Source organism: Flavobacterium psychraerolatum (assembly GCF_025960985.1).
Taxonomy (GTDB): Bacteria; Bacteroidota; Bacteroidia; order Flavobacteriales; family Flavobacteriaceae; genus Flavobacterium.
Map to the genome: position 1 here is coordinate 1 of NZ_JAOQMX010000031.1, position 57,671 is coordinate 57,671.

Annotated in this window: 43 protein-coding genes and 1 pseudogene; 22 read left to right on the forward strand and 22 right to left on the reverse strand. The window is 34.2% G+C overall.

Features of this window, described 5'->3' with window-relative positions:
- Nucleotides 1–479 precede the first annotated feature (479 nt).
- Both M2326_RS11900 and M2326_RS11905 read right to left on the reverse strand, forming a co-directional pair.
- Nucleotides 480–800 carry a GIY-YIG nuclease family protein gene (locus M2326_RS11900; protein WP_264619781.1) on the reverse strand — a complete coding sequence of 107 codons (321 nt, stop codon included), beginning with the start codon at nucleotides 798–800 and terminating at the stop codon, nucleotides 480–482.
- 697 nt (nucleotides 801–1,497) lie between these two features.
- On the reverse strand, nucleotides 1,498–4,572 hold the full coding sequence (locus tag M2326_RS11905; RefSeq protein ID WP_264619782.1) for a type I restriction endonuclease subunit R: 3,075 nt from the start codon (nucleotides 4,570–4,572) through the stop codon (nucleotides 1,498–1,500).
- 493 nt (nucleotides 4,573–5,065) lie between these two features.
- Here M2326_RS11905 and M2326_RS11910 point away from each other — a divergent pair, with 493 nt between their 5' ends.
- Together M2326_RS11910 and M2326_RS11915 are read left to right on the forward strand one after the other, a co-directional pair.
- Nucleotides 5,066–5,242 carry a histone H1 gene (locus M2326_RS11910; protein ID WP_264619783.1) on the forward strand — a complete coding sequence of 59 codons (177 nt, stop codon included), beginning with the start codon at nucleotides 5,066–5,068 and terminating at the stop codon, nucleotides 5,240–5,242.
- A gap of 505 nt (nucleotides 5,243–5,747) precedes the next feature.
- Entirely contained in the window at nucleotides 5,748–7,550 is a 1,803-nt protein-coding gene (locus M2326_RS11915) for a glycoside hydrolase family 15 protein (protein WP_264619784.1), read from the forward strand.
- 445 nt (nucleotides 7,551–7,995) lie between these two features.
- On the opposite strand, the gene M2326_RS11920 is transcribed toward M2326_RS11915, so the two are convergent.
- From M2326_RS11920 to M2326_RS11930, 3 genes are all read right to left on the reverse strand, one after another.
- Nucleotides 7,996–10,215, reverse strand: coding sequence for a bifunctional alpha,alpha-trehalose-phosphate synthase (UDP-forming)/trehalose-phosphatase (locus M2326_RS11920; RefSeq protein WP_264619785.1), 2,220 nt, complete (start codon nucleotides 10,213–10,215; stop codon nucleotides 7,996–7,998).
- 63 nt (nucleotides 10,216–10,278) lie between these two features.
- Nucleotides 10,279–10,470 carry a hypothetical protein gene (locus tag M2326_RS11925; RefSeq protein ID WP_264619786.1) on the reverse strand — a complete coding sequence of 64 codons (192 nt, stop codon included), beginning with the start codon at nucleotides 10,468–10,470 and terminating at the stop codon, nucleotides 10,279–10,281.
- A gap of 728 nt (nucleotides 10,471–11,198) precedes the next feature.
- Entirely contained in the window at nucleotides 11,199–11,735 is a 537-nt protein-coding gene (locus M2326_RS11930) for a hypothetical protein (protein ID WP_264619787.1), read from the reverse strand.
- A 277-nt stretch (nucleotides 11,736–12,012) separates the two neighbouring features.
- Between M2326_RS11930 and M2326_RS11935 the strand changes: the two genes are divergently transcribed.
- The gene (locus M2326_RS11935) at nucleotides 12,013–13,641 is read left to right on the forward strand and encodes an acyl-CoA carboxylase subunit beta (RefSeq protein WP_264619788.1); all 1,629 of its coding nucleotides are present in this window, start codon (nucleotides 12,013–12,015) and stop codon (nucleotides 13,639–13,641) included.
- Nucleotides 13,642–13,658: 17 nt separating this feature from the next.
- Complete coding sequence (locus M2326_RS11940) at nucleotides 13,659–14,195, forward strand: YfiT family bacillithiol transferase (protein WP_264619789.1); 537 nt, start codon at nucleotides 13,659–13,661, stop codon at nucleotides 14,193–14,195.
- Nucleotides 14,196–14,314: 119 nt separating this feature from the next.
- Here M2326_RS11940 and M2326_RS11945 read toward each other — a convergent pair whose 3' ends face one another.
- Entirely contained in the window at nucleotides 14,315–15,361 is a 1,047-nt protein-coding gene (locus M2326_RS11945) for an AMP-binding protein (RefSeq protein WP_264619790.1), read from the reverse strand.
- A 33-nt stretch (nucleotides 15,362–15,394) separates the two neighbouring features.
- Complete coding sequence (locus tag M2326_RS11950) at nucleotides 15,395–16,309, reverse strand: CPBP family intramembrane glutamic endopeptidase (RefSeq protein ID WP_264619791.1); 915 nt, start codon at nucleotides 16,307–16,309, stop codon at nucleotides 15,395–15,397.
- Between the two features lie 110 nt (nucleotides 16,310–16,419).
- Between M2326_RS11950 and arsC the strand changes: the two genes are divergently transcribed.
- A complete protein-coding gene (gene arsC / locus M2326_RS11955) occupies nucleotides 16,420–16,764 on the forward strand; it encodes an arsenate reductase (glutaredoxin) (RefSeq protein ID WP_264619792.1) in 345 nt (114 codons plus the stop codon).
- A 74-nt stretch (nucleotides 16,765–16,838) separates the two neighbouring features.
- A complete protein-coding gene (locus M2326_RS11960) occupies nucleotides 16,839–19,337 on the forward strand; it encodes a TonB-dependent receptor (RefSeq protein WP_264619793.1) in 2,499 nt (832 codons plus the stop codon).
- Nucleotides 19,338–19,518: 181 nt separating this feature from the next.
- Here the strand turns inward: M2326_RS11960 and M2326_RS11965 are convergent, their stop codons facing one another.
- From M2326_RS11965 to M2326_RS11990, 6 genes and pseudogenes are all read right to left on the reverse strand, one after another.
- Nucleotides 19,519–20,070, reverse strand: a complete 552-nt coding sequence (locus tag M2326_RS11965) for a lipocalin family protein (RefSeq protein ID WP_264619794.1) — start codon at nucleotides 20,068–20,070, stop codon at nucleotides 19,519–19,521.
- 147 nt (nucleotides 20,071–20,217) lie between these two features.
- A complete protein-coding gene (gene lpdA, locus M2326_RS11970) occupies nucleotides 20,218–21,621 on the reverse strand; it encodes a dihydrolipoyl dehydrogenase (RefSeq protein ID WP_264619795.1) in 1,404 nt (467 codons plus the stop codon).
- Between the two features lie 573 nt (nucleotides 21,622–22,194).
- The gene (locus tag M2326_RS11975) at nucleotides 22,195–22,803 is read right to left on the reverse strand and encodes an alpha-ketoglutarate-dependent dioxygenase AlkB family protein (protein ID WP_264619796.1); all 609 of its coding nucleotides are present in this window, start codon (nucleotides 22,801–22,803) and stop codon (nucleotides 22,195–22,197) included.
- A 333-nt stretch (nucleotides 22,804–23,136) separates the two neighbouring features.
- A pseudogene (locus M2326_RS11980) lies at nucleotides 23,137–25,065 on the reverse strand (amino acid permease).
- A 197-nt stretch (nucleotides 25,066–25,262) separates the two neighbouring features.
- Nucleotides 25,263–28,178: an FAD-binding and (Fe-S)-binding domain-containing protein gene (locus M2326_RS11985; protein ID WP_264619797.1), complete on the reverse strand. Its 2,916-nt coding sequence runs from the start codon at nucleotides 28,176–28,178 to the stop codon at nucleotides 25,263–25,265.
- Between the two features lie 273 nt (nucleotides 28,179–28,451).
- Nucleotides 28,452–29,168, reverse strand: a complete 717-nt coding sequence (locus tag M2326_RS11990; protein WP_264619798.1) for a hypothetical protein — start codon at nucleotides 29,166–29,168, stop codon at nucleotides 28,452–28,454.
- A gap of 191 nt (nucleotides 29,169–29,359) precedes the next feature.
- On the opposite strand from M2326_RS11990, the gene M2326_RS11995 reads away from it, so the two are divergent.
- Nucleotides 29,360–30,247, forward strand: a complete 888-nt coding sequence (locus tag M2326_RS11995; protein ID WP_264619799.1) for a carbon-nitrogen hydrolase — start codon at nucleotides 29,360–29,362, stop codon at nucleotides 30,245–30,247.
- A 243-nt stretch (nucleotides 30,248–30,490) separates the two neighbouring features.
- On the opposite strand, the gene M2326_RS12000 is transcribed toward M2326_RS11995, so the two are convergent.
- Nucleotides 30,491–32,014, reverse strand: coding sequence for a choice-of-anchor I family protein (locus M2326_RS12000; protein WP_264619800.1), 1,524 nt, complete (start codon nucleotides 32,012–32,014; stop codon nucleotides 30,491–30,493).
- Nucleotides 32,015–32,515: 501 nt separating this feature from the next.
- On the opposite strand from M2326_RS12000, the gene M2326_RS12005 reads away from it, so the two are divergent.
- On the forward strand, nucleotides 32,516–33,556 hold the full coding sequence (locus tag M2326_RS12005; protein ID WP_264619801.1) for an agmatine deiminase family protein: 1,041 nt from the start codon (nucleotides 32,516–32,518) through the stop codon (nucleotides 33,554–33,556).
- Nucleotides 33,557–33,712: 156 nt separating this feature from the next.
- On the opposite strand, the gene M2326_RS12010 is transcribed toward M2326_RS12005, so the two are convergent.
- The gene (locus tag M2326_RS12010) at nucleotides 33,713–35,962 is read right to left on the reverse strand and encodes a M1 family metallopeptidase (RefSeq protein WP_264619802.1); all 2,250 of its coding nucleotides are present in this window, start codon (nucleotides 35,960–35,962) and stop codon (nucleotides 33,713–33,715) included.
- A 120-nt stretch (nucleotides 35,963–36,082) separates the two neighbouring features.
- Here M2326_RS12010 and M2326_RS12015 point away from each other — a divergent pair, with 120 nt between their 5' ends.
- Entirely contained in the window at nucleotides 36,083–36,937 is an 855-nt protein-coding gene (locus tag M2326_RS12015; RefSeq protein ID WP_264619803.1) for an aldose 1-epimerase family protein, read from the forward strand.
- Here the strand turns inward: M2326_RS12015 and M2326_RS12020 are convergent.
- On the reverse strand, nucleotides 36,934–37,158 hold the full coding sequence (locus M2326_RS12020; RefSeq protein WP_264619804.1) for a VF530 family protein: 225 nt from the start codon (nucleotides 37,156–37,158) through the stop codon (nucleotides 36,934–36,936). The two genes, M2326_RS12015 and M2326_RS12020, sit on opposite strands and share 4 nt — an antisense overlap.
- A 70-nt stretch (nucleotides 37,159–37,228) precedes the next feature.
- Between M2326_RS12020 and smpB the strand changes: the two genes are divergently transcribed.
- Nucleotides 37,229–37,684, forward strand: a complete 456-nt coding sequence (gene smpB, locus M2326_RS12025) for an SsrA-binding protein SmpB (RefSeq protein ID WP_264619805.1) — start codon at nucleotides 37,229–37,231, stop codon at nucleotides 37,682–37,684.
- Nucleotides 37,685–37,781: 97 nt separating this feature from the next.
- Entirely contained in the window at nucleotides 37,782–38,831 is a 1,050-nt protein-coding gene (locus M2326_RS12030; protein WP_264619806.1) for a Fic family protein, read from the forward strand.
- Nucleotides 38,832–39,203: 372 nt separating this feature from the next.
- Here M2326_RS12030 and M2326_RS12035 read toward each other — a convergent pair whose 3' ends face one another.
- Entirely contained in the window at nucleotides 39,204–39,845 is a 642-nt protein-coding gene (locus M2326_RS12035) for a protein-L-isoaspartate(D-aspartate) O-methyltransferase (RefSeq protein ID WP_264619807.1), read from the reverse strand.
- Between the two features lie 398 nt (nucleotides 39,846–40,243).
- Between M2326_RS12035 and M2326_RS12040 the strand changes: the two genes are divergently transcribed.
- From M2326_RS12040 to M2326_RS12080, 9 genes are all read left to right on the forward strand, one after another.
- Nucleotides 40,244–41,209, forward strand: coding sequence for a Gfo/Idh/MocA family protein (locus M2326_RS12040; protein WP_264619808.1), 966 nt, complete (start codon nucleotides 40,244–40,246; stop codon nucleotides 41,207–41,209).
- Nucleotides 41,210–41,344: 135 nt separating this feature from the next.
- Nucleotides 41,345–42,235: a 3-hydroxyacyl-CoA dehydrogenase family protein gene (locus M2326_RS12045; RefSeq protein WP_264619809.1), complete on the forward strand. Its 891-nt coding sequence runs from the start codon at nucleotides 41,345–41,347 to the stop codon at nucleotides 42,233–42,235.
- A 90-nt stretch (nucleotides 42,236–42,325) separates the two neighbouring features.
- Nucleotides 42,326–42,985 carry a YggS family pyridoxal phosphate-dependent enzyme gene (locus M2326_RS12050; protein WP_264619810.1) on the forward strand — a complete coding sequence of 220 codons (660 nt, stop codon included), beginning with the start codon at nucleotides 42,326–42,328 and terminating at the stop codon, nucleotides 42,983–42,985.
- A gap of 167 nt (nucleotides 42,986–43,152) precedes the next feature.
- Nucleotides 43,153–43,338 (forward strand): four helix bundle protein, encoded by a 186-nt coding sequence (locus M2326_RS12055; RefSeq protein WP_264619811.1) that lies wholly within the window; start codon nucleotides 43,153–43,155, stop codon nucleotides 43,336–43,338.
- Between the two features lie 166 nt (nucleotides 43,339–43,504).
- Nucleotides 43,505–44,866: an exonuclease domain-containing protein gene (locus M2326_RS12060; RefSeq protein ID WP_264619812.1), complete on the forward strand. Its 1,362-nt coding sequence runs from the start codon at nucleotides 43,505–43,507 to the stop codon at nucleotides 44,864–44,866.
- Nucleotides 44,867–44,869: 3 nt separating this feature from the next.
- On the forward strand, nucleotides 44,870–45,703 hold the full coding sequence (locus tag M2326_RS12065; protein WP_264619813.1) for an ion transporter: 834 nt from the start codon (nucleotides 44,870–44,872) through the stop codon (nucleotides 45,701–45,703).
- A gap of 160 nt (nucleotides 45,704–45,863) precedes the next feature.
- Nucleotides 45,864–46,781, forward strand: a complete 918-nt coding sequence (gene miaA / locus M2326_RS12070) for a tRNA (adenosine(37)-N6)-dimethylallyltransferase MiaA (RefSeq protein WP_264619814.1) — start codon at nucleotides 45,864–45,866, stop codon at nucleotides 46,779–46,781.
- 189 nt (nucleotides 46,782–46,970) lie between these two features.
- Nucleotides 46,971–47,711, forward strand: a complete 741-nt coding sequence (locus M2326_RS12075; protein WP_264619815.1) for an acyl-[acyl-carrier-protein] thioesterase — start codon at nucleotides 46,971–46,973, stop codon at nucleotides 47,709–47,711.
- A gap of 308 nt (nucleotides 47,712–48,019) precedes the next feature.
- Nucleotides 48,020–48,493, forward strand: coding sequence for a MepB family protein (locus M2326_RS12080; protein WP_264619816.1), 474 nt, complete (start codon nucleotides 48,020–48,022; stop codon nucleotides 48,491–48,493).
- Nucleotides 48,494–48,794: 301 nt separating this feature from the next.
- Here M2326_RS12080 and M2326_RS12085 read toward each other — a convergent pair whose 3' ends face one another.
- The 5 genes from M2326_RS12085 to M2326_RS12105 all read right to left on the reverse strand — a co-directional run bounded on the left by M2326_RS12085 (nucleotide 48,795) and on the right by M2326_RS12105 (nucleotide 53,648).
- Nucleotides 48,795–49,499 (reverse strand): response regulator transcription factor, encoded by a 705-nt coding sequence (locus M2326_RS12085; protein WP_264619817.1) that lies wholly within the window; start codon nucleotides 49,497–49,499, stop codon nucleotides 48,795–48,797.
- 3 nt (nucleotides 49,500–49,502) lie between these two features.
- Nucleotides 49,503–51,083 carry a sensor histidine kinase gene (locus M2326_RS12090; protein WP_264619818.1) on the reverse strand — a complete coding sequence of 527 codons (1,581 nt, stop codon included), beginning with the start codon at nucleotides 51,081–51,083 and terminating at the stop codon, nucleotides 49,503–49,505.
- A 59-nt stretch (nucleotides 51,084–51,142) separates the two neighbouring features.
- Entirely contained in the window at nucleotides 51,143–51,739 is a 597-nt protein-coding gene (coaE, locus tag M2326_RS12095; protein ID WP_264619819.1) for a dephospho-CoA kinase, read from the reverse strand.
- Complete coding sequence (locus tag M2326_RS12100; protein WP_264619820.1) at nucleotides 51,736–52,740, reverse strand: glycosyltransferase family 2 protein; 1,005 nt, start codon at nucleotides 52,738–52,740, stop codon at nucleotides 51,736–51,738. The genes coaE and M2326_RS12100 overlap by 4 nt, the downstream gene beginning before the upstream one ends.
- Before the next feature lie 101 nt (nucleotides 52,741–52,841).
- Nucleotides 52,842–53,648 carry an enoyl-ACP reductase FabI gene (locus M2326_RS12105; protein ID WP_264619821.1) on the reverse strand — a complete coding sequence of 269 codons (807 nt, stop codon included), beginning with the start codon at nucleotides 53,646–53,648 and terminating at the stop codon, nucleotides 52,842–52,844.
- Between the two features lie 592 nt (nucleotides 53,649–54,240).
- On the opposite strand from M2326_RS12105, the gene M2326_RS12110 reads away from it, so the two are divergent.
- Nucleotides 54,241–56,529, forward strand: coding sequence for a beta-galactosidase (locus tag M2326_RS12110; RefSeq protein ID WP_264619822.1), 2,289 nt, complete (start codon nucleotides 54,241–54,243; stop codon nucleotides 56,527–56,529).
- Nucleotides 56,519–57,406: a sialate O-acetylesterase gene (locus M2326_RS12115; protein ID WP_264619823.1), complete on the forward strand. Its 888-nt coding sequence runs from the start codon at nucleotides 56,519–56,521 to the stop codon at nucleotides 57,404–57,406. Before M2326_RS12110 ends, M2326_RS12115 begins: the two co-directional genes overlap by 11 nt.
- Nucleotides 57,407–57,671 lie beyond the last annotated feature (265 nt).

Here is a 57,671-nt window from a genome sequence, read left to right on the forward strand (position 1 = left end):
AATTGAATACAGTGTCTCGCTGAGCCCTTCGACTATCGCTCAGGACAAGCTTAAGTCGAAGCGTGTGCGCTATTGATAAACTTTCCTCATCACCTTCACGTGGCCTTCGACTTCGCTCAGGCAGACAAAGACGTTAATTGAATACAGTGTCTCGCTGAGCCCTTCGACTATCGCTCAGGACAAGCTTAAGTCGAAGCGTGTGCGCTATTGATAAACTTTCCTCATCACCTCACGTAGCCTTCGACTTCGCTCATGCAGACAGATGCGCTAATTGAAAATCCTGTCTCGCTGACCCCTTCGGCTATCGCTCAGGACAAGCTTAAGTCGAAGCGTTCGTGCTAACTACCATGTTTTTCTTATCACCTCATGTGGCCTTCGACTTCGCTCAGGCAGACAGATGCGCTAATTGAAAATCCTGTCTCGCTGAGCGTAGTCGAAGCGTTCGTGCTATTGACAAATTGTGCTCAAATCAATAACGACTATTCTTCTTTCTTATAATTGTTAGAATGACTTTCATTTTGACAAACCGCTAATTTTTTTAAATCTTCCCATTTGTCATTAATTATAGCTTCTTTCTTTTTCCTACTCCATCCTTTTACTTGTTTTTCAAAAGCAATAGCCTGAAGTACTTCATTAAATTCTGTGCAAAAAACCAATTCAACAGGTCTTTTTTCAAAAGTATAACAATTAATATTTATACCATTTTGATGTTCCAAAAATCTTCTATTTATATCATTTGTCATACCAGTATAATAACTATTGTCAGAACATTTTAGAATATAAACATAGAATTGTTTCATAATAATAAATTTAAATTAAAAGCCATATTAAACATTTTAATACTGTCGTATTACACTGTCTCGCTGACCCCTTCGACTTCGCTCAGGCGGACAAATGCACTAATTGAGAACACTGTCTCGCTGAGCCCTACGGCCATCGCTCTGGACAGGCTTAAGTCGAAGCGTTCGTGCTAACTACCATGTTTTTCTTATCACCCCACGAGGCCTTCGACTTCGCTCAGGCTGACAAAGACGTTAATTGAATACACTGTCTCGCTGAGCCCTTCGGCTATCGCTCAGGACAAGCTTAAGTCGAAGCGTTCGTGCTATTGACAAATTTTCCTCATAACCTCACGTGGCCTTCGACTTCGCTCAGGCTGACAAAGACGTTAATTGAATACACTGTCTCGCTGAGCGTAGTCGAAGCGTCTCCGCTATTGACAAACTTTGCTCATCATCTCACATGGCCTTCGATTTCGCTCACGCTGACAAATGCACTACTTGAAAACACTGTCTCGCCGAGCCCTTCAGCTATCGCTCTGGACAGGCTTAAGATGAAGTATTCGTGCTACTCCACGCTATCCCTATCACCTCACGTGGCCTTCGACTCCGCTCAGGCGGACAAATCTACATCTAATTTCTAGTCTCCCTAATCCTTTCGGCTATTACTCAAAACTAATATAAATTTAAGCTACAGTGTTTATCAAATCGCAAATAATTAATAAGTATTCCTACCATAAAATTCATTCATGTATTCCTTAACTATAATGCCGTTAATACGCTTTGCTGCAACAGTATCCAGTTGAATATTTTGTTTGTTCTTAAATTGATCAATAACCAATCGCATCATCATTTTATCCACAAAACTTTCGTTTTCAAGCATCTTCGAATTCTGTAAAATTTGAAGATCTACTTCTTTTTTTAATCCTTGTAACGCTTCAAAAAGTTTAGTTTCGCTATCCGTTAAAGGGTCCTTTTCCATCAAGCGTTTGTGCATTCGAGCATACTTCTCATCATTATCATACTTAGCACGCAAAAGTAAATTTTTGCGCTCTAATTCTTTGGCTTGTGTATAAATTTGTTCCAAAGCTTTGATGTTGGCTTCCATTTCTTCTTTGGACACTTCACTCAAATTTTTCTTTTTGAATAAACGTTCTAGTTCCTCTTTTAACGAGATAAAAGTTGGATCTTTTTGATCAAAATTCCCTCCAAGCATTTCTCTAGTTTTTTGCAAGGTGGTTTTGAGCTGATCTGCCAAGACCATTTCTTCTTCCTTAATTTTTACAAAGGCAAACAATACATCTTCTAGTGCTATGTTTAACAAATTGGACGTGTCTACATTACTTTCTAAAGCTTCTTTGGTATTTATCAAAGCCAAATGATTATTAGCTTCTCTCGAAAGAACAGTAAGTTTATGAAAATCCATTTCGGCAAGCATTTCATAATTGCCAGACAAACGAATAAGGTTGTACAAATTCTTTGCATTATTTAATGCTTTGGTAATTTGTAGCATAACACCTCGATCTTGAATTTGGGTAATTTGTTGCGAAAATATCTCAGAATTCTGAATATCAAAAGGAAACAGAACTTCCTTAATCACTTGAATTTCTGCATTGATTTCCTCCTTAGATTTGAATAAATCAGAGTAATGCTCCATCTCATCCCCCAACTCCGATTGTAGCTCGTTGAAATAATCTTGATTGGTTTTGTCAAATTCTTTTTGAATGTCAGCAAAATCAACTACATATCCGTATTTAAAATCCTTATACGTACGATTGACACGAGTTAAGGTTTGCAATAAATTATGTGATTTTATTACTCGTCCTATGTACAGTTTTTTTAATCGTGGTGCATCAAAACCAGTTAAAAGCATGTTGTAAACAAATAGTAAATCAATGTTTCCGTCTTTGAACTGCTCCACCTGATCTTTACGGTCTATTTTTGTCCCTATGTCGTGTAAAATAACTGCCGCAGTATTGACTTTGCTTTCTAATTTCTTTTTGGCTCCATAGCCAGTTGGCGGTTCGGCAGCCATTAATAGATCTGTCGCAAAAGCGTTTATAGCATATTTATCTTGGAAAATTTCGTAGAGCATTTTGGCTTGTTCAGATGAATCGCAAACTACCATGCCGCCAATCGAGTTGTCGTTCATCGTTATTCGAGCCTTCTCAAAATCCTGCACAATATAGTCCAGCATAGGTTCTACAAACTTTGGGTGTGCATAGACCAATTTTTTATCTCCGTTTCCTTTTAGAATATCAATTTCTTCTAGGGCTTCTTTTAACGTAAGTCTATAGTTCGTTTCTATTTCTTCTCGAATTAAACGCAACGTATAGCCATCGGCAATAGAGGAATTGTAATAATATTTGTGAATATAACCACCAAACAGTGATTTAGAATTATAGTCAGTTCCTAATAACGGTGTTCCTGTTAACCCGATTTTGATCGCATTCGAATCAGACTCGTTTAAGTTCGCCAAGAAACTCCCCTTAGGATTATAACTGCGGTGCACTTCATCTAAGAAATATATTCTTTGAATGTTTAGATTATAATCGGTATTGCGCACCACATCAGGATCATCCTGAAATTTTTGGATGTTCACTACAGTAATCTCCGCCTTACCCGAATGATTATGAATCACACTAGTGGCCTTAATGTCTTTTGCGAAAGCATCCCTGCTACTTATTTCATGTACGGTCAGTCCACGACTTTTGAATTCTTTTGCCGATTGAATCAATAAATCAATTCGATCCACAATAAAATAGAATTTGGGTACAATATTTTTTTTACGGTAATAGTCCGTTAAGTATTTTACATTATAAAACGCCAGAGCTGTTTTACCACTTCCTTGTGTGTGCCAAATAATTCCTTTTTTTACCCCTTGCTCTAACTTGGACTCGATGGCTTTGGTCGCAAAAAGTTGTGGGTAACGCATGATATGCTTTTGCAAACCTTTGGATCCTTTGACATAAGCAATACCATATTGCAGCATAAATCGCAGACGCTCCTTTTGTAACAACGAGGTACAAATACGATTGGTAGGTGTGTTTGGATTTTTATTGGTGATAAATTCAGAAGCATTTTTGATTCCAACCAAATTATTATCTTTCAAAACCAAAGTCTCTGTAGCATCATCTAAATCGGCTAAAACAGCAGTAAATTCTTCCTGCAGTTCTTCCCTGAAAAAATTAAAACTTGGTTTAGAATAGGATGCAGTAGCGTAAAATGCACCTTGTAACATCAAAGTCGATTCCTTATCGTATTCCATATTATTGGAAAAAAGCATCAACTGCGTCATGTTGACGAAATGACGGAATTTTTTATTCTTGAAACGGCTTTCTATTCGGTTATGCTCCGCTTGTATTCCGTCAAGGTTATTTGGCTTTTTAACTTCGATAAATACCAAGGGTAATCCATTAATCAATATCGTAATGTCTGGACGAAATTCTTCATCATCTTTTTTATACGTTAGCTCAGTAACTACGTGAAACGAATTGTTTTCGAAATTTTCAAAATCGATAAAACGAATACTTGATTGGTCCGTTATTTTCTCATAAAAAGCTTTTCCAAGATCTTCATTCTCTAGAGATAACGCTAGTTCAAGATATATTCTAGAAATATCAGCATCACTCAAGTTTGAATTGAGCCTTAAAACGCTTTCTCTAAAAATAGCTGTAAAAATATTCGTGCTTTCATCTCGCACTGCATTAGCCAATGATAAATAGTCATAGCCTAAGCGCATTAGATGAAGTATAGCGGGAATTTTAACTCTTGAATCTTCGTTGAAAGCCATTAAAAAAAGTTCTTAAAGTATAAATATAATTCAGTATTTGTCCAATTACCAAACTTAGACAATTAAATGCAAATTGTAAAGTAAGTAAAAACTTAATTTGGATTTATTTACACAAAAATAAGTGATAACTGTATAATTTAATTACGGTTTTCCTCAATTCATATAACCTAGAATAGTATTCATTTTTGCTTTAAAGCTTTAATAATAACAATAATGAAACAATAAAAAATCATGAGCCAATTACAGCTTCAATTCAGCTCATAATTCTTATAAACGGCGGTATTTTACTTTCTAAGTACTCCATATACTATTACTAAAGTAGTACTAATCACTGCCAACCCAAGCACAATTGACCACATCAAACTACCCCTAACCCACATTTACACCTCCAAATGGGTATAAAAAACCATATTTGAGGCATTTTTAACATATTATTCCTTGGCTATCTGATACAATCTGCTATTTTTGTGGCTTTAATTATAACAAAAAAATCATGAAAGAATTAGTAGCTAAGATTAACGCTGAATTTGAAGCTTTTACTGCAGAAACAGAATCTCTAATTGACAAAGGTGTAAAAGCTGCTGGAGCAAGAGCTCGTAAGTCAACTTTAGAAATGGAAAAAATGCTAAAAGAATTTAGAAAACTTTCTATCGAAGAGTCTAAAAAATAATTCCAAATTATCATAAAAGTCCTTAGTAAAACTAAGGACTTTTTTTTATCTTCTATTTCCCTTAGTTATATACTTATATAGCTTATATGATTACTTTAACTTCCTTACTGGCTATTATAATATACTATCAACTATTTTTTGATTCTAATCTATGTAGTGATTATTGGCTTGAACATCGTTATAGCTGCATATACGCTTCTTACCGATTATTTTTCAAACCTAGATGCAGTTAGAACAAACTTCTGTATAATAGCATTAAAAATCGATTACCGACTATAAATACTGTGATTATTAAAGATTCTGAAACAAAAATTCTGACTATTTTAAAAATATCAAATAATGAATATCATAATAAGAACTCCTTTTTTGTAAGATATACTTATTTTGACCATGCAATACGCAATCAATTGGCAATTCTTTTTTTGTAAACCCACTGTAGTTTGTTTTCTTGCAATTCTTTTGTTAATTTTAATAGATTAAGAATCAGCAAAAAAAGGACTACTTTATGAAAAACTTGAATTATGGAATAATAGGTAACTGTCGCAGTGCTGCATTAATATCGGATAAAGGAGCTATCGAATGGTGCTGCTTACCGGAATTTGATTCCTCATCAGTATTTGCCAAAATATTGGATACCGAAATTGGTGGAAGCTTTGAAATTAACTGTACCGATGATTATACCATTACCCAAAAATACCTAGAAAATACAAGCATACTCGTTACCACATTTGATAATGGAACCGATGCATTTGAAATCAATGATTTTATGCCGCGTTACCGCAAAGAAACAGTTGGGTATAAGATTCCTCCTGAGATCATACGTTACTTTAGAAAAATAAGCGGCTCTCCAACATTCAAAATAGAGTACAATCCAAAACTGGAGTACGCCTTGGGCAAAACATCCAGTTTTGTGAAGGACGATCATGTTTTGAGTTTGAGCGAATCGACCAAATTTGACTCTTTATTTTTATATAGTAATTTTGACCTTAATACAGTAAAAGAAGGCTACAGCATCACGCTTGAGTCCGATGGTTACGTTTTGTTGGCCTATAACGAAAAAATATTTAAGCCAACACTGACCAAAATTAATTTGGAGTTCGAAAGAACAAAATCATATTGGTTAGGATGGGTAGATAAAACTACTGAGTACAAAAAATTCAACAAAGAAATTATACGTAGCGCTATAACCTTAAAGTTATTAAGCTATGAGAAAACAGGTGCTGTATTAGCCGCCGCCACGACCTCACTTCCTGAAACAATTGGAGAAGTTCGAAATTGGGATTATCGTTTCTGCTGGATTCGTGATGCTTCGATGGTTGTAAAGGTAGTGTCTGAATTAGGACATAAAAAAATGGCCAAAAATTACCTTCAGTTTATTGTTGATTTGATTCCGGACAAGGATGAGAAACTCCAAATTATGTATGGTATCAATAAAGAAAAAAAACTAACCGAAGAAACCTTAGATCATCTAAGTGGATACATGGGAAGTAAACCAGTAAGAATTGGTAATGCAGCCTACTCGCAGCGTCAAAATGACATTTATGGAATCTTAATGGATGTAATTCACCAACAACTCAGCACCTTTAGCAACGACACAGAGAACGGCGAAGAATTATGGAATATCACCAAAGGTATTGTTTGGGTAGTCGAAAAACATTGGCAGGAACCCGACAAAGGAATATGGGAATTTCGAACTGAAGAAAGACATTTTACTTTTTCAAAAGTGCTATGCTGGACTGCCATCGACAGAGCTATCAAAGTTGCCAAAATTTTGGGCAAAAAATCGAATGTTAAAAAATGGGAGCCACTAGCTGCCACCATCAAAAAAGATATTCTAGATCATGCATGGAATGAAGATGTTCAAGCCTTTACGCAATCCTACGGATCTATTGATCTCGATGCTTCCGTACTTTTGATGGAAAACTATGGTTTTATTGATGCCAAAGATCCAAAATACGTGGCAACAGTTATTGCAATTGGAAATGATTTGAGTAATGACGGTCTTTTATACCGCTACAAAAATAAGGATGACTTTGGTCTTCCTTCCTCCTCCTTTACAATATGTACTTTTTGGTACATCAATAGTCTCTATAAAATTGGAGAAGCTAAGAAAGCAGAAAAAATGTTTACCAAATTATTGTCCTATAGTAACCATTTAGGTCTTTTCAGTGAAGATATTGATTTTGAGACCAAAAGACTTTTAGGAAACTTTCCACAAGCCTACTCTCACCTTGCACTTATAGAAACAGCGATCAATCTTTCTAAAATATCTGAAGATGAAGAAGTTCTAGGAGCAATCAACAATTAAGTAGGTCCTTTAATAACTTTTAAACAAAAACAGAAAAACCGCAATTAGTAATTAATTGCGGTTTTCTTATGACTGTCCTTTTTTATATTTATCGAAAGTAATAAAAATTGTTATCAAAATACAGTCGGAAATCCATCATGAGTTATAGTGACACGTTGGCGCAAGCATTTTCCTTTATACTATTTTAAACTATCAAATTTCTATTTTAGTCCATAAATGGTCTGTTGCCACTTTCACTAAAAAGGAAGTCTAATACAAACCTATTTTCGAACAAAAACAATAAAAGTGTATTCAAAGTCTCCATTTAATGAAGCTTTAAATACACTTTTATTTAATTCAGTGAGAACTCAAAATACCTATTTAATTTCCCACTTGATATCCAATCAGTAGTATGACTATTACTTATTATTTACTTAAGTTGGTATTAATAATTAGTATGATAACGTTACTGTCTTTGAACTTTGGTAATATCTCTCAACAAATCCAAAACTTCTGTACTGTAATTAATGAAATAACTGGCAACCGTTTTTACATTACCAACTTTAACAGTATATGCAGACTCGGGTAACTCTTCAAACATAAACTCATCGGTCCAATCGTCACCAATTGCAAATATAAAGTCATATTCCGTTTCATTAGTCAAACGTGTAGCGGCACGACCTTTATTCACATTACTATTTTTTACCTCCAAGACTTTATTCCCATCTAAGACAGAAAGAGCATTATTAATTAATAAACTTTTCAGAACGTGTTTTAATTCCATAGTTCTCAAAGCTGCCATATCCGCATCTACTTTTCGATAATGCCAAGCCAGAGAATATTCTTTCTCTTCAATCAACGAGCCTGGTGTACTATCGGTAAAAGATTCAATAACAGGTCTGATATTTTCTTTCCAACTTGATTTCATTTGGTCCAACATCCCCCATTCAGCCCCAACTTTTCGCAACCAAGCTCCATGATCCGTTACTAGCGTATAATTTTTATGACCAAACCAACCTTCTAGCGTTTTACGATCTCGCCCACTTATGATAGCAATTTCAGTAGTTTCATCTTCATTAATCTTGTCTAGTAAATCATAAAGCTCTTGAGTTGGAATAGCATCACTTGGATTATTTTTGAAGCCAGCCAAGGTGCCGTCATAATCTAATAAAAATAACTTTTTGGTTGCTAGCTTATAATGATCTGCTATTTCACTCACTTTTAAAGGAGTCAACTTTTGCGCCACTTGTACAGGAACAACATCTTTTGCTGCTTTTAAAGATTTCAAAAATTCTCCTGCCCAACGCTCTACATCGTATCTAGAAATCCTTTTTTGCAAGGCTTCCAAACGGGTTTTTTGTTCTTCGGCAGGCATCTCTAATGCCTCTTTTATGCTATCTGCTATTTGATCAAAATTATTTGGATTCACAATTAGCGCTTCATGCATCTCTTTGGCAGCACCTGCCATTTCGCTCAAGATCAATACTCCATTCTCATTTGTTCTTGTCGCAATATATTCTTTGGCTACCAAATTCATACCGTCTCGTACTGGCGTTACCATGGCGACATCTGAGGCTACATAAAGATCAATCAATTCATCAAATGGTAATGAACGATAAAAATACCAAATAGGTGTCCAACTAATGGTTGATAAATCACCATTAATTCTACCTACTAACTCATCGGTCTCTCTCTTTAGCAATTGGTATTGAGCAACATTCTCTCTCGATGGTACCGCAAGCATCACCAATCGCACCTTACCTTTATATTCGGGATATTTATTTAAAAAATATTCAAAGGATTTTACACGATTTGGAATTCCTTTTGTATAATCCATTCTATCAATTGACAAAATCAATTTGCTACCATCGTTGGATTTATTATGGAAATCGATACTCTTCATTAATTCTGATTTCGACTCCTCTGGACGTTTTTTATGCTCTAAGGCCGCATTATGATAACGGTCATAATCAATTCCCATTGGAAAAGAATCTACCTTAATTATTCTATTATCATATGATATTTCATTAAAATTGACTTCAATACCCTTAACTCGACTCACCGAACTTATAAAATGTCGCGCATAACCATAGGTATGAAAACCAACCAAATCGGCCCCAAGCATGCCATGCAACAATTCATCTCTCCACGGGCAAGTTCTAAAGAGTTCGTAAGATGGATATGGAATATGTAGAAAAAAACCAATTGTTAAAGTTGGATTTTTTTCTCTTAGCATTTGTGGTAATAATAATAATTGATAATCATGTACCCAAACAGTATCCCCGTCATTTACTTGTTGCAAAACAACATCTGCAAATTTTTGATTCACTTCAACATAAGATTTCCAGTGATCCAGTTCAAACTCTGTATAAGCTTGAAAATAATGAAATAATGGCCATAAAGCAGTATTACTAAAACCGTAATAATAATTATCAATATCTGCATTCGTCAAAGGAACTTGTACACACTTTTCATTTGCCAAGGCACGATCTACCTCCAATTTCTGGTTTTCGTTCATATCCTCTTCTGCCATTCCAGACCAACCTACCCAAATTCCGTTACCTTCAGAATGAACAGATTTCATTCCTGTTGCCAATCCACCAGTACTTGATTTAGCAATCAATTTATCTTCAATATATTTTAAATCTACCGGTAACCTATTTGAAACTATTATTGTTTTATTCATCACTTTTTTATAAAATTAAAGTCTATTCTCTATCAAAATCAATACTGCATGCGATCTGTTTATTCAACTCATTTGAGTACTACTTTCACCATCGACAATGGTAAGCTGAGATTCACTAAATTTCCCGATTAACGTATTTCCCAGTTCGTCCTTCCATTGTGTGATCACATTTTCATTAACTCCTGGTTCCAGATCAATCACTTCCATGACTTGAACCCCAGATTCTTGCTGTACATTTTGTCCTAGTTTAAACATAATTTTATTTTTTAGTTTAGCGATTTCCTCTTATTAGTATCAAAAATCAAATAGTCTTTAACCTATTTATATTGTGCAATTTTTGACTATTTTAAAATTAGAAGTAAAGTCGCTGAAACCTATTATAGTATTTTCTATAAATCTTATAGAATTTTCATTCAAATTACTAAAAATATTCAATTATAGCTAATTATAGGTCATAAAAGAGACTTAACAGTTTCAACAATTACAAATACCCCACTATTCACCATGATTTATTATTAATTTGATAAAATTTGGTGCTTAAATTTTGAGGCTGCCAATTCACGCTATTCACTACAAGTCCTCGGGAATCACCCATAAAACATAAACCCAAAACGAGCTTCCGTTGGTCGCTGTTTTGGGTTTTGTTTTATAAAAGGGTGCTTTCCCTTGCGGGCTTTTCGTTACTATCCTGGGCAGAGATTATATACTTAACTACTATTAAATTTGAAAAGCTATAGTTGGACTCCAATAGACAAAAATCTATGGAATCAAAGTGTGATAAAAATAAAAAATCCATAGACTAAACCTTTCAATTTGTAACACATCCGATAAATGATTCAAACAAGTCACAAACTTTTTTAGATTCTATTTATAAATCATACAGAACCATTAAGTTATTCATTCAAAATTTCCATAGCTATAAAAAATAGGGTAACAATTAATTTACAGTGCGTTAAAGCCAAAGCTTAATTACAATAGTAAATCTACTCTTCATCATCAACATCTTCTTCAAAATCAGCATCAAAATCGGCATCAAAATCTCCAAATGTAGCATCATAATCAAATGTATCCTCATCAAAAATACAATTTTCTGATGGTGGTACCGCACCCTTGGGATTAAAGAATTCCCAATCATCCCAAACATAACTTTCTATATCAAAATGACTTACCCAATCAATAAACATCATCCTGAATTCGTCTAGTTCCCTTCGGATTAATAGTACGTATTCGATGTCTTTAAAATTTTCTTTAAATCGTAAACTACCCACCTGCACGTATAACGACATGGCATGCTCTCTAATTATTGCCGCATTTTGCATTTTTACACTGTACAAGGAAGCCCCTTCTGCACCCGCGATTTTAGCTGGCAAAATCATTGCACTTGCCAACATAAAATCTTTAGTAGCCTCTACTAGATCGTCATTATCCGGTAAAATAGCAACCAAACTTTCTACCAATTGAAAGAGTACTTCCGCTTTTTTGTATATTGACAGTTCATAAATTCTATCCTGCTTTGACATAGTTACTATTTTAGTCTTATAAAAGTAAGAATTATTCTGATTGCTTTAACTCTTAAAAACCTGTTTTTACACAGAAATAATATCAAATATTACAATCTAAAAGAGTAACTAGTAACATTGTACTTCAATTACTATGTATAATTAATGGAGAAAACGGATTTTAAATTCCCTACAAAACACTTACTACATTTTTAAACAATACCATTTTATACAAACATGCTTTAGATTTCAACCAATTTTGTAAATTAGCGCTATATATTTAAAACCCGCACCACACATGGATTTAAACTTCAATAAAAACGAAGACCACAACAAGTTATTACTATCTGATTTAAAACAAAAGTTTGCCAAAGTAAAGATTGGTGGAGGTGAAAAACGTATAGAAAAACTACACAAACAAGGAAAAATGACCGCTCGCGAGCGCATTAATTACCTACTTGATGAAAATAAAAAGGTAATCGAAATTGGTGCTTTTACAGGCGAAGGTATGTATGCTGAACATGGTGGTTGCCCATCTGGTGGGGTGATTGTAAAAATAGGATACATCAAAGGCAAACAGTGTATTGTAGTAGCCAATGACGCGACTGTCAAAGCAGGAGCTTGGTTTCCTATCACAGGAAAAAAGAATTTACGTGCGCAAGAAATTGCTATGGAAAACCAATTACCCATTATTTACCTTGTTGATAGCGCAGGTGTCTATTTGCCAATGCAAGACGAAATATTTCCTGACAAAGAGCATTTTGGACGCATTTTTAGAAACAATGCCATTATGAGCAGTATGGGGATTACTCAAATTTCGGCCATTATGGGGAGCTGTGTTGCGGGTGGTGCTTATTTACCAATTATGAGTGACGAAGCTATCATTGTAGACAAAACAGCTAGCATATTCTTGGCAGGTAGCTATCTAGTCAAAGCAGCGATTGGCGAATCAATAGACAACGAAACTCTTGGAGGTGCCACTACACACTGTGAAATATCAGGTGTAACCGATTATAAAGCTACCGATGATAAAGATGCCCTAAACAAAATTAAAAATATTATTGATAAAATTGGAGACTATACTCCCGCAGGTTTCAACCGCATAAAAGCCGAAAAGCCAGCTTTGGAAGAAAAAGATATCTATGGAATTTTACCCAAAGCACGTAACGAACAATATGATATGATGGAGATCATTCATCGGTTGGTTGATAATTCTGAATTTGAAGCCTACAAAGAGGGTTATGGTCAAACGATTATTACGGGTTACGCTCGCATCGATGGTTGGGCAGTAGGAATTGTTGCCAACCAAAGAAAAGTTGTAAAAACCAAAAAAGGAGAAATGCAATTTGGAGGTGTTATCTACTCTGATAGTGCTGATAAAGCAACACGCTTTATAGCCAATTGCAATCAAAAGAAAATTCCACTAGTATTCTTACAAGATGTTACGGGGTTTATGGTAGGATCAAAATCAGAACAAGGCGGAATCATTAAGGATGGTGCAAAAATGGTGAACGCAGTAAGTAATTCGGTAGTACCAAAATTTACAGTAGTAATAGGAAATTCCTACGGCGCAGGGAACTATGCCATGTGCGGAAAGGCTTTTGATCCTAGGTTAATTTTTGCTTGGCCAAGTGCAGAGCTTGCTGTTATGGGTGGGACGCAAGCTGCCAAAGTATTGATGCAAATAGAAGCTTCTTCGTTAAAAGTCAAAGGTGAAGTTATCGATGAGGCCAAAGAAAATGAATTATTTGAAAAAATAAAAGCACGCTATGATGAACAAACCTCTCCTTATTATGCAGCAGCAAGGTTATGGACTGATGCTATTATTGATCCACTAGATACACGAACTTGGATTTCTATGGGAATAGAAGCCGCCAACCATGCTCCTATCGAAAAGAAATTTAACTTGGGTGTGATACAAGTTTAAGACCAATAACACCAAATATGACACTAGAAAAATTAAAATACCCCATTGGTCACTTTTTACAACCAGAAGAAATTACATCACTTATTCTTTCTAATTGGATCGAAGATATTGCCCGTTTTCCAGAAAATCTGAGCAATGAAGTAGCCCATTTATCAGCTGAGCAATTGGACACACCTTATAGACCCGATGGATGGACGATCAGGCAAGTTGTACACCATTGTGCAGATAGTCACATGAATAGTTTAACACGTTTCAAACTAGCATTGACAGAAGACAGTCCTTTTATAAAACCGTATCATGAGGAACGATGGGCCGAATTGGAGGACAGTAAAAACTTCCCTATTCAAAGTTCGTTACAAATGTTGATAGGCATTCACGCACGCTGGACTGCCTTATTGAAAGAACTATCAGTTACCGACTTAAAAAGAGATTTCGTCCATCCAGAACACGGGAAATCATTTTTATTAGATGAAAATATTGGTGTATATGCGTGGCATTGTAACCATCATCTAGCACATATCACAACTTTAAAAAAAGTAAAAAATTGGAAATAATACGAGTACTTATATTTCAGTACACTCTTTAAATTCAATTACATATTACTTTTCTTTTAAAATAAAAAAAGCATTTTGATTACTCAGAATGCTTTTTTTTATTAGATTAAAATGACCAACTATAATTGAGATAATATCTCTTTACGTTTGATTTTTCCATTATCTGTTTCTGCAAATTTCGACAGGTAGAAAATTTCTTTAGGTTTTTCATATTTATCCAATACGTCAAATAATGAGGGATCAATGGTTGCTTTTTCACCTTCAATCACAAGAACTAATTTTTCTCCCAAAACAGCATCAGGAATACCACCTACAAAAAATTTGGCTTTTATACTATTTGCAATTTTACCTTCTATTTCTTCTGGTATTAATTTGACACCACCACTGTTTACCACATTGTCAATACGCCCCAAAAATATAAATTGTTTGTCATTAAGTATCTCTACTATATCGTTGGTTACTATTGTTTCTTTCGAAACTCTAGGTGCATCGATGACTAAGCAATTTTTTTCATTTTGTGAAATAGTAATTTTCGGCAAAATAGTAAATGCTTTTTCTCCAATTTTTTTGGCAGCAATATGCGTCATAGTTTCTGTCATACCATAAGTTTCATATACTTTGGTATTTATCATAAGTAAACTTTTTTCGAGTTCTTTACTAATTTGTGCACCACCAACAATTAACTTTTTGACATTTTTTAAGGCAACTAAAGAGTTTTTGGCTTGTAAAGGTACCATAGCTGCAAAATCGTAAATTATTTCGTTCCCTTCCAATGGTAGAGAACTAGGCTCAACAAAATTTACATCAAGTCCCAAAATAAAACTTCTAACAAGCATCATTTTACCAGAGATATATTTAGTGGGTAAACAATATAAAGCTTTGTCACCTGGTTTTAAACCAAAAAAGTCACCTGTTGCCAGTGCTGAATTAACCATGGTTTGTTTTTCTGTTCTTAGAATTTTTGGAACACCAGTTGTTCCAGACGTTTGTAAATCGATATAAGGTCTTTCGTCAAACCAATCTAGTAAGAAATCACCAATTGATTTTTCAAATTCATCTCCTTCTTTTACCAAAGAGTACGATACACTAATCAAATCTTCTCGATTAAGATAGACTCCATTTAATTTAAAACGATTGTGAACGTTTTTATAAGTAACATTTCTCATTGTACGTAGTTGTGTTGTGTGTTATATAAGTAGTTAGTGTGTTGTTCCAGTTAATTTTTGCTTCCAATTGTACCATTGGTACTTACGACTAAAGATAAGCAAAAGCAATGGGTAAATGACCAAAACAGGAAAAATAATGTCGATTCCTGCTTCTGGCTCTGAAATATCCTTAAGAATAGAATTGGTTTGAAACGCAGACCAATCAGAAGTTACTAATAAAGCCCCAATGAGATTATTAGCTGCATGAAAACCAAGGGCCAATTCCATTCCATCATCCATCAAAGTAATTATTCCCAAAAATAATCCCGTTCCTATGTAATAAATCATTATAATATTTCCCATTTTTGATACTTCAGGATTTGCCAAATGCATTAACCCAAATATAAGTGAAGTCATTAATAACGGAAACCAGTTGTTTTTAGCTAAATTCCCAAAACCTTGCATCAAATATCCACGAAAAACATATTCTTCAACTGTAGTCTGAATTGGTATTAAAATACTACCTATAATCAAAAGCCCCAAGAAAGGTACCCAATCAAATTGAATTTCAAAATCGATAGGATTTAAAAAATAAGCCCCAATGGTCATAATAGTCGTAATGGTAGCCCAAAGGATAAAAGAGAAAGTGACTCTTTTCCAATCTATTTTCTTTCGAGCTGTAGTAATCGATAAAAAGGTCTGATTATGCAAGTACCTAACTACCATATAAATACCACATATTGTAAAAACAGAGGGAATCAAAATCAACACCAAAGTTAAGTTGGGATCAAAGAAATGCATCAATGCACTATTATTTGTGGGGTATATTTTTTTATTAAAAAAAACTTCATACAAAATAGCTAGTAAAAGTGGTAATTGACCTATAAATGAAGTTGCAATTATTGCTACGGAACCCAAACAGTACTTCCAAAATTTATTTTCTGGATGAATACCTAGATTGATAAACATAAATTTATAATTTATTTAGCACTAATATAGGCTTTCAAAACCTATTTTAGCAAATTGAACTAAATATTTACAAAATATTAGCATTATACATAAAAGTAAAGAGGATACTTATGATACAAATATACCATAATCCACGATGTGGAAAATCAAGAAATTGCTTAGCATTTATCAAAGACAAAAACATTGATTTTGAAACGATTAAATACCTTGAAACCCCTCCAACAGAAATAGAATTGGCTGATTTATTGGTGAAATTAAATTTAAAACCAATAGAATTAGTGAGGCAAAAGGAAAAAATTTGGATTGAAAATTATAAAGATAAACTGTTAACAGATACAGAAATTATTAGCATTCTAGCCGAAAATCCAATTTTAATAGAACGCCCGATTGTGGTAATTGGAGATAAAGCAGTCATTGGTAGAGAAGTCGAAAAACTAAATGATTTCATTAAATAATTTAGTTTTAAATAGAACTAAACTGTTTAAACTAAATCGAATTTCAGTATTCTAATAAAAATAAATGATCTACTATGCGATACTTACTAAAATCAATATTTACATTAAGTTTTCTCCTTTCTTTCTTAACTCATTCTGCGCAGCAAGGACCACCAACTGCTGTAAAGATTAAAATCACAGGAAAGGTTTTAGAAAAAGCAACTAATCAACCTTTGGAGTATGCTACAGTAACATTTACAAACCCTAAGAATCCAAAAGGAATAACAGGTGGAATCACTGATCCAAAGGGTAACTTTAATATTGACATCATACCAGGAACTTATAATATCAAAATTGAATTTATCTCTTTTAGACCAATCGAAATTAATCTCAAAACAATTCAAAAATCAACTGTACTTGGTACGTTTTCTTTAGAAGAAGATGCTGCACAATTGAAAGAAGTAGTAATTACATCTGAAAAATCATCAGTTGAAATAAAATTAGATAAAAAGATTTACAATGTAGGGCAAGATTTGACCGTCAAAGGAGGAACTGCTAGCGATGTATTAAACAATGTACCGTCGGTAACAGTAGACACAGATGGTACTGTAAGTATGAGAGGAAATAGCAATGTACGTATTCTAATTGACGGAAGACCTTCAAATGCTACAAATATTAACGATGCTTTGCGTTCTATCTCATCAGATGCTTTGGACAAAGTAGAAGTGATTACCAATCCATCCGCTAGGTATGACGCTGAAGGTGGCGCCGGAATTATAAATATTGTATTAAAAAAAGGAAAAAATAATGGCGTAAATGGCTCTGTAGTTGCAACATTAGGTAATCCTAAAAATTTGGACATAAGTACTAATTTTAACTACAAAACAAACCAATTCAATTTTTTTTCCAATTTTGGATATAATGATAGTAGATCTCCAGGAATAACAAAAACCAATACCAACTATTTGAACAATGATGGTTCCTTGGAAAAAGTGATTAATGAAGTAAACAATAGAGAACGAAAAAGAAATGGTTTTAATACTTCTTTTGGTATTGATTTATACTTGACTCCTACGATAACTTGGACAAATGGTATAAAATATAGAAACCAAGTCGGTAAAAATCCCGAAGATGTAAACCTTTATAATTATCAAAATAGTGACTTTTTTGTTCGAAATAGATACAACAGTCAATCCTCTACAGACAAGGATTTTCAATACACATCCAACTTTACCAAAAAATTTAGCAAAGACGGTCATAAAGTAACGGTAGATTTCTCAACAGCATCTAGTAAAGACAAAGATATCACTACCATAGCCGATCAAATTGTAGGGACGCCAAGTAGTCTTACCAAAGAATACAACAATACAGCAGGTAAAGACATTACTACTATTATTCAAGGTGATTATGTTTTGCCCCTGGGAGAAAACACCCAATTTGAGGCAGGTTATAAAGGACAATTCAAAGTTATAACTACTGATTACGAAATAGGATCTATTAATTCAAGTAACAATTATATTCCAAATCCGAATTATAGTAATATTCTTGAGTACAAAGAGAAAATAAATGCTGTTTATACCCAATTTGGATCCAAAATCAACAAATTCTCTTATTTATTTGGACTTCGATACGAAGATTCGAATATTAATATCAACTTACTTTCGTCCAAAAATTTCAATACCAAAAAGTACGATAACTTATTTCCAAGTGCCTTTTTAACCTACCAAATCTCTAATAATAATAGTATTTCTATTAATTATAGTAAGAGAATTTCGAGACCAAGTTCTAGGTACATCAATCCATCTTCTAGATACTCAAGTAATGTAAATATTTTTCAAGGAAATTCAGATCTAAATCCTTCCTTTACTGACGTATACGAATTAGGATATTTAACAAAAATAGGAAAGGCTACCTTAACCTCTTCAATTTATTATAATAAGAGTACCTCGGTATTTCAGTTTATCCGTAGACCCAATGGTGATACTGTTGAAACTGTTGTAGATGGACAAACGGTAATTACACCAGTAATTGTAACAACTCCGATTAATCTAGCAGATGAAAATAGATATGGTTTTGAATTCAACTTAAATTATTCTCCGTTTAATTGGTGGAAATTAAACAATAATTTAAATATTTTCAATAGTAAAGTTACTGGAAAATACAGCTATACCGATATTAATAATGTTGTTGTAAATCAAAATTTTGATCGTAACACGTTAGGATGGTACACGCGTTTAACATCGAAAGTAAACTTACCTTATAAAATTGACTGGCAGACTAACGGAATGTATTTTGCCCCTCAAAAAAGTATTCAGGGTAAGTATTTGAGTATGATGATTATCAATCTTGCTTTTAGTAAAGATGTTTTAAAAGAAAAAGCTACTGTTTCAATGAACGTTAGTGACCTTTTCAACTCCGGTAAAAGAAGATTTGAAACCTATATCCCTGGTGAAATTGAATCCTATACCTCATTACAATTCAGAGTAAGACAAATTAACGTATCATTTACCTATCGCTTTAACAAAAAGAAAGGTGAAGGTGAAAAAGCAGTAAGACCACAAAACGAAACCGGTGAAGGAGATTTTGCTGGCTAACAATACATAAACCTCTTGAGGTTTGGACTTTTTTATCTTTTAGAAAATTCTTAAGCTTAAATATAAAATTACACCAACAGATTAAATTTAAGTATTTAGAAACACTTATATACTCAAAATATTTTTTTTGTTGTGAAATATAGTATACCGACTTTGTTAGAAAGTCGGTTTTTTTATACCATTACTTATAGCCTAATTTATTCTGTTGTACCCAAATTAAATCATTTGTAGCAAAGCCAATTTTCTTTGCTTTTTGCAAGTAATCTACCTTAATATCCTCCGGAATGGTAGTTTCTCGAGATAAAATCCACAAATAGTCCAGACTTGAACCCGAAATCAATGCATATTTATAATCTGGATCAATTGCAATCACATTGTAACCAGCATAAAATGGACCAAAAAATGAAACTTGGAGCATAGCAATATTCTCTTCTCCTACAAACTTGGCTTTACCGATACTTTCTTTCCACTTATTTTTTTTATAATCGTAGCCTTTATTATCTACTTTTATCATTCCATTGTCTTTTATAGAATATTCTGCTGTGGTATTATTAAGTCCTTTTTCGAATTTAAAATCCAATCTGGCAATTTCATACCACTTACCCAAATATTTATTCTTATCAAAATCTTGAACCGCTGTCGCTTTGTCTGGAATGGATTTATTCGAACAAGAAGCAAGTAAAAAACCGATTCCAACAACTGCAATAGTTCCTATTATACTACACTTTTTCATAAGCTCCAATTTTTTAAGTAAAGATAACGAAACCATAGAATTTTGAATTTATAATATTCAATCCAGATCTTTCAATATTTAATTTTAAAGCACAAAAAAACCGCCAAATACAACTTGGCGGTTTCACTATTTTTATAAGTTATAAAGCTATACGTGTAATGCTCTATTATCTGTTGCTGCTAATGCCGCTTCTTTGATTGCTTCTGCAAAAGTTGGGTGTGCATGTGACATTCTAGAAATATCTTCGGCAGATGCTTTGTACTCCATTGCAACAACCGCCTCAGCAATAAGATCAGCTGTTCTTGCTCCAATCATGTGTACACCAAGAACCTCATCAGTTTTTTCATCAGCTAAGATTTTAACAAATCCATCCAAATCTCCACTCGCTCTTGCACGACCTAATGCTTTGAAGGGGAAGCTACCTACTTTATATTTAGTACCAGCAGCTTTTAGTTGCTCTTCTGTTTGTCCAACAGCTGCCACTTCTGGCCACGTGTATACAACACCCGGAATCAAATTGTAATCGATATGTGGTTTTTGTCCTGCGATTAATTCAGCAACCATAGTCCCTTCTTCTTCCGCTTTGTGTGCTAACATTGCTCCACGAACAACATCACCAATAGCATATATATTCGAAATATTAGTTTGTAAATGATCGTTTACCTCAACTTGACCTCTATCAGCCATTTTTATGTCTGCATTTTCAACTTTCAATCCGTCAGTATAAGGACGACGCCCTACAGCAACCAAAGCGTAATCACCCTCTAGTGTAATTGTTTCGCCTTTTGCGTTTTCGGCTTGAACAGTAACTGCATCACCAGCTCTTTCTACCGATTTCACTTTGTGAGAAACGTAGAATTTCATTCCTTGTTTCTTCAATACTTTTGTCAATTCTTTGGATAAAGAACTGTCCATTCCTGGAATAATACGGTCCATATACTCAACTACAGAAACTTGCGCTCCCAAACGTAAATATACTTGTCCTAATTCGATTCCGATAACTCCACCACCAATAATGATAAGGTGCTTAGGAACTTCTGGTAACTTCAACGCTTCTGTAGAAGTGATGATTCTTTCTTTGTCAAGGGTAATGAATGGCAAAGAAGACGGTTTTGACCCCGTTGCAATGATAATATTTTTTGCTTCGATTGTTTCAGATGTACCGTCTGCTTTTGCAACTGCCACATGCGTAGCGTCTACAAAAGATCCCATACCTTCAAAAACCGTAATTTTATTTTTGTCCATAAGGTATTTAACACCTCCTGATGTTTGATCAACAACCGCTTGCTTACGAGCAATCATTTTCTCTAAATTCACTTTTACCTCACCCGAAAGTTCGATTCCGTGATCCTCAAAATGCTTAATTTCAGCATAATGATGAGAGGATGCCAACAATGCTTTTGATGGAATACACCCTACATTTAGGCAAGTACCGCCCAAGGCAGAATATTTTTCGATAATAGCTGTGTTAAACCCTAACTGTGCACAACGAATAGCTGATACATATCCGCCTGGTCCAGAACCAATGATGACTACGTCAAATGAACTCATAGTATATTTTTTATAATGTAAATTAATTTTTGTGAATACAAAATTAAGGAATTAAGTTTTGTTTAAACTTTAAAGTTCAATGTTTTTTGTTATGAATTTGTGACTTTAATACAGTCTTTTGAACAAAAAGAATACTAAGAATTCAGAAAGAATACAAATACATTGTGAAAACTGTAATTAGCATATACCAATCATGCAAATTCGTCACCAGATTATTGAGGACGTACTTAATTAACACCATTTAGGGCCTATTTCCAGCTCTCCACTTTAGCCCCGACTGAAAAATGCTTTTTTTACTAGGTCGCTGCAGGAGCTTCCTCTGGTCGCTCTGCCTCTTCTGTAAAAAATAGCATTTTTCAGTCGGGGCTACCGCTGCTATCTGGGGCAAGCAGTCGAGATTATTATTACATTCGATAATGATAATAATAGAATATTATTAAAAGCACTTCCTCCTATTTCCTTTTAAAAGAAGATTTTATAATGTTTAAAATGAAAAACACACACAAATATATAAAAAAAATAAATCCTATTTATAAGGTTCTGAAAACTGAAACTGTAACTTAGATTTACTCTTTAGCGAATAATTGTTCTAAAAGTCAAATTGATTCTGGGTTTCAATACTTTTTTAGTAGGTGGTAATCGATGCAGCCAATGCGTTTGCGTTTCGTCTTTCATCACTAGCAAGCTTCCACTTTCTAAAATAATCGAAACAGTCTCTTTAGTATCCTTGTGTTTGAAAGCAAACTTGCGGGTCGCACCAAAACTCAAGGATGCAATGGCACCGTTTTTTTTTAAATCCTTTTCGCCATCACTATGCCAAGTCATTCCTTCTTCTCCTGAATGATACAAATTGAGCAAACAAGAATTATAACTTTCACCTGTTTTTTGCTCTACTCGTGCTTTTAATTCTAGTAAAGCTGGTGTCCAAAGCATTGCTTTTTTTGTTCGATTCGAATAAGTATACTCAAATTCTTGATCTCCATACCACGCCACTTTTCGTTTAGTCACAATCAGTTTGCCCATAATTATAGCTTCATCGTGCTTCCACTCTATTTCGCTTAATAAAACGGCCATATAATGATTGGCTTCTTCTTGCGAAAACAAAAAACCGTAATAATTTACGGTGCCGTCTTGCGATAATAGATTGTGGTTTGTGTCTAAGTCTGGAGAGAATAAGTCCATGTTTTGTTTTTTATTTCACAAAGATACGCAGAGAAAAATACAACGATTGACATTTTTTAAACCATATAAGGCATATAAATTTTTCTTGGACTTCAAAAGGTTATAATCTTATAAAATTGACTACGATCTGAAACGAGCCGCAAAAATTTTAAACCATATAAGCCATATAAGTTTTTCTTTGTCTGCAAAAGTTTTTAAAAACTCTCTACAACAATAAAAGTTCATATGAGTTTTGGCACTTAAAAGCGCCAAACTGTGTATAATTAATATTTAAAGAGTAGAACACAATCAATCTTAATAAATAAAACTATATTTTTTTTACCTTTTCAAAATTTATTGTGCCAAATTCAATTTACTATGCTTCTGACTGTAACTAAAATAAATTACTAGTCCAATAAGCAACCATACAGTAAAATAAATCCAGTTCCAAACACTTAATTCGGCCATCATGTACAAACAACTTAGTAAACCTAGTAATGGAATAAGTGACAAATTTTGAGTAAAGGTCCAATATAGAATTCCGATTAACGAAATAAAGAAAATCCATAGCGGAATTTTGTGTTTAAAGAGACTCCAGCCACTTTCGTATTTTAGACTGTCATTTATAGGAAGCTCTTTTACTAGCGATTCATAGCGATCAGTATTTTTTTGATAATTATTAAGTAGTTGTTCTAAATCTAGCGGTGTAGTACTTATCTTTTTTTCGCTAATTGACTCTATGTAGTGACAAACTACTGTAGTTTCGTCCTTGCTTAAAGCGGTTACAATATCGGCTGGACTATTAATAACAGGTGTATTTTGAATAAAATTGAGTGTAGCTTTTTTATTAAAAGTAAAAGCATAAACCAACCCAATTACCATTACCACTGGCAAGATATATTTGGCATTTACATAAGGAGTTTTAAACTTGCCTCGAGGAATTTCGGTTTTATTTTGAAGAAACAACACTCCTGCACACACGAGCACAAATGCGAACAAAGTACCTATACTACATAAATCTGTAACGATGGTAAGGTTTAAAAACATTGCTGGAATAGCAACCACAAAACCTGTAACAATTGTGGCATAAGAAGGTGTTTTGAATTTGGGATGTGTTTTCGAAAATTTTGGAGGCAATAAACCATCCCTACTCATACTCATCCAAATACGGGGTTGACCCATTTGAAAAACTAACAAGACGCTTGCCATAGCAACTACAGCACTTACGGCAATGATGCCAGACATCCAACTTAGATTTAATTCTTGAAATACAAATGCCAATGGATCTCCTACATTCAGTTTGGTGTACGAAACCATTCCCGTTAGTACAAGTGCAATCGCAATGTATAGAATCGTACAAATTATAATTGCCCACATCATCCCTCGTGGTAAATCTCTCTGTGGGTTTTTGCACTCTTCGGCTGTAGTAGAAATGGCATCAAAACCAATATAAGCAAAGAAAACTGCCGATACTCCTTTTAAAACGCCACTTGCACCGTTTGGGGCAAAGGGTGTCCAATTGTTAGTATCTACGTAAAAAACTCCTACAGCAATAACTAATAAAATGATACATAGCTTTACCACTACCATAACATTATTGGCATTGCGTGACTCCTCCATCCCTCTGTAGACCAAAAATGTAATCAGAACAATGATTAACAAAGCAGGCAAATCGGCTACAAAATGAAGTCCTGCAAGAGTAGGTGCCGTCTCCCAAGCGGTATAAGCCTCTTGGAGTGTGTAATTTAAATTGGCCTAATTTTTTCCAGCTTGCATCAATGCAACTGCTTTGTTGTGACCATCAGATGCGGACAAAATATCCATTTGTGCCCACATGGGTAAATCTATTCCGCCGCTATGTAGTAAGGTTGTAAAGTAATCACTCCAGGAAATGGCCACTGTGACATTGCCTATGGCGTACTCCATTATCAAAGCCCAACCTATAATCCAAGCAATAAGTTCACCAAACGCAACATAGGAATAGGTATAGGCGCTACCCGATACAGGAACCATAGAGGCAAATTCGGCATAAGCAAAAGCGGCAAATCCACAAGCCACAGCAGTAAATAGAAATAAAAATATTACCGCAGGACCTCCGTCAAAACTAGCTTTACCTATAGTACTAAAAATACCTGCTCCCACTATTGCGGCGATACCAAAAGCTGCTAAATCTTTGGTGGTAAGATGGCGACCAAGAGCATTGTTGCCATCAGCTTCATTTTTTTTGACCTGCGCCAAAATATCCTGCACTGTTTTTTTTCTGAATAATTTGGATTTTGTCATACTACTAAATAGTTGTTTGTAACTGAAAAGCCGCTATTGGCGGAAAATTTTGTATCTACTTGTAAAATAATTGTTGTACAAATATGAAAAATTAAAGCTTGTGTTGGCACACCTTGTTCTCAGTTTTTCCACTACTATTTCTCATTTTTTTTAAATATTTTAAGACCCTTGATAACCAGCACTTAACTAAGAAACTTCTACTTCAAACAACTCCTCAAAATACTCACAGGATGCTGTGCTTTCCTACTAGTCCCGTCAAAAATTTGGTGTCGGCAACTAGTTCCTGCGGCTGCGATTTCAGTTGTTTGTGCTGTGGATCGAATTTTTGGAAAGAGCGTATCCTCACCCATTTGCATACTGATATCGTAATGTTCTTTTTCGTACCCAAAAGAACCCGCCATTCCGCAACAACCCGAATTGTAAATCGTAACCGTATTATTTTTTGGAATATTTAGCATCGCAAAAGTCGCTTCTACGGTGCTTAATGCTTTTTGGTGGCAATGGCCATGGATTTTTATTTCTTTGATCTCGTCAGAAAATTGTTCTGCTTTTATGTTACCTTTTGTGATTTCGTTTTTGAAAAATTCTTCGATAGTAAATACATTTTTGGCCAATTTTGCAGCTTTAGGTTTGTCCACCGCCAAGCGTAGGTATTCATCTCTAAACGATAGGATTGCCGATGGCTCGATTCCTATTAAGGGCGCTTTGTCTGTGATTACATCTGCAAATATTTCGATATTGATGTTGGCAATTTCTTTGGCTTCTTCCAGAAAACCTTTCGATAAATAAGCTCTACCACTTTCTTCGTGATTTAAAATCACGACTTCGTATCCTAAAGTGGTTAACAATTCAAAGGCATCGATTCCTACTGATACATCATAATAATTGGTAAACTCATCACAAAATAAATACACTTTATTATTAATTAAAGTATCCTGAATCAGAGATTCTTTCTGATTTTTATACCAATCTCTAAAAGTAATTTTGGCCAAATGCGGTACTTCGCGTTTGGGTGCTACACCCAACATACTTTTGACAATAGGCAAATTGGAAACCCAATTGGTAAAGGACGGAAAACCACTCCCTAGGTGATTGAGTTTGGCATTGTTTGCAAAAATTCTAGAGCGCAAGGAATAACCATTGGCTCTTTGATATTGATATAAAAATTCAGCTTTTAAGGAAGCGATATCTACATTACTAGGACATTCACTGGCACAGGCTTTGCAGCTCACGCACAAATCAAAAACTTGGTACAACTCTTTGTGGTTGAATTTATTGACTTTTTCTGAATTGGTTAAATAGTCACGTAGGGCGTTAGCACGGGCGCGAGTGGTGTCTTTTTCATTGCGCGTGGCACGATAACTAGGACAAAGTGTTCCTCCAGCCGATGGCAATTTACGGCAATCACCTGAACCATTACACTTTTCGGCGGCACGTAAAACGCCCATACTATCCGAGAAATCCTGAATTGTATGAATATCGGGCTCTACTCTTCCTGGTTCAAAACGGAGATTTTCATCCATTTTTAAAGCATTAACAATTTTGCCCATATTCAAAATCGAGTTTGGGTCAAAAGCTAATTTTAAACGTTTTAGCAATTCGTAATTTTTATCGCCAATCATAAACGGTAGGAACTCGCCACGTACGATTCCGTCACCGTGTTCTCCGCTTAGTGAACCTCTGTATTTTTTGACCAAAACAGCCACTTCGGTAGCGATGTTTCTAAATTGGTATATTCCCTCTTTTGTTTTTAAATTCAATACCGGACGCAAGTGAAGCTCTCCTGCTCCCGCGTGAGCATAGTAAATGGCACTTTGTCCATGTCGCTTCATCATCGCTGAGAAATCAGCAATATAATTTGGCAAATCACTCAACTCCACCGCTGTATCTTCAATAGAATCGGCTGCTTTGTTGTCACCTACAATACTACCCAAAAGCCCCAAACCTGCTTTTCGGAGTTCGTTGATTTTGTCAATATCGGTTCCGTATATTTTTGGTAGTGCATAGCCAAAGTTATTTTTCTCCAAATCGGCCACCAAGGCATCGGCTTGTTGTTCTGCATCTTCTATGCTTTCATACGAACCTACTTCAAGCATCATTACCGCTTTAGGTTCTCCCACGATAAAAAATCGGTTTTTGGCTTGTTCCCTGTTGGTTTTGGTGCAATCCAGAATGGTATCGTCCATCATTTCGCAATTGTACAAATGATGTTTCATAGCAACTACAACGGCTTCCAAACTCTCTTGAATGGTATGGAAATGCGCCACCACCATTACGTTATGAGAAGGTGGTAGAATATCCACTTTCAATGTCACTTCGGTAGTAAAAGCTAATGTTCCTTCGCTTCCGCATAAAAATTCCCCAACGTTGATGGTCGGTTCTGTACCGCCAAATAAATCAGATTTTAATAAAATATCTACAGCATAACCTGTATTTCGTCTGTGAATTTCTGGTTTCGGAAATTCTTTTTTAATTTCTTCTTGAGTTGTTTGAACAGTTAATTCTTCGTATAATTTTCTATAAATCTTATTTTCTAAAGTTTCGCCTTTGGTTTTTTCGATAAACGCAGCCGAAGTTAGATCGGAAAAAACAACTTTCGAACCATCACTCAAAACAGCTTTGATTTCGATAATTTTGTCACGCGTCACCCCATACCGAATAGAGGTTGTCCCTGATGAATTATTCCCTACCATTCCACCAATCATACAACGGTTGGAGGTCGAAGTATTTGGACCAAAAAATAATCCATGAGGTTTCAAGAAAATATTCAATTCGTCTCGAATCACTCCCGGCTGTACCGTTATCGTTTTCTTTTCCTTATCAAAAGATACTATTTTGGTAAAGTGCTTGGACACATCGACAATTATTCCGTTACCTACCGTTTGTCCCGCCAATGAGGTACCAGCAGTCCTAGGCGTAATCGTCAATTGATTGTCTTTGGCAAATTTTACAATTTTGACAATATCGTCTACTGATTTTGGCAAAGCAACTGCCTCAGGTGTTAATTTATAAGCCGAAGCATCTGTCGAATATAGTATTTTATGAAGTTCATCGTGTAAAACTGTTCCTTCTAATTGTTTGGATAGCGTATCAAATTTTGATTTCGAAGACATGAAAAATCGTGTTTAATGAGAAAAACAAATATAAAGATTATCAATCAGTATCTAACATCAAAAAAGAAAGTTTAAGAATGAAATTAACGTTGCTATCAAAACAGATTCTCATAGATTTATATAAATAAAAAAACCACAGATTACACCAACTTGCTCCTGTTAATTTGCAAGAATTGGTGTAATATGTGGTTCTATATAATTTAAAGTGAATACACTATAAAAGTAAAGTCTTCAATAAGCTCAGATGGGTAACTAATAACTCAAAAATAACATTTACAATTTTGTAAAAATTGCTGGATCAAATTCTGATGCTACTACTACATTTCTTGGTCCACCTGCTCCTTTCGAACGATCGAAGGACAGTAAAACATTTCCCGCTTTTTGATAATTATCCCACATCAACGTAAATTTTGGCTCTGTGTCACCAAAACTCTTGAAATAGGACCATTGCTTAATCAGCTGTTCTTTTTGATCCACATATACCCAGTATTTATTCTCTGGCGTAACACCCACAGCGCTAAAGCTCATCTCCAGAACATCGGCAGTATGACCATCAGGTAATTGTTCTGTTTTGAGGTACTTAAGTTTTACCCCTGGATCTTGGAGTTTCCAAGGCATAACTAACCAATAGGAATCATTAATCCACCAGTTTTTGGCTTTCTTCAATAAAGCTGTTGCTTTTTTATCATCATTTACTAACTCTCCATTTTCATAAACTTTACCTTTTAAGGTGTTTACATTTACAAAAATAGTTTGATTGTCTTCTGGATTTTCAACACGTACATCCCCCGTCCATTTATTCCAAAAGAGTTTTCGTTTACCAAAATCCCATTGTATAAATTTGGTGTTATTATAGTTGGTAACACCACCCATTGCTACTTGTGTTTCTTTAACAATATCATCAACATTTACATCCTCTTGTGCGAAGATGATATTAGTACTTAGAAGAGCGAAAAATAATGTAAAAACGATATTGGTAACTCGGCTCATAATCTTCAATTTTAATTTATAATCACCGACAAAAATACTTTCTTTTATGTTCAATTTTGTGCTCATATGGTTTTATATGCATAACGTTTTGTTAAACTTTATAACAAACAATAGCATTACGTCTTAATTTTTCTTTTCACCTTTTTGTACTCCTTATAAAATTCTTATTTTTGTACTCTAAAAAATAAAACATGCCGAATAAAAAATATAAAATTGCCGTGCTTCAGCTTAACTTAAATGATGTCGCTGAAAACAACCTGAAGAAATGTATCAGTTGGGTACGTGATGCTGCTAATCAAGGTGCCGAAGTGATTTCATTACCAGAACTATACAGCAGTCATTATTTTTGTCAAAGTGAAGATGTTGATAATTTTGCTATTGCAGAACCATTGTACAGTACTTCTTTTATTGCTTTTAGTGCATTGGCAAAAGAACTTGGAGTAGTTATCATCGTTCCTTTTTTCGAAAAAAGGATGGCCGGAATTTACCACAACAGTGCATATATTATAGATACAGATGGTAGCGAAGCTGGTTTATACCGAAAAATGCACATTCCAGATGATCCCCATTTCTATGAGAAATTCTATTTTACACCTGGCGATTTAGGTTTTAAAACTATCCCAACTCAAAAAGGAAAAATCGGAACTTTAATTTGTTGGGACCAATGGTACCCAGAAGCGGCTCGTTTAACAGCGCTCAAAGGAGCTGAAGTTTTATTCTACCCTACCGCAATTGGATGGCATCCGCAAGAAAAAGAACAGTATGGTGAAAACCAACACAATGCTTGGATGAGTGTTATGAAAGGACATGCCGTTGCCAATGGTGTGTATGTTGCTGCTGCCAACCGCATTGGACTAGAGCAGTATATTGAAGGAACTGCAGGAATCCAATTTTGGGGTTCTTCGTTTATCGCAGGACCACAAGGCGAAATCTTAGCACAAGCTTCACATGATAAAGAAGAAATTTTGATTGCCGAAGTTGATTTGGATCTACAAGAAAATGTACGTCAAAACTGGCCATTTTTTAGAGACAGACGTATTGATGCATTTGGAGACATCACCAAAAGAGCTATTGACTAATTCAATTTAATTCAACATAAAAAAGGACTAAAACACCATCGTTTTAGTCCTTTTTGCATTCTTATAAAAATATTTTGGGCGTGCCACCAGTATAAAAAGGGGCTAAAAATACATTGTGTTCATAAGCCCCTTTCTATACTGCTGTCGGGCTGTCCACGCTACTTCGGTAGCAAGTTCCCATCCCTCACGCAAAACCTATATTGAAAACAAACATCTTTCATCAAATTAAAATTCTAAAGGTTATTAATTCAAGTTAGGTTGAAAAATTTTCACTTGTCCATCGCCTTCACTACTTACCACCAACAAACTCCTTTTAGTCGGACTTTTTGACGCTGGAATAAAAAGCAACCCTTCTGGTGCATCTCCTGTTTTGATACTTTGTAAATATATTGGTGCCGATGGATTTGTAATATCATAAACTACAACAGTATCTGTTCTTTCTAATCCAACAAATAAAATATTTTTACTTCCCATTTTGGCCACCACTACCGATTCCGGTTCAGATCCTTTGTCATCGCTACGTTTATCATCATAGGTTCCAAAATCATTCGAACGCTTGTCCATGTCGTTTTTACTATCAAAAACCAAGTTTCCTGTGTTTCCGTTCCAAATTGTAAAAGAGCGAGCTCCAAAACAAATTAATTCATCCAAATCTCCGTCACCATCTGTATCACCCTCTGTCGAAATCAAATTCAAACGTCCCATTTTATTCTCTGCTTTAAAAGTTGCAGCATCAGGGAAAATTGTGGGGTCAAAAGTCATTTTAGCCAATCTTTTTACATCGGCATAATCTCCATATTCTCTAGCATCACCTTCGTTGGCAGTAATAAAATAAGGCATTCCATCAACAGCATAACTCGCGATAGCATCTGGCATGAACATTCCTTTTACTTTCCAAGTACTAAATACGATACTGCCATCTTTATCACTAATATCTATCCCGTTTGCAGTCGAATTAAAATCTTTGTACCCCAATCCAAAAATAGCTGTAATCGTTTTAGAAGTCAAATCAACTTTTGCTACACCATTGTTTTCCTGCAACGTTACCCAAGCTGTTTTTGAATCTTCTGAGATGGTAACGTATTCTGGCTCAATATCGGCACTAAAACTTTTAGCTGTTTTCGAAATCCTAAACCCTTTTGCCCTCAAACTAGACAATTGACTTGCAAAACCTGTAAAACCTAAAGTTGTCACCGTATAGTTATTTGTCAAGTCAATAATTGAAATCGAACCTTCAGGATCAACAGAATAATCTGCATTTGGTTCCCCTTCATTAGCGCTCATCAACCATTTCCCATCAGGAGAGAAAGTCACCATATCAGGCAAAGAACCAACCGTGATTTCTTTAACGAGACTATTGTCAATCGTATTAAAAACTACAACTTTTCCATTCGCTTGTTTGTCAATAGTAGATTCTAGTGCAACAGCAAGTTTACCACCGTGAGTTGCCACACTATTGGATGCACCACTAAAAGTGGCTAGATTGATTGCAGTTAATTTTTTTGGATTTGTTGGATCTGTCAAATCAACTACGTCAATTTGATTTTTATCACTATTGTTTACAGTAAACAGTTTTTTAGTCGTTTCATCGTACGCGCTGATTTCGGCTGCACCTTCACCACCAATCATAATGCTCCCAATTTCTGCAAATGTGGCTGCATTTTCATTTACTACCTTCTCTTGATTATCACTGCCTTCTGCACTGTCCTTTTCACAACTAGTTAAAAGTAAAAGTGCCGCTACTACTGAAATACCAAAATTCTTCATGTTTATTTTTTTTGTTTTGGGCAAAAATAGAGGTCAAGTCACGACTCTCCATTATCTAAATATTATGAAATCTTTAAGTTGAAAAAGCTCTTGTTAACCAAATGTAAATTAAGATCTATAATCAAGTAAAAATAAACAGTAAAATAAATTATACAAATAAACGCATTTTTTAAAAGTTTAAAATTGTACAAAGTCAGCCTCAATAGATAAAATTCGTGGTACTAGTCTTCTTAACTTTAAGGAAATTTGAGCAAATTTATATCTAAATAGATAATGCGTTTTACTAGAACAACTCTCCTAGCTTGATAGAAATGGAAATCCTTTTTGGGGGCTGGCCTTTGGCCTCAAAAAGATTACTGCACTATACTATTTATTATAATCGGAGTTCAGTGAACTCCGTTAGGAACGGGTAGCGAGAATAGCTTCTAAAAAAAAGGAGGTTCTTTTTTATAATCCTTGTGATTGTTTATATTTGCGTTCAAATATTAGTATCTACTTTTTATGACAACTACAAACAGACGTTTCCCTGCCGAATGGGAAAAGCAAGAAGGAATTTTACTTTGTTTTCCACATAACGGAAACGATTGGCCTGGAAAATACGAAGCGATACAGTGGGCTTTTGTAGAGTTTATTAAAAAAGTAGCTACCTACGAAAAAGTTTTTTTGTTGGTAGCAGATGATAAACTTAAAGCAAAAGTAGCAGATATGCTGGATCGTGCCCGCGTAGCTATAGAAAACGTCTCTTACATCATACACAAGACCAACCGTAGTTGGATGCGTGATTCTGGACCAATTGTTGTCTATAACAACGGCCAAAGAGAAGGTTTGAACTTTAATTTTAACGGTTGGGCGAAATATAAAAATTACCAACTAGACCGAAATGTTCCTCAAAAAGTAACTAATTTTCTAAACATACCTGTAACGCAGGTCATGTACAAAGGAAAACCAGTAATTGTTGAGGGTGGTGCTATTGATGTAAATGGTCGCGGTACACTAATCACTTCCGAAGAATGTTTGATGCATCCTAATATTCAAGTCCGTAATGCTGGATTTACAAAGGAGGATTACGAAGCAGTTTTTAAAGAATATTTGGGCGTAACCAATGTAATTTGGTTGGGTGATGGTGTTGAAGGTGATGACACTCACGGTCATATTGATGATTTGGCACGTTTTATAAGTGAGGATACCATTGTAACTATAGTAGAATTGGATCAAAATGATGCTAACTATAAACCTTTACAAGATAATTTGAAGCGTTTGCAAAATGCTAAACTAGAAAATGGTCAATCTCCAATTATTGTGACCTTACCAATGCCGAAATGTTTGAATTTTGAAGATTTACGTTTACCTGCAAGCTATGCTAACTTTTTGATTTTAAACAAATGTGTTTTAGTTCCCACTTTTAATGATATGAACGATAGAAAAGCCCTTAACATATTGGCAGAATGTTTTCCAGACCGAGAAATTATTGGCATAAGCGCCATTGATTTGATTTGGGGATTTGGTACTTTGCACTGCCTCAGCCAACAAATTCCTGCATAAAGAAAACTCTTTTAAAAACAAAAAAATACCAGCTCACGCTGGTATTTTTTTTATGCTTATTTCTTAATAAACCTTATCGTGTTATAAAATTACTACATATTCAAACGAGGATTCTTGTTTGAAGGATCATTCAATTATAGAGTACTGTAATTTTTTTTATTTATCTTTTGTAAACGGTATTTTTTGACCATCACTCAGAATCATATCAAATCCAGATAAGCTATCATTGAATTGAAATTTGATTCCAGCAGCTTTCGATTCAAATAAATCCTTTCCGATGATGGTTAATGAAAATTGCGGATAACCCGTTATTTGTACATTGATTGCGTCTGATTTTTCAGTCATTATAATCTTTGCTGGAGCTTTGTTGTTGCTATAAGTTCCTAGATAACCATCCAAAATAATATCTTTTTCGATTTTACCATTAATTGCTGACCAAGAATTATTTTCTAAATTATAATCCGGAAAAACATGTTCTGGATCCAAAGTAATGCTTTCAATCTCTTCATAAATATGAGGTTCAAATGACCATATTTTGTTTTTTTGCCAAACTTCAACAGGTAATTTTATTCTCGTTGTCTTACCCGATTTTGTTTTGATATCCATAATTACAGGCAATACCATTTTGTCCTTATTTTCAATTGTAACAACAACCCCTTTTGAAGGATCATTTTTTACATATTTGATCGCATTTACTGCTTGGTCAAAACGCCAGTTATTGATAAACCATGCTCTCCAAAACCATCCTAAATCTTCTCCTGCCACATTCTCCATTGTTCTGAAAAAATCATTTGGCGTAGGATGCTTGAAAGCCCAACGATCAATATAGGTTCTAAAGGCGTAGTCAAAACGTTGTTTTCCCAAAATTTGCTCTCTCAAGATAACCAAAGCCGAACTTGGTTTAGCATATAATAATATTCCAATGTTAGCTTCCTTCATATTATCGGGTGAACTCATTACTGGTTCTAGACCTGAGCCTGTATAATAATCTGCTCTTTTTTGTAAGTCTTCTGCAGGGTCTTTGTACTCACCATTATTAAAATCTTTATCACTCAATGAGTTGATAAAGGTATTCAAACCTTCATCCATCCATCCAAAAAGACGCTCATTGGACCCAACAATCATTGGAAACCAAGTGTGTCCAAATTCATGATCTGTAACGCCCCACAATCTTTTTCCTTTAGATTCGTATTTACAAAAAACGATTCCTGGATATTCCATTCCACCTTCATTACCAGCTACATTTATCGCAGCAGGATATGGGTATTCAAACCACCTTTTAGAATAATTTTCGATAGCTGCTTTGGTATATTCTGTCGATCTTCCCCAAGCTAAATCTCCAGCACTTTCGATTGGATAGGTAGACATTGCTAACGATTTTTTGCCACTTGGCAAGTTTATTTTAGCCGCATCAACAATAAATGCCGTTGAAGATGCCCAAGATACATCACGAGAATTTTTGATAGCAAAATGCCAAGTTTTTGTCGTTGTTCCCTCAATTTTTGCATTCGCTTCCACTTCTTCAGCTGTACGAATAAATACCGTTTTATCGCTTGTTTTGGCTTGTGCTAATCTGGTTTGCTCAGTTGCAGAATAAACACTCTTTGCATTTAGCAATTCACCCGAACAAACTACAAAATGGTTTGAAGGTGCCGTAATATTAATATCATAATCTCCATATTCTAAGTAAAACTCAGATGCTCCTAAATAAGGATTGGTATTCCATCCACGTACATCATCATATACACACATACGTGGGTACCATTGCGCAATCGTAAATATCTTTCCGTTTTTGGTTTCTACAATACCGGTTCTATCAGAGCCTTCATTTGGACAGATGTAGGAAAAATCAATTTTTAATTTAACAGATCCTCCTTTTGAGCTTAATTCGGAAGGAAGAAATACTTGCATGCGCGTGTCAGTAATCAAAAATTTCACCTCGGTCTCAGTACCTTTTCTTTTTGAAGTAGTGATTGCCTTTACCGATTTAATTTTATAACCTCCATCAAAAATTTGTCCACGAGATCCATTTCTACTTCCTGTAAGTGGTACCAAGGCTTCTCCTCTAGAATCTGATTTGAATAAATTTTGATCCAAATGTAACCACAAAAACCCTAATTTGTCTGGACTATTGTTGGTGTAATTAATAACGGCTGTCGCTGTAATTTCATTTTTCTTGTCATCTAATTTAGCCGATAACTGATAGTCTGCTCGGTTTTGCCAATATGCAATTCCTGGTTGACCACTCGCCGATCGAAACATGGTTCCTTGACTGGTGTAAAAATTTGAAGAAAACGCTTCGTTATAATTAAAATTTGAAGTTGCATCTGGTGTCTGCTGACTCCATGTTGTTGAACTGGCTAGCAATAGTGCTGCATAAAAAAGACCCGAACATTTACTTATCATACTATTATATTTAAATAACAAATTAATGAAAAAAAAACGAACAGATAGCTTATATTTGATACCAAATAAGTGAATTTAACCTTATTTCTTAAATTTTTCGTAATATTTAATAGTCTGAACTTGAAAACAACACTAGAAAACGCAAATTTAACGGTACAAATTAAGGCCATGGGTGCCGAATTAGTCTCTATAAAGGACCAAAATGACAAAGAATACATTTGGGAAGGCAACCCAGAATTTTGGGGAAAACATTCTCCGGTCCTTTTCCCTATTGTTGGTGCTCTTAAAAATGATAGTTATCTGTGTAAAGGAAAGGAGTACAAAATGTCTCGACACGGTTTTGCTCGTGAAATGGAATTTAAGCTAATCGAAAAAACGAATACTAAAGCCGTATTTTCTATCGAATCAAATGCTACGACGTTTGAAAAATATCCATTTGCTTTTGAATTGCAGATTATATATACTTTAGAAAATAAAAATCTCCATGTCGGTTATAAAGTGATTAACCGGAATGATTATGAAATGCCATTCTCAATTGGTGCTCATCCTGCCTTTGCTTTACCAAATAAATTTGAAGAGTATTCGTTACAATTTAGCAATCAAGGAATCCTAGCATATCATTTACTGGAAGATAATTTAATAGCAGATAGCACTAAAGAACTTCCATTAGACAACAAAAATAGTATAGCATTACAGTATTCATTATTCGAAAATGATGCATTAATTTTCAAAACATTAACTTCAAAAACATTGAGTATTATCGAAGATAACACCGAAATCTTGCGCATTCAGTATACTGATTTTCCTAGTTTAGGTATTTGGACAATGGTTAATGCTCCATTTGTATGTATTGAACCTTGGTTAGGTTATGCCGATACGACAGAAGCGAACGGAAATATTTTCGAAAAAGAAGGTATTTTAAAATTGGCTGCCAACAAATCATTTGTATCGAAATATACTATTGAAATCGTCTAAAACTTCGGTAACGTTTTAATATACAGTTCCTCTACTTTTTTTCGTGCCCAATCTGTTTTTCGTAAAAAAGTAAGTGATGATTTGACTGACGGATTGCTTTTGAAGCATTTAATGTTAATTAATTCTGCCAAAGTATCAAATCCATAATAGGATTCAAGTTGTTCCACAATGACTTTTAGCGTGATTCCGTGCATCGGATCTTTAGAAGGCTGATTTTCCATTTTACAAATTTAATTCAATTTCGTTAAAAAGTTATGGACTTTTACTAAATGTCCCTACATTTGCAAACCTATGCTAAAAACAGTTAACATCCTTAATAAACGTGCTCGATTTGATTATGAAATAATCGAAAAATATTCTGCTGGAATTGTTTTGGCAGGAACAGAGATAAAATCCATTCGTTTAGGAAAAGCCAATATCACCGAAAGTTTTTGTGAATTCAGTGGTACAGAGCTTTTTGCTATCAATACTTATATTGAAGAATATACTTTTGGTAATCAATTTAATCATAAAGCTCGTAGTGAAAGAAAGCTTTTATTGAAGAAAAGAGAATTAAAAACTTTAGCTCGTGCAGTACAGTCCAAAGGACTTACTGTAGTTCCTTTAAAATTATACACTAACGAAAAAGGATTGGCTAAACTAGAAATCGGACTTTGTAGAGGAAAGAAAACCTATGACAAAAGAGAATCTTTGAAAGAACAAGATACCAAACGAGATTTGGATAGAATAAAAAAAGCACACAAATAGTAATAAATTAGAACATTATTAAAGTAAAATTGGATAATGTTTTTTTTTTACATAAAAAATATGACTAAATTTGTCATGACAAACAAACTACCTAACTATGAAAACTTTACTAAAAACAGCAAGGGAGCAAAAAGGTTTCAAAACGAGAGAACTTGCACAAATGATGGGCATTGACCAAGCATTGGTAAGTAAGTTTGAAAGTGGCAACCGTAAACCAACTAAAGACCAAGTTATAAAACTGTCGACAATTCTAGAAATTAGTTATGAGACATTAATGGTGGCTTGGTTAAAAGAAAAAATCCTTTATGAAATTGGTGACGATGAACTAGCGCTTAAAGCTCTGAAAGAAGCAGAAGAAGAAATAAAAGACCTTAGGAGTGCCACAAATAACATCATTTCAAAAGAACTCCAACAAGTTTTAGATGAAATTGATATTTTGAAAAAAAAATTAGATCAATTTCGACAATTTGATAGTTATAGAATAGCGCAAGCCTTAGAACTTGAATATACTTTTGAGAGCAATCGAATTGAAGGGAATACACTTACGCTCCGTGAAACCGATTTGGTTATAAATGAAGGATTGACCATTTCTGGAAAAAGCATGCGAGAACATCTTGAAGCAATTAATCATCATGAAGCCATTGCCTACATCAAACATTTGATGGAGAAAAATACTTCCTTGAATGAAAGAGAAGTATTGTCTATCCATAATTTAATTTTGAGAGGAATCCAACCCGAGGATGCGGGCCGTTACAGAAAAGTTCAGGTCATGATCAAAGGGAGTAGTTATATGCCACCACAACCGTATATGGTTCCCAAGAATATGGAAGACTTTTACATTTGGTATGAAACCCACAAAAATAATCTTCATCCTATAGTTTTAGCAGCAGAGATGCACGAGCGATTGGTTACCATTCATCCTTTTATTGATGGTAACGGTAGAACATCTCGATTGGTTATGAACTTAATTTTATTGCAACACGGTTATGTGATTGCTAACATCAAAGGAGATTATGACAATAGAATGCGCTACTATCAGTTACTTGAAATAGCGCAAACCCAAAACAATAAAGAAAATTTTTTATTATTTATTGCTCAAATAGAAAAAGAATCATTGGAACGATATATTGGGATTATTGCTCAATAAAAAAAGCCATTCGATTATTTTCGGGTGGCTTTCTGGTTTTTTAGTTTTTAAAATTGGATCGTATTAGTCAAAATAGGATTAAACCGATTCGCGAAAGCGAGGATAAAAATAAATCTTATAATTTTATGTTGAATTTGTTCTTATAATATATTTTCAACCTATACATTGCTATTGTCTTTTACTTACTTAACTGGTTTGATACTATCAATCATGATTTTTAATAAAAAATACCATATTGATCTTGTCGAAATGTATTTCTAAAAGTCTTCTATAAGCTCAGACGGATAACATGCTATTAATTAGCATTAAAGGTTTTTAAAAAATTAAAGTACAAAAAATCAATTTCAGTAATTTTATCCAAACTTGAATCACTTAATTTTTATCTTCTAATAAAGGAACAAACTTACATTCTCCTAACTCATGACGTTCAAATTGTGTTTCGTTTTTACGAATAAGTAGCGTCATTATTTGAACTTCTTCTCCTAGAGGAATAACTAGTCTTCCTCCAATTTTTAATTGTGCCATAAGTGGTTGCGGAATAAATGGTGCTCCTGCTGTTACAATAATACTATCAAAGGGTGCAAAACCTGGCAATCCTTTGTAACCGTCACCAAAAGTGAGGTGTTTGGGACGAATTCCTAATTTAGGTAATAAGGATGATGTTTTTTTGAATAGTTCATTTTGCCTTTCAACACTATATACTTTGGCACCCATCAAACACAATACTGCGGTTTGATATCCCGAACCCGTACCAATTTCTAATATCTTATGTTCTTTTTGAATTTCTAACAATTGTGATTGAAAAGCTACTGTATAAGGTTGAGAAATTGTTTGCTCTGCTGCGATAGGAAATGCTAAATCTTGATAGGCATATTCTTCGAAACTTGAATCCAAGAAAAGATGTCTTGGAATCTTTTTGATTGCTTCCAAAACATTTTTATCTGTTATTCCTTTTTCTTGCAAAATGCTTACTAGTTGATTTCGACGTCCTTGATGCTTGGCGGTATCTTTCAATTTGAGGTATTTATATTTTAGCAAAAATAGAAAAGAATTTCTAATATTATGGTTTCTCTAGGAAGTCGTTTTGAATAATCCGCAGTTATTTTCTATGTTGTCTATAAGCAATTGGAGTTCATGGAGATATAAGCATCGTGTATTTCGAAATAAAAACTAGATTTACCAACCACGTTGCGTGAGGGATTACTTCAGTTGAAATAAACTACCGAGTAGCATGTATTGCCCGACAGTTAACTGATAAAAAGGCAGCTAAACACAAACTGAATTGATGTTTTTTTCTAGATGGTGGCACGTCCAAATGGTTGTATATATGAAATAAAATTTGGTCAACATTTGTGGTCAATTGCTGTTTGATGTTAGTTTATAATTCTTATTTTTGTAGAAATTACATCATTATGCTGAAAATTGGAGTATTGGGTGCCGGTCACCTAGGAAAAATACATTTGCGATTGTTACAACAGTCTAAGAAATACGAATTGGTGGGCTTTTATGACCCTAATCAGGAAAATGCAGAGAAGATTTCTAAGGAATTTGGATATAAACATTTTGATACCATTGCTAAATTGATTCATGCTGTCGATGTGATTGATATTGTAACACCTACACTTTCACACTACAAATGTGCTCGTGCAGCTATTAAGTCTGGTAAGCATGTTTTTATAGAAAAACCAATATCGAATACAGTTGAAGAAGCTGAAGAAATTATTGCACTCGCCAAGGAATACAACGTTAAAGGACAAGTTGGCCATGTTGAGCGCTTTAACCCTGCCTTTATCGCTACTAAAAATATGATTGAAAATCCAATGTTTATAGAAACGCATCGTTTGGCAGAATTTAACCCTCGTGGAACAGATGTTCCTGTGGTTTTGGATTTGATGATTCACGATATAGATGCTATTTTGAGCGTTGTACAATCACCTGTTAAAAATATCTCTGCAAGTGGAATATCAGTCATTAGTGAAACTCCAGATATCGCCAATGCGCGATTGGAATTTGAAAACGGTTGTGTAGCTAACTTGACTGCAAGCCGCATTTCGTTGAAAAACATGCGTAAAAGTAGATTTTTTCAAAAAGATGCTTACATATCTGTTGATTTTTTAGAAAAAAAATGCGAAGTGGTAAAAATGAAAAATGCTCCTGAAAATCCAGGTGATTTTGATATGATTTTGCAAAATGCAGAAGGAGTAAAAAAACAAATCTACTTCTCAAATCCTGATGTAAATCAAAACAATGCAATTCTGGATGAGTTGGAAAGTTTTGCGGATGCCATTATTAACGACACAGAACCTGTTGTGACACTTGAACAAGCTACAGAAGCATTGCGAATTGCTTATAAAATTATTGATTGTTTTAAGAAATAGTCATACCCAAAATACCGACACAAACCATTGAGAAATAATGTTTCTTGATGGTTTAATTATTTTTACTAATTTCAATAGTGATATACTTTTAGTAACTTGGAAATTTAAACCTGAAACTTTAAACAAAAATTTAAAATGAAAACAATAGCAGTAATTGGCGCAGGAACGATGGGCAACGGAATCGCACATACATTTGCGCAAAATGGTTTTGTAGTCAAATTAATTGATGTTTCAGAAAAAGCGTTGGACAAAGCAATGGATACAATTGCCAACAATTTAAATCGAATGATTACAAAGGGAACGATAACTAACGACATTTTTGCCAAAACAATTACCAATATCATTACCTATACCGACATGAAAGATGGCGTAACGGGGGTAGATTTTGTAATTGAAGCTGCTACTGAAAATCTAGAATTAAAACTAGCTATTTTCAAGCAATTGAACGAACTATGTCCGCATAATACAATTTTTGCAACGAATACCTCTTCGATTTCGATTACTAAGATTGCTGCGGTTGTTGCACATCCAGACCGAGTTATTGGTATGCATTTTATGAATCCTGTTCCGCTCATGCCTTTGGTGGAAATAATTAAAGGGTACAATACAAGTGATGAAGTGGTTGAAATTACATTGGCGTTATGCAAAAAGTTAGAAAAAACACCCCTTACTGTAAACGATTACCCAGGATTTGTGGCCAATAGAATTTTGATGCCGATGATAAACGAAGCCATCGAAACCCTTTATAACCAAGTGGCAGGTGTTAGCGAAATTGATGGGGTAATGAAACTTGGAATGAACCACCCAATGGGTCCTTTACAACTAGCCGATTTTATAGGATTGGATATTTGTTTATCTATTATGAATGTGATGTATGACGGATTTAAAAATCAGAAATATGCTCCTTGTCCCCTATTAATAAATATGGTCAATGCCAAAAAATTGGGAGTAAAATCTGGAGAAGGGTTTTATGATTATAGCGAAAGTAAAAAGGCGGAAAAAGTTTCTAAGCAGTTTTTGAAATAAACTTTTTATTTGTAACACAGACGGGATAAATTTTAGAATTAAAAAGTAATCATTTGGAACAAAATTCTAATTCGATAAAAAAGAAACATAATGACAATAGCCGAAAATCTACAACATATACAAACTAAGCTACCTAAAACCGTTACTTTAGTTGCTGTCTCTAAAACAAAACCTGTCAATGACTTAAAACAGGCTTATGAAGTTGGTCAACGGATTTTTGGAGAAAATAAAATTCAAGAAATGGCGGAGAAGCGGGAAGAAATGCCCAAAGACATTCAGTGGCATATGATCGGACACGTACAGTCAAACAAGGTCAAATACATGGCACCTTTTGTAAGTTTGATACATGGTGTAGATAGTTTGAAACTATTGCAAGAAATCAACAAACAAGCGACCAAAAACAACCGCATAATTGATTGTTTATTGCAACTACACATTGCCGAAGAGGAAACTAAATTTGGTTTGGACGAACAAGAACTCAACGAACTTATCTCTTCTTCAGAGTTTGCGGCAATGCAAAATATTCAAATTTTAGGACTAATGGGAATGGCAACATTTACCGACAACCAAAAACAAGTTAAAAAGGAATTCACGCATTTAAAATCTATTTTCGATACTTTAAAAGCAAAAAATCCTGTACATTGTAATCTTCAAACTATTTCAATGGGAATGTCTGGAGACTATCAATTGGCGATTGAATGTGGTAGTACCATGGTTCGCATTGGAAGTAGTATATTTGGAGGTCGTTAATACAAAGATCAAATGTCAATTGCAAAAGCAATAAAAATGGATAATCCCGAACAAAGATTTCCTAAAATATTCAATCTTGATGACCGTTTGATTAGATTTGCTAGAGAAAGCAACTTTTTTAGTCACAAACTAGACAAAACTTTGAAAATGATTATTACAAAAACCAATTGATTCGTTCGTCTGGATGCGCTCCTTTCAATTATGACGAAGTCCAGGGAACAATAACAGATAAGGATTTTGTTTGTAAAATATCTTTAAGCGTAGAAGAACTTAAAGAGTCCAAGAATTCATTGAAAATTATTGATTATATTAAAGCAGGAAACAACCAAGAAAGAAGAGATTTACTTTCTTAAGTGGATCAATTAATCGCCATAGCTTCAAAAATGATTATAAACCGAAAATAACAAAAATCAAAGTTCAAAAATCAGTTACAAAATTCAATAACTATAATCTATTTTAATAAAAATGGATTTTTGAAATTGACAGTTAATTTTTGAACTTTGAAATTGAATTTTGAAAATGTACGCAATACTAGACATAGAAACCACCGGAGGACAATTCAACGAAGAGGGAATTACAGAAATCGCTATTTATAAATTTGATGGACACGAAATAGTGGACCAATTTATCAGCTTGGTCAATCCCGAAATTCCAATACAACCGTTTGTAGTACAACTTACGGGGATAAATAACGCCATGTTAAAATCGGCACCTAAGTTTCATGAAGTAGCCAAGCGCATCGTCGAAATGACAGCGGACTGTATTGTAGTAGCTCACAATGCGAGTTTTGACTACCGAATTTTGAGAACTGAGTTTCGCCGTTTGGGTTATGATTTTGAATCTCATACAATTTGCACCGTAGAATTGGCAAAAAAGCTAATCCCTGAACAACCGTCTTATAGTTTAGGGAAGTTGGTAAGAGCACTTGGAATTCCGGTAACCGACAGGCATCGTGCAAGTGGAGATGCTTTGGCAACCGTAAAACTATTCAAAATGTTACTTGAAAAAGACGTGGAGAAAAACATCGTCAAAGATTTCATTAAACTTGAAATCGAAAAAGGAATCGCCCCAAAACTACAAGACATCATCAATAAAATACCTGCCAAAACGGGTGTATATTATATTCACAACAAAGCAGGAGATATCATAAATATTGGCAAAAGCCGCAATATAAAAAAAAGAATAAATCAGATTTTTACTGGTATCACCAATACTTCCAAGAAAATTCAAAAAGAAGTTTTTGAAGTGACTTACGAAGAAACCGGAAATGAACTCATAGCAATACTTAAGGAAACAGAAGCTATCAAAACTAACCGTCCTGTTTACAATAGAATTCCACGTAGGAATACCTTGCCCTGGTCCATTTATTCTGAAAAAGATAGCAATGGTTATCTAAATTTAAAGCTACAAAAAACAGACGGACGCAAAAAAGACATCACTTCCTACAACAATGAATCTGATGGTAAAAATGCACTTTTTCGCATTACTGATGATTATCAATTATGTCAGAAACTAACTGGCTTATATATAACTAAGTCAGCTTGCTTCAAGCATAAGATTAAAGAATGTGATGGTGCTTGTCTAGGTGAAGTTTCACCTTCTGAGTATAATGAAAGAGTAAAAAAGTTTGTCGAAAAAAACAATTTTGACAATACCAATATGGTTATCATCGACCGAGGAAGATCAGTTAGTGAACGCTCTGCTGTTTTAGTCGAAAACGGACAGTTAAAAGGATATGCTTTTTATGATTTGAACTACCAAATCACCAAAATCGACATCCTGAAAAACATCTTAATTCCGATGCCAAACAATCGGGATACCAAGCACACGCTTCAGACCTATCTTAAAAAAAATAAGGGGTATAAAATCCTGAAATTCTAGCGTATGATAAACAGAAAGTCAAAATACGAGCTGTTAAAACAGCGTGCATATATCATTATTTATGGCACAAGTACCAAAGCGGGACGCTTATTTGACTTGGTTTTACTAGGACTCATATTACTGAGTGTTCTTTTAGTCATGATGGAAACCGTCGCTACTTTTAACCTCAAATATCATTCTGAACTCGTTTTCCTAGAATGGATTATTACCTTTTTTTTTACCATCGAATATGTGATGCGAATTATTAGCATTCAAAAACCTTGGAGATATATCTTTAGTTTCTACGGCATCATTGATTTTCTATCTATTTTCCCCATGTACCTAAGTTTGGTTCTCGTTGGATCCAATGTTTTTACCGTCGTTCGCGCATTGCGCTTATTACGACTTTTCAAAATATTAAATCATCCCCAATTCAACAGTCAATCAGTACAACTCAAGCGCGCCATCAATGCTAGTCGAGGGAAAATTATTGTTTTTATCTATTTTGTACTCATCATCACTATCCTCATCGGATCGATCATGTATGTGGTTGAAGGTAGCGAAAGCGGATTTACAAGTATTCCTGCCGGAATCTACTGGACAATTGTAACCCTAACAACCGTAGGTTATGGTGATATTTCACCTGTTACCCCACTCGGTCAGTTCATAGCTTCGTTCGTCATGATTTTGGGGTATGGAATCATTGCCGTCCCTACCGGAATTGTAACTGCCGAAATTGCCAAATCTCACCAAAAATTAACATCCCATCCAGAGACACCTTGTCCCGGTTGCGGCACAGACGATTATCCAGAAAACTCGAATTTCTGTCATAAATGCGGACATTCTCTCGATAAATAGTTTTATATGGAGCTATTTCCAGCTATACACTACAACCCCTACATCTGCAAGTTGTATTTTAAGGCATAAAAGGAGCTTCTAAAGTCGCTCTTTTATACCAAGAAATACTAACTTGCAGCCGTCCGGGGTTTTCGTTCCTATCTGGGCTAAAACATCAACCATGAAGTACCTAATAACCATTATCGGCCCCACAGCAATTGGCAAAACTGCCTTAAGCATTCAATTAGCAAATCATTTTCAGTGTGATATTGTATCGTGCGATAGTCGTCAATTTTTCAAAGAAATGTCAATTGGGACAGCTGTACCCAATCCAAAAGAACTCGCAGCTGCTAAACACCATTTCATTCAAAACAAATCCATTTTTGAAAACTATACTGTAGGAGACTATGAAAAAGAAGCGATTTCCAAAATTGACCAATTATTCCAAAATAATGACTACCTAGTACTCGTTGGTGGGTCTGGACTATATGTCAATGCTATTCTAAAAGGTTTTGATGAATTCCCAGAAATCGATTCAACCATTCGTACTGCTGTCAACGAAAAATATGAAAAATTAGGTATTGGCTATCTTCAAGAACAACTCAAATTTTTAGATTCAAAATACTACGAAACAATATCGACTGAAAATCCTCAAACATTAATGAACCCACAGCGCATGATGCGCTTTGTAGAAGTTTGCATAGGAACAGGAAAACCCTATTCCTCATTTTTGAATCAGAAAAAGAACAACCGTTCCTTCACTCCTATTCTAATTGGGCTAGAAGCAGAACGCTCCATTATGTACAATCGCATCAACCAACGTGTAGATATTATGATCAACGAAGGACTTCTGTTGGAAGTAAAAAAACTAATCCCTAACAAAGAGTTAAATGCCTTACAAACTGTAGGTTACAGAGAGTTATTTCAATATTTAAACAAAGAGATAAGTTTAGATTTTGCAATCGAAGAAATAAAGAAAAATACCCGCCGTTTTGCCAAACGTCAACTCACCTGGTTCAAAAGAGATACCACTACAAGATGGTTTGATTACGAAACACCATTTCCAAAAATAATTGATTTTATCAAAAGTAAAATTTAAAATAAAACTCATGAATTGCTACATGTCTTTTTCCTTTTATTCATTAAAATTAAACATTCAACAAGTAGCTAAAAAACCAAATCAAAACAAATAGTTTTCACTATTTTTGTAAACAACAATAACATGAACTCAATTTTAACTCCTATTGTAAACCCAACAGGATCAATTGAAAACGAATACGACTAAACAATGCCATTATCCCCTGCTTTCTCCTCTATTCTAGAAAAAGAATACGAAATTAATTTCACCCAATGCTTGCCATCTGGACGACTTAAATATACCGAATTGTGTAATTTACTACAACTTACTGCAGCTACGCATGCCGATTTGGGTGGAATCAGCTTCACAGACATGCAGGAATTCAACCAAGCATGGGTTTTGAGCCGAATGAGGATAGAAATTAAAGCATTACCGCAATGGAAGGACATCGTTACTGTAAAAACATGGATAAATACCTTAGAAAACTCGCGTTCAATTCGAGCATTGGAAATCTATCTTAATGGAGAAAAAATCATTGGAGGTGAAACTTTTTGGGCTGTTTTCAATACTGTAAAGCGTCGCCCAGAAGCTTTAGCTTTAGGCCATAAACATTTTGAACTGTATCCTGACTTAAAAGCCACCAAAGAAAGCTTTTCAAAAATCATCATAAACCCAGAGAAAGAAGAAGTTTTTGAAAAAAAAGTTATTCTTTCAGATTTGGATATCATCAATCATGTCAACCACGTTAAATATTTAGAATGGTGTATGGATGTAGTTGATGAGAAAATCATTTTGAACCAAAAAATCAAGAGTTTTGAAATGAATTTCATGAAAGAACTCTCACTTCGTGATCAAGTGGTCATTCACGAGAACCTATCTGATAATTCGATTGTCTTTAGCATTACTAAGGAGAACAAAAACTGTTTTGCTTTGCAGTTGAATTTAGTGTAATTCTGATAATTTTCCTCACTTGACCCCAATGTATTTATGTATTCATCTCATAACTAACTAATTTTAAAGAAACAAGTAACATAAATTCTTTTAGAAGGACAAATTTCAAAGGGTTACATTACTTTTATTTGACTCTTTTAAGACCAATAAAACTTATGAGTTATACTATTTATCAAATAGTAAAAAAACACTACAAAACAAATATTTACCTAGCTTATACCATTAAATATAAACTTGACCAACCCGGAAATATCTTCCGTTAGTGCTACAAAACGAAACTTATACATCTTTACTATATAACTAACAATATGTATCCTGAACTACAACTTATAAATGAAAAACTTTTTAAACCTTCTGGGCTGGAGCTATCTAATATACAATTGGAACTAGAAAGTAAAGAATATTTTGCGCATACTTTTCAATTGGGGAAATATAAAGTGAAATTTAGGACTGCTAAAATTACTCCAACCAAAACTGGCCAATTTGTAACATTGTGGAAACGCAACAATCAGGGACTCACAACACCACATAGTAAATCGGATGCTATTGATTTTTATATCATTGCAACACGAAAAGAAGAGGATTTTGGCGTTTTCATTTTCCCAAAAGCTATTTTACACGAAAAACATGTTCTATCAGACGATTCTAGGGATGGGAAACGGGGCTTTAGAGTATATTCTAATTGGGACACCGTAACCAATAAACAAGCTCTAAAAACACAAACTTGGCAGGTTAACTACTTTTTGGAACTAAAAGATAAAAAAATAATTGATTTAGAATGAACTGCATTTTTCAAATTCTTACAGAATAAAAAATTTTATGGTTTTGGCTGATGCCTTTCTATACTTTTTACAAGAGTACATTTGTAAAAAAACACCATAATTAAACCAGCTCCGCTAACCCTGATTGTAGTGTAAAGCATTTTGAAATAAAAGCCCCAATTTCTTGGTATAGCAAAGCGACCAAAGGAGCTCTTGCTATACCTTAGAAATTGAGGCTTTTATGAAAAATATTGCAACGGAAAGTAGGATAAAGTTCCTAAAAAAAAAGCCTCGATTTCTCGAAGCTTATTCTCTAATCCTATTATTTTTTTACTACTAATCTAAATCCTTCTCCGTGGATGTTGAGTATTTCAACATTTTCATCTAGTTTTAAATATTTACGTAATTTTGCAATATATACATCCATACTACGTGATGTAAAATAATTATCGTCTCTCCAGATTTTTGTTAATGCTAATTCTCTAGGCATCAAATCATTCTCGTGAAGAATCAACATTTTTAATAATTCATTTTCTTTTGGAGATAATTTTATTGGTTCTTCTCCTTCAATATTCAAGAAACGTAGTTTCGAATTTAAATGAAATTTACCTATATTAAACTCAAACTGAACTTGTTCTGGTTTCACATCCGAAGATTTTCTTTGAATGATGGCTTTTATTTTCATTAACAACACTTCAGAATCGAAGGGTTTATTCAAATAATCATCTGCTCCAGCTTTGTATCCTTTTAAGACATCTTCTTTCATTGACTTAGCAGTCAAGAAAATAATTGGCACTTCGCTGTTCTTTTCTCTAATTTCTTTGGCCAATGTGTACCCGTCTTTGTATGGCATCATAACATCTAGAATACATAGATCATAGGTGTCTTTTTTGAATTTTTCAAAACCTTCCATACCATTTTTTGCTAAGGTAACATCAAAGTCATTTAGCATTAAATAGTCTTTCAGAACTGCTCCAAAATTCAAATCGTCCTCTACTAAGAGTATTTTTTTATTTACACTTTCCATATCTTAATTTATTAGCGGTATTTTTATTATAAAGGTACTTCCTTTTCCCTTTTCACTTTCAACATAAACTTGACCGTTATGGTCTTCAACTATTCTTTTCACATACGCTAATCCAAGACCGTGACCTTTCACATTATGAATATCGCCTGTATGTTCTCTATAAAACTTTTCAAAAACTCTTTTTTGAGCCACTTTACTCATTCCCAGTCCATTATCTTGTACTTTAATTAAGATCATGTCTTTAATGTTTTCTGTAAAAACATTAATTTCTGGTGTGCCTGCGGTATATTTTATCGCATTTTCTAGGATATTCACAATCACATTTGTAAAGTGAACCTCATTGATTAAGGCAGTAGTGCGACTAGCATCAAAATTCGTGATTATCGCCCCACCTCTATCTTCTAGAATCAAACTTACATGCTCAATTGCATCATTTATTACATCCTCAACGTTACTGGATTCTTTCTCGATATCCAATTCTCTTTTCTCCAATTTAGAGATTCGCAAAACATTCTCTACTTGGGCATGCATTCGCTTATTTTCGTCCCGAATCATTTGTAGGTACTTAAAGACCTTCTCCTTATCGTCAATAATTTTCGGATTCTTTATGGCGTCTAATGCTAAATTAATAGTTGCTATCGGCGTTTTGAACTCATGCGTCATATTATTGATAAAATCCGTTTTGATCTCCGATATCTGACGTTGTCTAATCAATTGATTCAGCGCACTACTATAGGCAATCATAATAATTAGGGTAAAAACAATTGACAATACGGTTATACTAACCAACTCAGACCAAAGAAATTTCTTTTTGTATGGGAACATGACAAACAACTTGTACTTCTCATTACCTTCATTATCTGAAAAAACAGGAATAGAATATCCCTCTTCTTTATTACAAAACCCTTTAGACATTATCTGGGTTTGTACACCATTGTTGAAAATGGAAAATTCAAATTTGGTATTTACGCCATATTGCTCTAATTCTTTTTTAATTAATTTCTCTAATCTTTCTTTCGAAATCCTTTCATTGATGGGCATTACAGAAGCAATATCTTTAAAGAAGATCTCAAATTGTGCATTATCAAGAATATCTAGACTACCACTTTTTTCAATTTTAACATCAGGTGTTAAGCTTTGCTGCAAACCAGACTTATCTATTCCAGTATTATTATAAACTTCTGTAGTTCTACGACTGCTAAAGTTTTTAAACCTATCAGCACTAAATTTTTTATCGAAAAAAGTAGCTGAAATATTATAATCCTCTGCCATTAGACTGTTTGTATACACAATAGTCTCATTTGTTTTTGGATTTTTTTGGACATAATAAAACTCTAATAAATCATTTTTTTGTGGAATTTTCCCCGTACTATCTTTATAATGATTGTATTTATCATAAAAACTGTACGCTTCTTGCTTTTGCAATTTATCCGCAACATTACCTAATACTTGTTTAACGTGAAACTTAAATTGTTCATCGTTATTTTTGAAAGAGGTATTAAACCAATACACTTGAACGAGAATAATCCCTATAAGGGACAAACTCATTAATAAAACCAATAATCTAAAAAACAATTTATTCATCAGATCAAAATTAAGATTTTAACAGTATAGTTAAATATACATTAACCAAAGATTAACATTTAAGACTCTTTTTGTTTAATCTTTAAAATTTTAAGAATTTCGTCTATCTTGAGCTTTGCTAATTCTAAAATAGAATTGTCCACCGCAAAATGACTTTTTGCAATGCGTTGCTCATCTGTCCATTGAGCATCAATTCGTTTTTGAATTTGCTCTATTGTAGTAGCGTCACGAGCAATTACACGCTGTAAGCGGGACGCTAAGGGCGCAGTCACCGAAATTATGTAATCAAAATTTTTATAACTATCATTTTCAAATAAAATAGCCGACTCATATATAATGTATGGAACTTCTTTTTGATCAAGCAACCAGTCTTCAAAATGTTTTTTTACTGCTGGATGTACAATAGCATTAAGGCGTTGCAGTTGTACGGCATCATTAAACACAATATCAGCTAATTTTTGTCTTATTAACATACCTTCCTCAAATATATCAGTTCCAAAAGTTTTTTTTATCTCTTGAATAATCACCTCAGACTGCATAATTTTACGCGCTTCGTTGTCGGCAATATATATTGGAACTCCTTTGGATTGAAAATAATTTGCTATTGTGGTTTTTCCGCTACCTATACCTCCTGTCAATCCAATGGTTTTTGTCATAGTTGTTTTTTAAAAAATAATTCTGGGAATGCTACTTCTGGTTTCTGCTTCAGTATAATTACTTTGAAATAAGATTTTAAAAATCCCAATCCATATCCAAAGAATTGTTTCCAAGCTGCAATAACAGACAAATATCCAATTTTGATATTTTTATTTTTAATAGACGATACCAAGAATATTAAGAAGAAATATACAAAATATAATCTTAATAAATAATCATTGTTAAAAATTAACAGTATAAAAGCTGTTATTAAACCAAGTACAAATACTGATGGAAAAAAAAACGTCAATTTAGAATATTTTGGGTACCAACTATTTAATATTGGACGAGCTTTTCCAAATTTACTTACTTGAACTGTAAATTTATCCCAGTCAATCCGGCGCTTATGATATACAAAAGCTGCTCCAAACAATCGAGTCTCAAAACCCAATTCCCATAATCGAATGGATAAGTCTGGATCTTCGCCTGGATGAATGTTACTAAAGCCTTTGGAAATTTCAAATGCTTTACGAGACAAACCCATATTAAAACTGCGAGGCTGAAACTTCCCAATTTTCTCAGAACCACCTCGTATCCCGCCAGTCGTTAAAAATGAGGTCATAGTAAAATTAATAGCTTTCTGAATATCTGAAAAGCTCTTTAGGGCAGCATCTGGACCACCAAAGCAGTCTACATAATCGGTAGACAAGGCTTTTTCGACCTCATTCAAATAGTCTATTGGAATAATACAATCCGAATCAAAGATGATAAAGTAATCCCCTTGGGCCTTTTTCATTCCAAAATTCCTAGAGTCACCCGGTCCTGAATTTTCTTTTAGATAATAAGAAATCAGTAGTTTGTTTTCATATTTGTTGACCACCTCAAGACATGGAATAGTGGAACCATCTTCCACCAAAACCACTTCAAATTTATTTTTGTAGTTTGATAATATCAAACTTTCTAAAAGTTCAGCTACTTCATCAGGGCGATTGTAAACAGGTATAATTAATGAGAAAAACATACTCAAACAAGGATAAAATTAAAATGGAAATTGAGTGCAAATATAACGGATATTGATGCAATTTCAACTTATAACAAACACAATTCTAGATTTTAAAATTACTATTCAAACATCTCTACCACCTCTTGACTCACTCCCATATTCGAGAATCCGCCATCGTGTAATAAATTTTGAAGTGTTACTTTCTTTGTTAAATCAGAGAAAAGTGTGATTACATAATTAGCACAATCCTCAGCAGTGGCGTTACCGAGTGGTGACATTTTATCTGCAAAAGCGATAAAACCATTAAATCCCTTCACTCCTGTTCCGGCACGCGTTGCTGTAGGTGATTGCGATATGGTATTGACTCTCACTTTTTTATCTCTTCCAAAAAAGTATCCAAAACTACGTGCAATTGATTCCAAAAAAGCTTTATTATCGGCCATATCATTATAGTCAGGAAAAACACGTTGCGCTGCCATATAAGATAAAGCTACAATACTCCCCCATTCGTTTATGGCATCTTTTTTATACAAAACCTGCATCACCTTATGAAAAGAAACTGCTGAAACATTCCAACCTTTTTCGGTAAATTCATAATTTTGATTTGTATAATGATTCCCTTTGCGTACATTCACTGACATTCCGATTGAGTGCAAAACAAAATCAATTTTACCACCCAAAATCTCCATCGCTTGCTCTACCAAGTTCTCCAAATCAGCAACCGAAGTTGCATCTGCAGCAATTACTTGTGAGTTTGTCTTTTCAGCCAAGGCAGTAATATTTCCCAATCGTATCGAAGCTGGAGCATTTGTCAACACAAAAACACCACCTTCTTCGTGCACACGTTCAGCTGTTTTCCATGCGATTGAACTCTCATCCAAAGCGCCAAAAATAATTCCTTTTTTTCCTTTCAATAAATTGTACATGGTTATTTTTTTTAATGTCCTCCAAAAATAAACAATCAGCCGTACAGTCAAAATTATTCATTCTCTTTTTTTATGAATCATATGATTTGGATTCAATTTAATGTTTATTTTAGCCTTTTTACAGATACAAACTGGAGGATTACTCAAGTTAATTTTTTGAAATTACAAACAAATATTTATTTTTTAATAGCTTATAATAAGATAGTTATTTCTAAATATTTTCTATTTTGGTAAAATAAAAACAATTAGCACTTTTATATCTTCCTTCAAGATTTTAAATATGGATACGTCTTCAAAGAAGGGCTTAAAGGAATTAAAACTTCATCAACTTTATTTATAACTTTAATAGTCAGGGAATAAATTAAATATTATTTTTAATTCTTACTTTTATATAAAATAAGTTAAATAAACCTTTATAGACCAAAAACCCATAATTACAATTGGAAAAAATATAATCCTGTAAAATAACAACCATAATTTAAAATGATTTTTGCTAATTAAATCACATTAATTTTAAAATTATGAATTTTATAATCTAATATGGAATGCGTTAATTAACCGATATGATACCAAAATCAATTAAACTAAAAAAATGAAACGAAAGTTCACTTCACCACAATTCTTAAAAATTACTTTTATCAATTTAGTATTTTTAGGAACACTTACTGCACAAACTACCGAAAAAGAGGTCAAAGATAAAATAAGCACCTTAAAGACTGAAATCAAAAAAGCACAATCAAAAAAAATCAATACACTTAAGGAGGAAACAGCGTTACGAACAGCTGAAATATTTTTGGATTATGCCAAATGGGATGATGATAATTTTGAAACGAATAAAAAAAGCTTTGCCTTAGTAAATGCTTATAAAAAGGAAGCGGACAAATATGCAAAAATGTTACCTGATTTTGAACGCAAAGAAATGGCAATCATGCTGGATGATGCTGTATCCGAATTACAGCAGATAGCGACCGGAAAAATAAAGCGCTTGCCTACTCCTAAAATTGATTGGTCAAAAACTGATGTGAACAAAGACGAAATCACCTTTGCTGGAAAACCTGTTTTTCTAGCAGATTGGACATGGAAACCTGCAGGCAAAAAATATACCGAATTTCATGGGGATCAAGATGGCTATTTTCTAACTCCTTCTTATGTTATAAATGAAAACGGAGAGGTTAATCCTCAAAAATTAAAAGAATTAACTACCAAAGAAAACGGTAGTATGGGGTTCATTTTCTTCAACCACTCTACTACTCCAACTTGGGCCAAAAATAAATATCCTAAAATCACAGATGGCCCAGGAATAAAATATACAATGTACGACATCAATCATCCTGTAGCGCAGAAAATTCAGTCAGATTTGATTGCCGCTGTTGTTCCTTTGATGGCTGGAAAGCAATATACCAAATTGGGATATATGTTGTGTAACGAACCGCATTGGAACACCATACAAAAAACTTGGGCATCTGCTCCTATTTCTGATTTGGCTGTTCTTGATTTTAAAAAGTGGCTAGAAAAACGTCATGGGAATATTGATGAAGTTAATGAGCTGTGGAAAACAAATTTCATTAATTTTGAAACAATGGTAGTTCCAAAAGACATAATCGAATCGCAACAAGGGACCGCAACTTGGTTTGATTTTGAAAGTTATAATATGGACAGAGTTACCAATTGGTTTTCATTTCTACAAAAGGAGGTTAAAAAATATGATCCAAACGCGAGAACCCACATGAAAATCATGCCTAACCTTTGGACAGAAAATAAAAGAGATCATGGCATTGATATGGAAGCCTTGACTCGCAATAGTGACATTATTGGTAACGATTGTAGTACTGGCGGGCCATGGATGTGGGGAAAACCAAAAGAATGGGAGAAAAACTTCAATTTTGATTGGGTAGAAATGTGTATGTCATATGATTTTTATAAATCTATTAGTCCAGACAAAATCATGTTCAATACCGAAGGACATTTTCTTTCTACAGGAAAATACAGAGATTTATACCAAACCAAAGAATACGTGCGTTGCAATTATTGGCAAGCGTATGTGCATGGGTTAACCGCTATTCAAACCTGGTATTGGGCTAGAAGAGAAGATGGTTCTAGTAGAAAAAGCGAAGACAGCAATGGTTATGCCGCCTCAAACAACCACCAACCACGCGTGGTAAACGAAGTTCATGCTACCGTTTTGGATTTAAATTCAATCTCAGATAAAATCATGGAATTGCAACGCCAAGAGAAACCAATTCGTATTTTTTACACGAAGGCTTCTTCTATCAACAAACCAACCCATATGGACGATATTTTTAAAGCGTATCAAAAGGTGTTTTTTGAAGGTACTCCTATAGGTTTTGCCACAAAAGGAATCATTGAAAATAACGATAACAAAACTTGGGAAACGATTTTGATTACCAAAACCCCTTTTGCTTTCGAAACTGATATTAAAGCACTACAATCTTATATCGATTTTGGTGGTGTGGTTATTATGGACAAAGAAAGTTTAAAAACGGATGAATACGGAAGACCATTACAAACTAGTTTAAAAGATTCTAAAGGAAAAGTGATAGTCGTAGAATCATTAAACGAAATGAAAAATAAAGCTTTTTCAATTCTAAAAGAAAAAAACAAATTGCCTGCTTTGAATGTGAAAGAAAGCAATGGCTTAGAACAAAAAGGATGTGATTGGAGAGTTCTTTCAGATAAAAACGGAAATTCTTTCTTGAACATTGCTAATTATGGCAAAAATGAAGCTACTATTTCGATTACACTTCCAAATGGAAAAGTACCTTCTACTATTAGTAATTATCTAACAGGCGAAAAATTAAGCGCTACTTTCAAAATGAATATTAATCAAGTTTATTTCTTAGAAATCAAAGATGAAAATTAAACAAAACTTTAAAATTATAGTATTGCTTTTCGTAGCTTTTATTTCAAATGAAGCAAAAGCTCAAAAAGCAATATCCAAGAATGCAATCCTACAAATTGTTTTACTGGGAGGTCAATCAAATATGGCAGGTCATGGAATCATGGCTGATGTAAAGCCTGAAGATATTCAAAGAATTGAAGCAGTTAAAAATCGTATTTCGGTTGTTGTTGATGGCAGAGATGCACAACCTCTTTCCTACTTTAAAGCTGACAAAATAGCAACTGAATTTGGTCCAGAATTATTCATCGGTCTCACATTAGCCGAAAAAAATCCAGACAAACAGTATTTACTCATTAAGGAAGCTGTTGGTGGCACTACCCTATATGGTGCATGGAATCCCAATTGGACTGCTGAAAAAGCGAATACAGCAGAACTAGATGAAAAGCGCAAACAAATGCAACTCTATAAAAAGCATATAACTAGCATTCACAAATGTTTAGATGCTCTAAAAGCTGAAAATAAAAAGTATGTCATTATAGGAATGGCGTGGATGCAAGGAGAAACAGATACGCGCAAAGATTTTACGGCCATAGCCTATGAAGAAAATTTGAAGCTATTAATTGAATCCTATCGTTCTGAATTTAATTTACCCAAAATGCCATTTATAATTGGCCAAATCAACTGTCCTCCCCGTCAATACATTGAAGGTGTCGAAATTGTTCGTAATGCCATGGTAAATGTTTCCAAAAATGATACTAAAACAGATATTATACTGACATCAATGGATGGTGACTATAAAGATTTCCCTAAACGATCCGATAATGTTCATTACGATGCACAAGGTCAAAAAAATCTTGGAACCGCTTTTGCTGAAAAATTGTTGGAACTGGCGTATTAACGTTAAAATGTAGGCGTCATTTGTTTGGAATATGATTTTTTTTTTATCCATTCAAACAGAGTATGTTCTAATGGTCATCAAAGAAGACAGCATATATATGTGTGATACAACTTTGAAAAATTAAACAATCTTTTGGAAGCATATGAACAATCTAATCTGAAAGCCCAAAAGAAGTCAACTTGAAAGCCGATCTTTCATCTAACTTTTATTTGCTAAATTAGTGCCTTAATCAAAAAAGGGATTTGAAAAATTAAGATGATTATTC

Coding starts and splice junctions, on each gene's coding strand:
- M2326_RS11910 (WP_264619783.1), top strand. CDS start 5,066: ATGAAAGAATTAGTAGCTAAGATTAACGCTGAATTTGAAGCTTTTACT.
- M2326_RS11905 (WP_264619782.1), bottom strand. CDS start 4,572: ATGGCTTTCAACGAAGATTCAAGAGTTAAAATTCCCGCTATACTTCAT.
- M2326_RS11990 (WP_264619798.1), bottom strand. CDS start 29,168: ATGAGCCGAGTTACCAATATCGTTTTTACATTATTTTTCGCTCTTCTA.
- M2326_RS11935 (WP_264619788.1), top strand. CDS start 12,013: ATGGATTTAAACTTCAATAAAAACGAAGACCACAACAAGTTATTACTA.
- M2326_RS12090 (WP_264619818.1), bottom strand. CDS start 51,083: ATGAATAAATTGTTTTTTAGATTATTGGTTTTATTAATGAGTTTGTCC.
- M2326_RS12030 (WP_264619806.1), top strand. CDS start 37,782: ATGAAAACTTTACTAAAAACAGCAAGGGAGCAAAAAGGTTTCAAAACG.
- M2326_RS11960 (WP_264619793.1), top strand. CDS start 16,839: ATGCGATACTTACTAAAATCAATATTTACATTAAGTTTTCTCCTTTCT.
- M2326_RS11950 (WP_264619791.1), bottom strand. CDS start 16,309: ATGTTTATCAATCTAGGTATTCATCCAGAAAATAAATTTTGGAAGTAC.
- M2326_RS11995 (WP_264619799.1), top strand. CDS start 29,360: ATGCCGAATAAAAAATATAAAATTGCCGTGCTTCAGCTTAACTTAAAT.
- arsC (WP_264619792.1), top strand. CDS start 16,420: ATGATACAAATATACCATAATCCACGATGTGGAAAATCAAGAAATTGC.
- M2326_RS11985 (WP_264619797.1), bottom strand. CDS start 28,178: ATGTCTTCGAAATCAAAATTTGATACGCTATCCAAACAATTAGAAGGA.
- M2326_RS11965 (WP_264619794.1), bottom strand. CDS start 20,070: ATGAAAAAGTGTAGTATAATAGGAACTATTGCAGTTGTTGGAATCGGT.
- M2326_RS12010 (WP_264619802.1), bottom strand. CDS start 35,962: ATGATAAGTAAATGTTCGGGTCTTTTTTATGCAGCACTATTGCTAGCC.
- smpB (WP_264619805.1), top strand. CDS start 37,229: ATGCTAAAAACAGTTAACATCCTTAATAAACGTGCTCGATTTGATTAT.
- M2326_RS12020 (WP_264619804.1), bottom strand. CDS start 37,158: ATGGAAAATCAGCCTTCTAAAGATCCGATGCACGGAATCACGCTAAAA.
- lpdA (WP_264619795.1), bottom strand. CDS start 21,621: ATGAGTTCATTTGACGTAGTCATCATTGGTTCTGGACCAGGCGGATAT.
- M2326_RS12050 (WP_264619810.1), top strand. CDS start 42,326: ATGACAATAGCCGAAAATCTACAACATATACAAACTAAGCTACCTAAA.
- M2326_RS12085 (WP_264619817.1), bottom strand. CDS start 49,499: ATGGAAAGTGTAAATAAAAAAATACTCTTAGTAGAGGACGATTTGAAT.
- M2326_RS11915 (WP_264619784.1), top strand. CDS start 5,748: ATGAAAAACTTGAATTATGGAATAATAGGTAACTGTCGCAGTGCTGCA.
- M2326_RS11900 (WP_264619781.1), bottom strand. CDS start 800: ATGAAACAATTCTATGTTTATATTCTAAAATGTTCTGACAATAGTTAT.
- M2326_RS12075 (WP_264619815.1), top strand. CDS start 46,971: ATGCCATTATCCCCTGCTTTCTCCTCTATTCTAGAAAAAGAATACGAA.
- M2326_RS12005 (WP_264619801.1), top strand. CDS start 32,516: ATGACAACTACAAACAGACGTTTCCCTGCCGAATGGGAAAAGCAAGAA.
- M2326_RS12040 (WP_264619808.1), top strand. CDS start 40,244: ATGCTGAAAATTGGAGTATTGGGTGCCGGTCACCTAGGAAAAATACAT.
- M2326_RS12110 (WP_264619822.1), top strand. CDS start 54,241: ATGAAACGAAAGTTCACTTCACCACAATTCTTAAAAATTACTTTTATC.
- M2326_RS12115 (WP_264619823.1), top strand. CDS start 56,519: ATGAAAATTAAACAAAACTTTAAAATTATAGTATTGCTTTTCGTAGCT.
- M2326_RS12100 (WP_264619820.1), bottom strand. CDS start 52,740: ATGTTTTTCTCATTAATTATACCTGTTTACAATCGCCCTGATGAAGTA.
- M2326_RS11975 (WP_264619796.1), bottom strand. CDS start 22,803: ATGGACTTATTCTCTCCAGACTTAGACACAAACCACAATCTATTATCG.
- M2326_RS12060 (WP_264619812.1), top strand. CDS start 43,505: ATGTACGCAATACTAGACATAGAAACCACCGGAGGACAATTCAACGAA.
- M2326_RS12105 (WP_264619821.1), bottom strand. CDS start 53,648: ATGTACAATTTATTGAAAGGAAAAAAAGGAATTATTTTTGGCGCTTTG.
- M2326_RS12045 (WP_264619809.1), top strand. CDS start 41,345: ATGAAAACAATAGCAGTAATTGGCGCAGGAACGATGGGCAACGGAATC.
- M2326_RS12080 (WP_264619816.1), top strand. CDS start 48,020: ATGTATCCTGAACTACAACTTATAAATGAAAAACTTTTTAAACCTTCT.
- M2326_RS11930 (WP_264619787.1), bottom strand. CDS start 11,735: ATGTCAAAGCAGGATAGAATTTATGAACTGTCAATATACAAAAAAGCG.
- miaA (WP_264619814.1), top strand. CDS start 45,864: ATGAAGTACCTAATAACCATTATCGGCCCCACAGCAATTGGCAAAACT.
- M2326_RS11940 (WP_264619789.1), top strand. CDS start 13,659: ATGACACTAGAAAAATTAAAATACCCCATTGGTCACTTTTTACAACCA.
- M2326_RS12065 (WP_264619813.1), top strand. CDS start 44,870: ATGATAAACAGAAAGTCAAAATACGAGCTGTTAAAACAGCGTGCATAT.
- M2326_RS11925 (WP_264619786.1), bottom strand. CDS start 10,470: ATGTTTAAACTAGGACAAAATGTACAGCAAGAATCTGGGGTTCAAGTC.
- coaE (WP_264619819.1), bottom strand. CDS start 51,739: ATGACAAAAACCATTGGATTGACAGGAGGTATAGGTAGCGGAAAAACC.
- M2326_RS12000 (WP_264619800.1), bottom strand. CDS start 32,014: ATGAAGAATTTTGGTATTTCAGTAGTAGCGGCACTTTTACTTTTAACT.
- M2326_RS11945 (WP_264619790.1), bottom strand. CDS start 15,361: ATGAGAAATGTTACTTATAAAAACGTTCACAATCGTTTTAAATTAAAT.
- M2326_RS11920 (WP_264619785.1), bottom strand. CDS start 10,215: ATGAATAAAACAATAATAGTTTCAAATAGGTTACCGGTAGATTTAAAA.